This window comes from uncultured Umboniibacter sp., from assembly GCF_947497555.1.
Classification (GTDB): domain Bacteria; phylum Pseudomonadota; class Gammaproteobacteria; order Pseudomonadales; family DSM-25080; genus Umboniibacter.
The window spans coordinates 57672-115342 of sequence record NZ_CANMGY010000004.1 but is presented as its reverse complement, the minus strand read 5'-3'; the positions used below and the strand labels follow the sequence as shown (position 1 = coordinate 115342).

Below are 57671 nucleotides of genomic sequence, written 5' to 3'. Positions count from 1 at the left end.
GGCTTTGATGACCAAAGCCACAGCGTACTGCTTCAGCGTAATGCCTCACTGGAATGATAAAGAGCGATGCCTTCGTCACGAGTGACCGCAATCCAAAGTTGATCATTAATGATCGCCATTCTAGGGACGCCTGAGGAGCGCTGTGCTGACGAAGCAGTAATACGGAATGTGTTAGCGGTAGCGGAAAGATCAGTCGAGTCGAGGCGAATAATTTTCACGGTCGACCCAGAATCGGTTGTACTGCTCAGGTGGCTGATAAAACTGTAGCGACCATACTGCAGTGCATCAATTCTTCCCAACGTAGTGTTGGATAGCGTTATCGGCGCAGAGCCAGCCACTTTAAACTTCAACTCAGCGTTGCCTTTAGCTTGGGTATACCAGGCTAAGGCCGCTTTACCCTGGCGGTCTATGACACTGGGGCCATTAACTGGGCAGCCGCTAATCTGCCAGTTATCTTCATGCCACGGTGCGGACTCAGTAAATTTCGCTCCATTCCAGCGAGAAATAGCAATGTCGCGAACTTCCTCTTCTGAACGATCACGATAGGCTAGCATTGGCGCTCCACCCACCGATGCTAAAGCCGTATGACAACAGTCGCAACTTCGGCTGTCGAGCGTTTCATTTGAGTGCACGCTACCATCTGCATTGATAATTGCCCAGTTGACCATCATGGCTCCGCCATGAGCACCGTGGTGTCCAATGGTGTTACGTCCATCCAGCCAGCTAATCAGAAATGAATCACCCAGCGGAATAATGTCAGCAAAGCCGTGCTCGCCGCCGGAATTATCATTGTTGAGTTGAGTGGGGGGCTGCCACGTAGCACCATTGTCGAACGATTGAACCAGCCAAATATTATAACTGTAGGTACCTTCATCATGTTTTTTTAGGTACCAGGTGACAATATGGTTGCCGTTACGGGATATGGCGGGGAAATCAGCCCAGTTGACGAACCAGTCATTGCCTTGGGCGACTACTTGCTCAGTCAAAGCGCCTCGGTGGTCGATATGGGCGACGACGAGTTCGGTCTCAGCTTGGGAAGTGCGTTGGTAACTTAATAAGCCACCTTGCTCATCACTGAATAAATTGGGGGTACTGGCGTTGTTAACTTGGATCACGGAGAAATTTGGCTCGATACTCGTCTTGATCGATGACGAGTCACAGGCCGAAAACATGCTGATAAGGCTTACAACTAAAATTCGAATCATACTACTACCATGAAGTTCTCAAGAGCCAACAACCCTAGCAGTCTAGGTATTGTGGAGTAATATTTAAGCACAGAGAAAACAAAAAAGCCGAGACAAATGTCTCGGCTTTAGAGTATGCAAAACAGAAATTAGAAGTTCTTCTGAATACTCACACCGTAAGTAGCCGGCTCGCCTGGGTAGGCTTTGAGCGTGCCATCTTGCAGTGGAACATCGAAGACTGTTGCGTGGTATTCTTCATCCGTAATGTTACGGCCCCAGAAAATCACATCAACATCAGCTTCGATGAAGCTAATTCCTGCGCGAGCATTGATGCTGCTATAAGCATCCTGTGCCTTAAGCGGATCGTTGTTTTGGTCAGTCATTGTTTCAGAGCGATAAACATACTCAGCTTGTACGAAGCCTTCAATACCTGAACTTAGATTGAAGCCTTGATTTAAACCGAATACTGCGTCGTGCTCAGGTACGTTAGACAGTCTGTCACCGGTACGATCACAGAAACCTTGACCTGAATTACCTGGATCGGCCATTCCAGTCTGCCATGGCGTTGCAACCCAGCAGTTACCCTGCTTAAAGTCTTTGAAGCTAGCATCGGTGTAGGCATAACCAAGGTTCGCCGTGAGCATATCAGTCACCGCCCAAAGTACTTCAATTTCACCACCAGATGTTTCTAGCTGTCCGGCGTTCTGAAGGTTGAAGCCAGTACCCGTAAATGCGTTGGCCTGGAAGTCATCAACGGTGCTCGCGAATAGCGCGGCGTTCACACGCATGCCGATACTATCAAAGTCACGTTTAAGACCTAACTCGTAGGTGATGGAAGTTTCTGCATCAAATACTGGATCGAACGCTGCATCGATACGATCAGTGTTGGTACCGCCTGATTTATAGCCCGTTCCCGCCGACGCATAGATCAGCGTGTTATCATCCGGTAGGAATGATAATTTGACACTACCAGTGACCTGCTCATCGGAGAGGCTAGCAGTGACGTCGGGGCGCGGAGCAAGTACTGCTAAGGCATAGTGAGCCCAGCCCTCAGAGAAGTATGGCTGGTACTGAGGCATCAACTGAAGTGCAGTAGCGGTATCGCCAGTGGCGAGTGCGTAGCCAAGTGCCGGTAAATCGGCACCTGCAGAGCCTATTTGCGCTAAGCTAGTTGCTGGGCCCCACATAACTTCTTCACCACCATCAAGTTCGTAATACGTGGTGTTGAGGTCCTTGTCTTCCTTAGTGAAACGAACACCAGCGGTCAAAATCAATGAGTCAGTGAAGGAATAATCCATCTGACCAAATACCGCATAGGAGCTCTGCTCCTGCAACGCATCGTGCTGGGCGCTAAATTCATCAAAGAATGGTGAAGCTGCACCTGGGAATAACGGCGCAAAAGGAGTACCAGCTAGCTGCGCTGCAATGGCATCAATACCACCGATAAATGCATCTAAACCTAACGCTGTAACCGCATAGGGCTCGAGTTGGTCATAGCCGTTAAGTTCATAGTGAAGATCGGCTTCTTGCTCGTAGTAATATAAACCACCTACTGCTGTCAGATTGTCACTTTGGTATGTTAGGCGGAATTCTTGCGAGAAGGATTCGCTCTCTGCGTCATTGATAGTGGTAATGATACGAACATCAGAAAAGTCTGAGTCAATTTCATCGCCCGAGTCGAAACTGCGCAGGGCAGTAACCGATGTCAGTGATAGACTCTCACTAAGATCGTAATTCACTTCTAGCGAGTAGCCGGAATCGATCACGGTAGAGGTTGGTACAATATTCGATGACATTTCACGATTATAGAAATCGTCGTCATTTAGAACGGTACCGCCAAGTGATTGAAATAGCGCATCAGGGCCGAACTCTGGAGTGCCGCTGGCCGTCGTGTAAAAGCTATTTAAGATTGTTGGTGCCACGCAGCATATTTCATCAAGTTCTGCATGATCGCCAATGAAACGAACACTTAGATCATCCGAAGGCTCCCAAAGTGCCTGAAAACGAAGACCCCAGCGGTTTCGATTGTTAATGTCTTGATCAAGATTAACGAGGTTACCAAACCCATCGCGTTCTGAGCTGAAGCCCGTTATACGAAAAGCAAGTTCATCGTCGATCGCGGAGATAGACTTCGCTAACTGGACATTAGTTAGGCCGTAGTTGCCAACGTTCACGTTCACATAACCATCACCATCATGGGTTGGCTTGGCTGAACGGAATAGGATTGCACCCGAAGGGGTGTTCTTGCCGAAGAGGGTACCCTGAGGCCCCTTAAGAACTTCAACCGCTTCTAAATCAACCATCTCGTTGATCATCGAACTTTGACGCGCACGATAGACACCGTCGATGTAAAGGCCGACAGACGACTCAAGCGCGTAGTTCTGACTTGAGGTGCCCACGCCGCGAATAGAGAAGTTTGCAGTGTTGGCCGTTTGGTTCATACCCGCGATTAAGCCCGGTACGTTAGTTTGTAAATCGAAAACGTCTTTGATAACACTCTCTTGGAGCGCTTCACCCGAGATTACGGTCACAGCTACAGGAACTTCCTGCAAGCTCTGTTCACGTTTCTGGGCGGTAACAAGTACTTCTTCAAGGACAGCTGAGTGAGCAACATTCGCTAAGCAGATGGCAGCAGCCAGAACTGAAAGACGAGTAGTCGGCTTCGAGGACTTTATCATTTTTATTTCCCTAACAAGCGATTCATTATAATTATTAGTTAGTCTGTATAGACTTAACTGATACGTTGCCACATTTGTATCGGCTTGTCATGAGAAATTGAGGTTTTAAGTGATGTAAAAGTGACTATTCGGTCACTATTTTATTCTGCGGTGAATAGAGAGGGCGATGACCAGTATTAGAAAACAAAGGGTGATTAGCGGGGTGTTTAGCCAATATTGAAACGGGGTTGTACCTTTACGTGGTTGAAGGGTTCCGTCGAAGCGTGTTGCAACAAAACGTTCAGCACTCACTTCCACGACACCGTAGCGGTTAATCAGTGCAGAGATGCCATTGTTAGTAACCCTTACCATGGGGCGATTGGTCTCAATGGTTCGCCAGCGTGCGATTTCAAAGTGTTGAATTGGACCAAGTGTGTCACCGAACCAAGTATCGTTACTGTGGTTGCTTAAAAACTGACTAGTGCGGCTTGAGGCTGCCATCAAACTGCCATAGGCCACTTCGTAGCAAACCGCAGGCGTTACCTTTCGACCGTTAATGGTAATCGGTTGTTGCAGAGCGCTACCCGCGGCCTGTGAACCTACCGGTAAGTCGAACAGGTGGAAGATGGGCCCAAGAAAATCGATGAGTGGAATGTATTCACCGAAGGGAACGAGCTGCTGTTTGTCATAGACGCCGCTAGAGTCACCAATCGCAACGATTGAGTTGCGGATCGCAAAGTGGCCGTCGACCGAGCGACGGGTAGGCACGCCGCCTAAAATATGTAGATTTTGGGTGGCTGCTAAATCATTTAACTGAGCGAGTAGCGGTGAGTTCTCGCCGGCGATAATAGGTAGGGCTGCCTCGGGCCAAAAAACCACGCCGTTAGGAGGGTCTCGACGAGTCAGTTGCCAGAGTTGGTTGACAATTTGCTCACGATATTGCGGTAGCCATTTTATATCTTGGTCAATATTGGGTTGTATCACGGTGAATGGCATTGGCTCACCGTCCGGCTGCGTCCAGGGGACTTGCTTCAATTGCCAACCTAGCGAAGCAAAAATTAGCAGCGCGCCAAAAAAACCAATCGCGCCGGTTTGCTTGGGATAACGTAGCCAATGACTTAGCAACGTGGCCAGAAAGATAATCACCCAGGAAACAAGAAGCGTGCCGCCAATGGTTGCAAATCCGGCAAACGGCGAATCGATAAATCCATGTCCAGTTTGTAACCATGGGAAGCCGGTGAGAACCCATTCTCGGCTCCATTCGCCCAGAACCCAAATGCTGGGAAAACTTAGCAACTGAATACTCAGTTTACGCGAGCGTATTCGCAACCAAGCGAGAAAGGGGAGCCACCATAACAAAGCCATAAAGGCGCAAAAAGCCAGTGTTGCGAGGGCACTAAGCGCCCAGGGTAGGTTGCCAAAATTATAAATACTATGATGGATCCAACCCACCCCGAATAGCCAATAGCCCAGCGCGAAGCCATAGAGACGTCTGGCTTGTTTTGCCTTGGGGCTGTATTCGATGACGGTGAGAAGTGCCGGAATGATGGCAAACCAGAGCGGCCATAAGTTGAAGGGTGCGAAGCTTAATATCGCCAGCGCACCCAAACAAAATAAAATGATACCGCCCCATTGATTCACCTGTTCACGCATAGGCTCAGGCTATTCCTTTGGTGGAGTGACGCGCAATAGATGAATTTGTCGGCTATCGGCGTTTAAAATTTCAAAGGAATAGCCTTCAATAAGTGTGGTTTCGCCGCGGTTTGGCAGGTGGCCAAACGCTTGCATTGCTAAACCGCCAATCGTATCGAATTCCTCATCAGAGAATTCGCTCTGAGCGACTTCATTGAATTCATCAATAGGTGTGAGGGCTTGCGCGACATAGCTGCCATTAGGCATCTTGCGAATAAAAGTGTCATCATCGTGATCGTCATCAGTTTCATCCTCGATTTCACCAACGATCTCTTCGAGTACGTCCTCAATGGTAACGAGTCCAGCAACACCGCCGTATTCGTCAACGACCACCGCCATATGCTGACGGTCCTCGCGGAACTCGCTTAGCAGGATGTTCAGGCGCTTTGATTCGGGAACTAGGTTAACCTTGCGGAGAATATCGGCGACAGAGAAATTACTATGATCTTCCAGCGCGACGGGGAGCAAGTCCTTGGCAAGTAGTAGGCCTTTGATATCGTCGTTACTATCGCCGACGACAGGGAAGCGGGAGTGGGCCGATTCCATTACGATATTACAGATGTCCTTGAACGAATCACTGTAGTGTATGACGACCATCTGTGAGCGAGGGATCATGATATCTCGCACCTGTTCGTCGGATACGCCAAGCGCACCTTCCATGATGTCGAGAGCTTCGCGGTTGAGAAGTTTGTTTTCGTGTGCGTTTTGCAGCACATCTACCAGCTCCTCACGTGATCGTGGTTCATTCGAAAATAAACCAGCGACCTTCTCAACCCAAGATTTCTCCTGTGAGGAACTGCTCGATCGGTCTTCGCTCATAGCGAGTCTTCATCTCCATTTGCTGTTTCGTAAGGGGGAGGATACCCCATTGTGGTTAAAATTTTGGTTTCCATGGCTTCCATAAGATTGGCTTCTGCGTCTTCTAAATGATCATAGCCCAGTAAATGCAAGGTACCATGTATTGTGAGATGTGCCCAGTGCGCACTGAGCAATTTGTGCTGCTCAGCGGCTTCTTCAGCTACTACCGGCTGGCAAATAACGAGATCGCCCAGTAGTGGTAGCTCCACTCCCGCTGGAAAGTCAGTGGGAAAAGACAACACATTAGTAGGCTTGTTCTTACCACGATACTGACAGTTGAGAGTCTGACTTTCGACGCGGTCAACAATACGAATGCTGACCTCCGAATCGCTTCGGTGTTCTTGCAGCGCTGCGGCTACCCATCGATGAAAATCCTTCGAACAAGGTGCTGGAAGGCCATCTACGTTGTCGATGTCAACGGTGATTTCAGCGCTCATTGAGTTTCGACTGCTCGCTTGGGTCATTCGCCTCAAACTCATCGTACGCATCGACGATACGTTGCACCAATGGGTGTCGAACCACGTCCGCGGAGGCAAAATAGGTAAAACTAATACCGTCAATATCGCGAAGAACGCGGCTTACATGAACTAGGCCCGATTGAGTACCACGCGGTAAGTCAATCTGAGACATATCACCCGTGATAACGGCGGTTGAGCCAAAACCAATACGAGTTAAGAACATTTTCATCTGGGCGCGTGTCGTGTTCTGTGACTCATCCAGAATAATATAAGAACTGTTTAGCGTTCGGCCGCGCATGTAGGCGAGTGGCGCAATTTCAATGACTTGGCGTTCGATGAGTTTATTAACGGTTTCGACACCGAGCATCTCATAGAGCGCGTCATAGAGCGGACGAAGATATGGATCAATCTTCTGTGCTAAATCACCAGGAAGGAAGCCGAGCTTTTCACCGGCCTCAACGGCTGGTCTAACTAAGAGGATTCGTTCTACTTCGTTGTTGAGCAGAGCCTCTACCGCCAACGCCACAGCAAGATAAGTTTTGCCGGTTCCCGCAGGCCCTAAGCCAAAATTAATATCATAGCGGCGGACCGACTGAACGTACTTCTGCTGGTTGAGGCCGCGTGGCTTGATCATTTCCTTTTTGGTGCGAATAACCGGAATGTCGTTCACGCTATCCGTTGACTTGTCTGGTGCATGTTCGTGACCGGCGTGGCGAAGCTGGACGTGAATCATTTCAGCGGTAATGGTGTCGTTTTCTGTCTGCTTGAAGACATCCTGCAAAAACGCCTGAGCCACTTCAGCTGCATCTGACTTTCCGTAGATAGAAAACTGGTTGCCGCGATTGTGGATCGCAACATTTAGTCGCTTTTCAATCAGACGTAAATGCTGATCGAAGGGTCCGCAAAGGTTTGCTAGACGTTGAACATCGTTAGGTTCCAGCGACAAGACGCTGGGCTTTTGTTCGGACTTCGTTACATCGGTAGTCAACAACTTCGTTTCCCTTGGTTTTTAATTGCGATGGTCATTTCAATCATTCACCCATCGAGTTCAGAATGCAATAGCTGTCCACGGAGTGAATTAGGTAAGGCTTCTTCAATGATCACGGTTGCGAACTTTCCGATCAACGCAGGCTGGTCACAGCGGAAGTTAACAACGCGGTTATTCTCTGTACGACCTTGCAGCTGGCCTGGATCCTTTTTAGAGAAACCGGTGACGAGAATTTTTTCTTCGTTACCCACCATCTTGCGGGAAATCTCTTGGGCGTGTTGGTTAATTCGCGCCTGCAGAATATGTAGGCGCTCTTTTTTAACCTTCTCGTCGGTTTCGTCTTTTAGGTCTGCGGCTGGCGTACCTGGGCGTGCGCTGTAGATAAAGCTGAATGAGGTATCAAAGCCAATGTCATTGATAAGCTTCATGGTTTGCTCGAAATCAGCTTCGGTTTCACCCGGGAAACCAATAATGAAGTCAGAACTCATTGAAAGGTTAGGACGAATAGCGCGTAGTTTGCGAATTTTGCTCTTGTACTCGAGTGCAGTATGGCCACGCTTCATCGCTGCGAGAATTCGATCAGACCCACTTTGAACGGGCAGGTGAAGATGCGAAACCAACTCCGGAATATCGGCGTAGGCTTGGATAAGGCTTGGGCTAAATTCAACCGGGTGTGACGTCGTGAAGCGAATGCGATCAATACCTTCAATTTGAGCTACGTAGGAAATCAGCTCGGCGAGATCAACGGTGTGACCTTCATCATTAGCATCACGGTAGGCATTCACGTTTTGCCCCAGTAAGTTAATTTCACGAACACCTTGCTCTGCCAGTGACATACATTCGGCTAGCACATCCGCTACCGGACGACTAACTTCTTCTCCTCGAGTGTAGGGCACTACGCAGAAAGTACAGTACTTAGAACAGCCTTCCATGATAGAAACAAACGCCGAGGCGCCATCAGCTTCTGGGGTAGGGAGGTGATCAAACTTTTCAATTTCCGGGAAGGTAATATCAACGACTACGGCACCATTGCCCTGGCGCTTCTCGTCAATCATTTCTGGGAGGCGGTGCAAGGTCTGTGGACCAAAGACAACGTCGACAAAGGGGGCGCGCTTGGCGATGTTTTCGCCCTCTTGCGAGGCCACACAGCCACCGACACCAATAATAAGATCGGGATTATTTGCTTTGAGGTTTTTCCAACGCCCTAGCTGGTGGAAAACCTTTTCTTGCGCTTTCTCACGAATCGAGCAGGTGTTGAGTAGAATGACATCAGCTTCTTCGGGGTTATCGGTGGCAATCATGTCATGCTCTTCGCCAAGAAGGTCACGCATACGTGAACTGTCATACTCATTCATCTGACAGCCGTGTGTCTGAATAAATAGCTTCTTTTCGGTTGAGGTGCTCATGTTGACTCCGTGAATGCAAATTGGCCGAAAAATCGGCAAAAAAAGTGCTGCTATATTAACCGTAAACGTAGCTCGTTGCCACGATACACCGTTTCATTTTATGCGTTGTTGTGCGTATTCGCAGCAATATTGCTTTGCCGGGAAGAAAATATCGATAATGACTCGCCAATTTAGTGTCGTTTAGGATCTCTATGGAAAGCAATCAAAGCGTGCTAAGCGAGGTGCTTAGATTGGGGGGTTGAGGAGATAAAGTGGTCTCACCGAGGTCGCTGAGGACCTGCGGTGAGGCTGAAGCCGACGACTATTTTGCGGTGGCGATTGCCACACAGAGGCAGAAGGCATCCATTGCTTCGTCAAGTTCGGCGATGGTTGGGAAGCTTGGTGCTAGTCGAATGACCGAATCGCTTTCATCGTTGCCGTAGGGATGGGTCGCACCGGCAGGAGTAAGCTTTACGCCCAGTTCCGCGGCCAAGGCGACAATCTTTGTTGCGGTACCCTCGGGAGCATAAAAGGTAACGAAATACCCACCATTCGGCCGTGTCCATTCACCCTGTTCGCCTGAGTTCAGGTGTTGATCAAGCTTGTTCACCACCATTTCCATACGGGGTTTAATGAGTTCGGCATGAAGTGCCATGTGATTGGCCAGCGCAGATTTCGTAGGAAATAGCGCAACATGGCGTAGCTGGCCGACTTTATCGGGGCCAATGGCGCTCATACCCAAGTGCTTTAAGAAGAAGGCTCGCTGACTCTCACTACAGGCCATAAAGGCAACGCCCGACCCCGCGTGACTAATCTTAGAGGTTGAGGCAAATAAGAAGGCGGAGTCTAGGGTTCCAGCGGCTTCGCTGAGTGCCCAGAAATCTGCTAAGACATCGGGTCTGTTGTTATCCAAGTGGTGCACCGCGTAGGCGTTGTCCCAAAGAACAATAAAACCGTCGCCCGCTAGATTACCAAGATTCGCGATTCGTTTTACCGTAGCGTCGTCGAAGGTGACGCCCGTTGGATTTTGATACTTAGGTACACACCAAATTCCCTTGATGCTTGTGTCGTTGGCAACTAACGCTTCCACAGCGTCCATATCTGGACCGCCAGCGCGGAATGGGACTGGGACCATGTTGATACCCAGTTCTTCACAGATACTAAAGTGACGGTCGTAACCGGGGGTTGGGCAAAGGAAACTGATATCGCCCTGCCAAGCAGGGTTGAACAACTTTTGGAAGAGTACCGTTTGATACATCATCGTCAGTGATGAGTTACCACCGGCAATCACCGCCGACTCCGGTGTGTCTAACAACCAAGATCCCAATGGTTTAATCTCTGCAATACCCTCTAAACCGCCGTAGTTGCGCGTATCAGTTCCGCTGGTCAAATAATTGCCATCAAGAATGCCATCAATTCTATCGGCCAGACTAAGTTGTTTGGCACTGGGCTTGCCGCGGGTTAAATCAAGCGCTAATTGCTTGCTTTGATACTGGGTATAGAGAGTCGTTAGATCTTCGGCACTTAAGGTTCCAAGAGGTTGTTCGCTCACGGTAAGGCTCCTGCGGCGGATAGTAAGGTTCAGTATACAATCAGGGCGCTATTTTGGCTGAGATTTTTAGGCTGGGTCAAATGAAATTAGCGCATTGAAGCTATTCTTATCTAGCTTGTCAGTTTTGATCAGATTTCACCCGTTAATGCTAATAGTGTATCCCCACTCGTGTCAGATTTGAGTGTTGTAATGAAGTCATCAACAACACACAACTACTCAATCAAGAGGGAATCATCATGACATTATCTATTATTAAAACTACCGCACTAACAACCGTTTTTAGTATTGCAGCGGTCACTTCACCAGCGACCTTAGCAGAAACCAATCATGCCCTCGACGCGAAGCAGGGTGCTACCTTCCTTGGTGGCGCAGTGGTCGGCGCGGCGGCGGGTGGTCCGGTTGGCTTCGTTATTGGAGGCATCCTAGGAGCCTACTATGCAGAAGAGCTTGGAGAGGCCGATCAAGTAGAGCACATTGCACTGGAAATGCAGGATTTAAATCAGGCTTTGACTCTGAAAACGGCCGAAGTCAGGGCCATTGAAGATCAGTTAGCAGAGCAACAGCAGCTTCAGCAGCAATCACTCGTTGCGCTAGAGCGGGCTTTAAACGTAGAAACACTCTTCGGCACCGATCAATACGAGCTGTTTGAAGGCGATAAACGTCGACTGCAGCAGGTTGCCCAAGCTTTGAATGAATTCCCTGAAGTGCTGATAGAAATTCACGGCTTCGCGGATCACCGCGGCGATGCCACCTATAACGCGGAGTTGTCACAAAAACGCGCGGACGCCGTAGCGAGTGCCCTGGTTGAAGCCGGCATTGAGGCGGAACGTTTGATGATCGTTGCGGGCGGCGAAGTGGTAACCGCCGAGCTGGATAGCGATCTAAGTCGTCATCGCCGTGCAACGATCAATATTGAGTTGCAAGCGACAGCGATTGCGCAGAACTGAGCGCTTACTAACAGCTCGAGAGAGGCTATTCAACACTAACCTCGAACGTCAGCGTTAAACCAGCAAAAAAAGAAGCCCTGGGGAGGTTCCTCAGGGCTTCATGTTGATTTTGAGCGTCCACGTTACACTACAGTGGTTAGTGAAGTAGGTTGAATCAGTAATACTTAGAACCGACGGGATTTGTAGAACCTACCCTTGATCTTACCATTTTGCAGGAATGAAATTGCCTTGGCCGCAGCCGGGCGGGCAATGGCAATGTAAGATTGGAAGTTGAGGATCTGGATGGCACCAATTTGATCGCCGCGAAGCCCGCCGTCTCCCGTAAGGGCGCCAAGAATATCGCCCTTGCGCACTTTGTTCTTCTTACCCCCCGCGATGGCCACGGTAACATACTCAGGCTCCTTCGGTTTAGCGGCTTGAATGAAGTCATTCGGGAAGGGGATAATTCGTGCACTGTCATCTTTTGCCAGCACCTTATCGACTAAATAACTGGCGCCAAGTAAGGTTACTGCTACCCCTTTCTTTCCCGCGCGACCGGTCCGGCCGATTCGATGGGTATGGGTTGCGCTATCACGCGCGAGCTCATAGTTGAGTACTAAATCGACATCGTCAATATCTAAGCCCCGTGCTGCAACATCCGTAGCGACCAAGATCTGGGTGCTGAGATTGCTGAAGCGGACGATGTTTTCGTCACGCTGCTTCTGCTCTAAATCACCATGGAGTGCTAGGCAGATGAAACCGGATTCATAGAGCTCGCGGCTAAATTGCTTCACGTTGGCAATGGTGTTGCAGAACACAATAGCCGTGGTAGGCTCAAGCTCACTCAAAATTGAAATAGCGGCCTGATTAGGATCTAATTTACTGCAATCATAGTAGGTATGTTCAATCGTATTTTTTGTGACGACGGGCTCAGAGCTGACGCGCTCAGCATTGCGCTGAAAGCGACTGCTGATGGACTCAATTCCCTTCGGAAAGGTCGCAGAGAATAACCAGGTGTGTTCGCGCTGAGCGCATTCGTCCAGGAGTTCGCTGATAACATCGATAAACCCCATATCCAGCATTCTATCTGCTTCGTCTAGCACTACGGTATGCACCCGGTGCAGCGGCAGGCTCTCCTTGCCAACCAGATCAGAAATTCGTCCCGGAGTACCCACCACAATGTCACAGCCGTGTTCGAGTGAGCGTAATTGAGGGCCAATTGGCTGGCCACCGCAGAGGGTTAAAATCTTTAGATTCTCAATGAGCACCGCAGCCTTGCGTAAACTTTCCGCTACCTGCTGAGCCAGTTCTCGGGTAGGGCACAACACCAAGGCTTGCGGAACGCGTTGTGCTGGCTTGATGTATTGCAGCAGGGCGGCGCCAAAGGCCAGAGTCTTACCACTACCAGTTTGCGCTTGCGCAATGATATCTCGGCCTTCGAGTAACAGTGGCAGACTATCACGCTGAATGGGGGTAAGTTGGCGGATATTTTGGCTGTCGAGTGCTTTGACAATGCGCTTATCCAGTGGCAGGTCGCTAAATTGAGAAATTGGCACAAGGTGCTCCTCTAAAGTTGATAGTGGCAGTATACCAGTCAATCTTCGTGGGCGCGGATAAATTGCCCAATAAATGCGGTTGTGTTACTGCCATAGCGTAAATTGTTTCGGCAGTGTGCTAACATCGATGCAGTGGAATAAAAAGGAATTACTTAATGCGCTTTATCATGACCTTAGTTGCCGTAGCGTTAGTCGGCCTTCTTGGCTGTACTGACCCAAATGTTGATTTCGAAAACCAGCTGCAGCAGGAGTACGACCGGAGGGTAGCGTCCTCGCCCTTGGCGATGTCGATGCGTGGGGATCGGTCTCGCAATGGCGAGTGGGGTGATTTCTCCCCGGCGGCAGCAACCGCCGAGTACGAAGCCGATTTGGCTTACCAAACGCAGTTACTTGCGGTTGACGAAGAGTCACTGTCGGCCGCTAACAGGCTGAATTTGCAAATGGCGCTATTTGAGGTTAATGACCGAATCGAGGCCTATGAATATGGCTCGCACCTATTGCCGCTAACGATGCGCGAAGGTCCTCAGACGTCCTATGATATTGCCTCCTACCTGCGCTTCGAGACTGAACAGGACTTTATAGATTGGCTTGAACGTCTCGAGACCATTGAGCAAATGCTGAATGGCTATGAGGCACTGATGCGGGAGGGTATGGCTCGTGGATTGGTTCAACCACGCGTCGTCATGGAGCGAGTAGTGCATCAACTGGACCTACTGGTCACCGGCGAAGCACAGAACAATGCGTTCTATCGTCCCTTTGAAAGCGAAGTGCTAGATCAATTTGCGTCAGCGGAGGATCTTCGCAACCGAGCGGAGGCTGCTATCACTCACCAGGTGATACCTGCGTTTGCGGACTTTAAAGCATTCTTTGTGAATGAGTATCTGCCAGCCTGTCGCGAGCAACCGGGCGTAGGCGTTAGCACCGAGGGGCTTGCTTTCTACGAGTATCTTGCGAAGCATTTTACGACGACTTCTTTAACGCCTGCTGAGATTCATCAGATTGGGCTAGATGAAGTCGCCCGTTTACGTGCAGAGATGCACGAAGTGATGGACGAAGTAGGCTTTGAGGGCGAGCTGTTGGAATTCTTTGATTTCCTTCGTAATGACCCGCAGTTCTATTACTCGAATTCAGAGGAGCTTCTGCAAGCATATTTAGCTACCTCCAAGCGCCTAGACCCTGAGTTGGTTTCGCTGTTTGGTCGACTACCTCGGACTCCCTATGGGGTTAAAGCCATTCCCGACGAAATTGCTCCGGACACGACTACCGCTTACTACATGCAACCAGCTGTAGATGGTTCGCGCGCGGGTTATTACTACGTGAATCTCTATGCGCCAGAGAGTCGGCCTATTTGGGAAATTGAAGTGCTATCCGTGCACGAGGCGGTGCCAGGGCATCATTTGCAGATTGCTCTAGCGCAGGAGCAGGAATCCTTGCCGCCGTTTCGTCGTGAAATGGGTATCGGCGCATTTGTTGAAGGCTGGGGGCTTTATTCAGAGCGCCTAGGCTATGAAATGGGTCTCTATCAAGATCCCTATTCCAAGTTCGGCCAGTTAACCTATGATATGTGGCGTTCGATTCGCTTAGTGGTGGATACCGGCATTCATGCTATGGGCTGGAGCCGCGAAGAAGCGATTGAGTACTTCAAGCAAAATGCCCCGAAATCAGAGTTAGATATTGTCAATGAAATTGACCGCTACATCGGTTGGCCCGGACAGGCGTTAGGTTACAAAATTGGTCAGTTGAAAATCCTTGAGTTGCGGGCCTATGCCGAAGCAAGCTTAGGAGAAGAATTCGATATTCGTCGTTTCCATGATGCGTTACTCGAAAATGGTTCGGTACCACTAGATGTGCTGGAAACTCGGATGCGAGAGTGGGTGAGTGAAGAAAAGTTGCGTTAGGGGTTTTATTTTTAAAAAACGCCCCTATATAAGAAGTTCGACAACGAATTTATTCACTTAAGAGAGATATTATGACTGATTTCAACACGACTGAGGAACGCGTAAGCTACGGTATTGGCCGTCAAATGGGCGACCAACTAGCTCAAGGTGCATTCAAAGAAGTTTCCTTAGCGTCTGTTATCGCCGGTATTACCGATGCGATGGAAGGCAACCCAAGCGCCGTTCCTGAAGCAGAGCTTAGCGCTGCATTCCAGGAAATCATGGCACGTATGGAAGAAGAGCAGAAAGCAGCTTCGGCTGACGTGATTGCAGCGGGCGAGAACTTCCTCAAGGAAAACGGTCAGCGTCTTGAAGTAACCGTCACTGAGTCAGGTCTTCAGTACGAAGTGCTTACTCAGGGAATTGGCGAGAAGCCAACCGCTGAGAGCACGGTTTCCTGTCACTACCACGGTACGTTGATTGATGGTTCGGTATTCGATAGTTCAGTAGAACGTGGTCAGCCTGCAGAATTCCCAGTATCTGGCGTTATCGCGGGTTGGACTGAAGCACTTCAGTTGATGAATGTTGGTTCCAAGTACCGCTTGTACGTACCTTCAGAGCTTGCCTACGGCGAGAGTGGTGCTGGTGGCGCAATTGGTCCATACCAAACCCTAGTATTTGACGTAGAATTGCTTGCAGTCGTTAGCTAATAACTGCATTCAACACTTTCACTTAACAATAGGTTGAGTGAGCAAAAAGGGCCCTACCAATTTTTTGGTGGGGCTTTTTTGTGGGCGCTAGCTAACCTCGGTGTGGTACGCAAGGTCGGCCGACCCGAAGACTGTAGTGCCTAACGAGAATGATTGTGATAGAGGTTTTAAATACAACGATTGTCCGAGCTATACGATTATTTTTCCTTTCCCCTTATTTGCTAGCAGGATACACTCAAATACTTATAATTATTCGAGCTAGATGAATGCAAAGTTTAATGAATTGGTCTCGCAACCTACCGTTGATCCTCGCCACCGCGTTGACCGCTTCTAGCTTATTACCCTTGATTGCTGAAATCGTTCCCGCGTTAGAAGTTTATGGTCTACTAACGCTTTTGGTTGCAACATTACTTGCGTTGACGCTTCGCCAAACTAGAGTGCTGTTTCTATCTTTACTTGTCCTTTGGACAGCGTTATTCGCACCCAAACTAATCGCATTAAGCACGCATCCTATTATTACCGAAAATGCTTACAAGATTCTGGTAACGCTAGCTATTTCGGGGGTTATGTTATTTACCGATGGTCCATTCCGCCGAAAGCAATCATTATTTTTTGCGCTGCTGATTGGCGTGATCTCACTCCTGGGATTCGGCGCGTTTGTATTAAACGAAGAGCAATTAATGGCGTGGGGTGCAACAACGCCATTGGCAGTAAATTTTAATTCATTTGTTGAGCTTGATGCACTAATTCTATGCCTCCCAGTGGTCTGTACCTTGATAAATTTTCTGATTACTCGGAGATTGGATATTCATTACATAGCCGTAAGCGTTTTCGCCTTGGCGTTGCTGAATAGTCCGGATATACCTCAGCTTTGGATGCTATTGATTACGGTGCAGAGTGCTTTCATCTTGGTCTTACTGTTAACCATGAGTCAGCGAGTTTGGCGTGACAGCCTAACCGGCTTACCGGGGCGTCAACGGCTAGATTCCGACCTCAAACGAATGCCGGTAGGTTCGTTAGCGGCCTTCGTTGATATTGATCATTTCAAAAAGTTTAATGATAAGTACGGCCATGCTAATGGTGACTTAGTGCTCCAGGCGGTCGCGAAGGAATTGGCTCGCTGCCGTTTCGCTCAGGCCTATCGCTATGGTGGTGAAGAGTTTGTAATGCTTGCTAAGCCAACGGAAGTTAAGCGCTTTACTGAGCAGTTGAATAGCTTGAGAGAGCGAATTGCGGCGAAGAAATTCCAGTTGTCGGTATCAGTTGCTGCCAAACCCGCCGCTAAGAAAACCGGCTCGAAGAATAGCTCCTCGTCAACGGCCTCTAAGAAGGCGAATAAAGCGAAAGGTGTCTCGGTGCGTATCAGTGCCGGGATAGGCAAGCTATTGCTATCAATGAGCCATCAGGATTGGCTCAAACAGGCGGACGATGCGCTCTATCAAGCCAAAGCCGCGGGTAGAAACTGCGTAGTCGTGACTAAGACCTTAACTGAGCGCCGTGTTAAGCGGCGCTAAGTGAGTTCGTTAGTTAGCTTGAAACACCAAGAATTCGTCATCAATGCGACCTTCACGGAAAAACTTCACGTCCGGACCATAATTCATAGACATATCCCAGGGTGCTGATTCACCCTTTTTGGGCATTAAATGCAGTGAGCGTTGCACGTAGCCGGCACTAAAATCGAGTAACGGTGAAGTGGGGAAGTTATGAGTGGGTACTTCCGCAACACACTTGCTGAAGTTTTGCGCTTCCATATGGTTAAACACGCGACAAAAGTACTCGCAGAGTAGACCAATCTTTAGTGTCCATGAGGCATTAGTGTAACCAACTGCGAAACAGAAATTAGGCACACCAGAGAGCATCGCGCCTTTGTAGGTAACGGTATTGGGAAAATCAATGGGCTTACCGTCAATGATGATGTCTACACCGCCCATTAATTGGATGTTTAGGCCCGTCGCGGTGACTACTGTGTCGGCGTTAATTTCCTCCCCGGATTTCAGCTTAAGCCCAGAGCTGGTGAAACACTCAATGTGATCCGTCTGGATATCTACATCACCACGGTGAATGGCTTTAAACAAATCGCCATCGGTCACCGCACACAAACGTTGATCCCAGGGGTTGTAGGGTGGGGTGAAATGTTTAGCCACATCGTAACCCTCGGGAAGATTGCGACCGACATGGCGAATAAGAAAACGCTTGGCGGCATTCGGGAAGCGTTGACTAAAGCGCCAGAATAGTCGATGTAGAAAGACATTCTTCCTGCGAATTAAACGGTGAGCCGTCTGTTCTGAAAAAATAGCTTTGATGGTATTCGCAATCGGGTCGCCAGTTGGTAAGTTCATCATATAAGTTGGCGTTCGTTGAACCAGAGTGACGTGATCGGCATCCTTTGCTAGCTCCGGGACAATGGTCACGGCGGTCGCGCCACTGCCAATCACCACGATCTTCTTGCCGCTCGCGCTAAAGTTTTCGGGCCAATGTTGGGGGTGGATTAGTTCACCGTCAAAGCTCTCTAGACCATTGAATTTGGGAAGAAAACCCTCATTGTAATCGTAGTAGCCTGTCGCTGAGAAAATCCAGCGCGCCTTCAGGACCGTTGTTTCACCGGACTTGGTGTTTCGTGTTGTTATAGTCCAAAGTGATTCTGTAGAACACCACTCAGCGCGCTTTACCTGAGTGCTAAATTGAATATGGTCGCGGATCTGATATTCATCAGCGGTTTCATTCAGGTATTCCAAAATAAGTTGCGCCGAGGCTATCGATTTTCGTGATCGCCAGGGTTTGAATTCATAGGCAAAGGTATAGAGGTCTGAATCTGAGCGAATGCCCGGGTATTTAAATAAATCCCAGGTCCCACCTAGCTGCGCTCTACTCTCTAAAATGGCATAGCTTTTATTTGGGCAGTCACGCTGAAAATAATAGGCAGCGCCAATACCTGAGATCCCGGCACCTACAATAATGGTGTCGAAAATGGGGGGATTACTGTCTTGGTTTGGATTTATCATGAGTAACTATTCATATTATGGTTATTTACTGAACATTGTTAACAATATTGATGTGAATGTCTGCATTAACTCACCATTAGTTCAATCACTCTCTCATTGCTCGATGTGTTTTGCTCGCTCGGTTAGCAGTCATAAAACCGCGCGAAGTTCTTTATTTACGCAAAACGCTAAAAAAAGTTCACTGTAGTAAAACTACAGAATGGAAAATTAGCGTGAAAAATTCTTTGTATGAAAAACTCCCTACCTACTACATGTCAATTAAATCAATACCTGTGAAGATGTAGCGGCCATTCTAAATATGTTGCAAAACTCACGTGAATGTAAATTCGCAATTGATAATTTTGGTGAATGATTGCTAGAGATTGAGCTTATTTCACAAACTAAAGGGGTCCGAGTACCTTGAAGTCAAGCAACGAATTTAACCCATAGGAGGGTCGTCACCATGGCTTACAAAAATGAAATTGAATTGATCAACGCGCTCAAAGCATCACGTGGCGAAGCATGGCGTAACATTAACCCTGAATACGCAGCTCGTATGCGTGCTCAGAACCGCTTTCAAACAGGTCTAGATGTCGCTAAATACACCGCTGGCATCATGCGCAAAGATATGGCGGAATTTGACGCTGACAAAACTAAGTACACGCAGTCTCTTGGTTGCTGGCACGGCTTCATTGGCCAGCAAAAGATGATTTCTATTAAGAAGCACCATGGAACTACTGACAAGCGCTACCTCTACCTTTCTGGTTGGATGATTGCAGCGCTGCGCTCTGAATTCGGTCCGCTTCCTGATCAATCTATGCACGAGAAGACATCGGTACCAAGCCTTATTGAGGAGCTTTACACTTTCCTTCGTCAAGCTGATGCACGTGAATTAGGTCATCTGTTCGGTGATTTGGACAAGGCTCGTGCAGCGGGTGATGAGGTTGCCGAAGCAGCGGCCATCAACGCTATCGAGAACTACGAGACACACGTCGTACCCATTATTGCTGATATCGATGCTGGTTTCGGTAACGAAGAAGCTACGTACCTATTAGCGAAGCGGATGATTGAAGCGGGTGCAGCATGTATCCAGATTGAGAACCAGGTTTCTGACGCGAAGCAGTGTGGTCACCAGGACGGTAAAGTTACTGTTCCTCATGAAGACTTCCTCTCTAAGATCAACGCTGTGCGTTACGCGTTCTTAGAGCTAGGTGTTGATGACGGTGTTATCGTTGCTCGTACCGACTCATTGGGTGCAGGCCTTACTCAGAAGATCCCGGTATCTCAAGAGCCAGGTGACTTAGCTTCTCAGTACAACGCGTTCCTAGAGACTACGCCAGTGAATGGTCCAGAAGACATTAATGACGGCGACATGATCATCAAGCAGGACGGTGAGCTTCGCAAGCCAGTTCGTTTGCCAAATGGGTTGTACCGTTTCAAAGAAAATACCGGTTTCGACCGTGTTGTTTTGGATTGTGTTACTAGCCTTCAGTACGGTGCAGATCTACTTTGGATTGAAACTGAAAAGCCACACGTTCAGCAGATTGCCGAGATGGTCAACGCTATTCGTGCCATCGTTCCAGACGCTAAGCTGGTTTACAACAACTCGCCAAGCTTCAACTGGACGTTGAACTTCCGTCAGCAGGTATTCGATGCTTGGGCTGAAGAAGGCCGTGACATGTCAGAGTACGATCGCGAGAAGCTCATGTCAGTTGACTACGATACCTCTGAGCTAGCCATTGAAGCAGACGTTCGTATCCGCGACTTCCAGTCTACTGCGGCGCGTGAAGCGAACATCTTCCACCACTTGATCACGCTGCCGACTTACCACACCGCAGCATTGTCAACGGACACCTTGGCTCAAGGTTACTTCGGTGGCGAAGGCATGTTGGCATACGTTCGCGGTGTTCAGCGTCGTGAGATTCGTCGCGGTATTGCCTGTGTTAAGCACCAGGACATGGCGGGTTCAAACCTGGGTGATGACCACAAAGAGTACTTCTCTGGTGATCAGGCACTAAAGGCTTCAGGTGAAGACAACACCATGAACCAGTTCGAAGTAGCGTAACTATCACGTTAAGTTCGAAGTACGAATATTTCAGTTAGTTTTACCACATTGGGCGAGTCGTATGACTCGCCCTTTTTTTGTTTGCGCCATGGGTAATTTAGTCTCAGCCAACATGAAATTATTTATAAAAGCCGTTAGTCTTAGTGAAAACCAAGGAAGTTTTCATGAATCGGCTGATCAGTACCTTAGAATCCTCATTGGGCTCGCAGCGCGTCTGCGCCACCGAACCGCGCTTAAGCGCTTGGTCAACCGACGCTAGTTACTTCGCGATCACGCCAAAAGCCGTCGTCACGGTAGATTCAGTTGAACAGCTTCAGAGTGTTCTCCACATTGCCGAACAGTTTAAGCTCGGCGTAACATTTCGTGCTGCCGGGACTTCATTGTCTGGACAGGCGGTGGGCGAAGGCATATTAGTCCGTCTGGGCTTTACAGGTTTTCGGAGCTTAATAGTTAGCCAAGCGGGACACGTCATTAGGCTGGGCTCAGCGGTTCGCGGTGTCGAGGCAAATGCGGCATTGGCTAAATTCAATCGTAAAATTGGCCCGGATCCAGCTACCTTAAAAGTCGCTATGATGGGCGGGATTGTTGCCAATAACTCCTCGGGAATGTGTTGCGGCGTGAAGCGTAATAGCTATCACACCTTGCGTTCTCTGAGGATGGTATTGGCAGATGGAACCTTACTGGATACCGGTTCAGCGAAGTCAGTGGCTGATTTCAAACGCACGCACCGCGTGTTATTGGCAGAGCTTCAGGACTTAGCGGCGCGGACGCAGCAAAATGCTGCGCTATGTCAGTTGATACGACGCAAATACGAAATTAAAAATACCACCGGATTTAGTATCAATAGCCTGGTTGATTTCACTGACGGCGTTGATATTCTCTCGCATTTGGTGGTGGGCTCGGAGGGTGCCTTAGCGTTCATCGATCAGGTAGAGCTCGATACCGTAAGCGCTCCGCCATGCCGAGCTACGGCACTTTTAGCCTTCCGTGATATTCATAAAGCCTGTGAAGCCATTCCGATGATTGGGGCGATGAATGTGGCGGCGGCTGAGCTGCTCGATTACAGCTCAATCGCGACGATGCGCAATAAGCCGGGCGTCCCGCCTTGGCTGAATACTTTGGAAGATGGCGCTGCGGTCCTTCTGGTTGAAGTCTCTGCGGATAGTGAAGTACCAACTAGACGACTGGCAGAAACGGTGGTCGCCGCGGAGTTTTCTGGTTTGAGTCGAGCTGTGGAGTTTGAGTACGATGAAGCGGCTTGCCAAGCACTTTGGAATGTTCGCACGGGAATATTCCCTGTGGTGGGAGCCCAACGTCCCGCTGGCACGACGGTGATTATTGAAGATATAGCCGTGACGCCCAAGCACTTAGCGGAAATGGTCTTGGCGTTGAGAGTTCAGTTGCAGAAGCACAACTTTTATGAAAATGCGGTGATTTTTGGTCACGCACTGGACGGTAACCTGCATTTCATCGTAACTCCCAATTTGAATGATGACCATGACTTAGCGTGTTTCGAATCCTTTATGGCAGAGCTGAGCGAGGTCATAGTGGGTCGTTTCCAAGGTTCTCTTAAGGCTGAACATGGCACGGGACGCGCAATGGCTCCCTTCGTCGAAAAGGAATGGGGTCATGAAGCCTATCGTCTAATGACCCGCATTAAAGCACTTATAGATCCTGAAAATCGCCTGAACCCCGGGGTAATTATCAACGCCGATGCGACGGCTCACATGAAGCATACAAAACGGATGCCGCTGGTAGATTCGGTGATCGACCAGTGTATTGAATGCGGCTTTTGTGAGCCCGTGTGTCCAAGCTCTGACTTAACCCTCTCGCCGCGGCAACGGATCGCGACGCTGCGACGCCAACAGACTATTCCGATAGCACAGCTAAAGTATGATATTGACCAAAGCTGTGCGCAATGCAGTGTTTGCGCTTCGGTTTGTCCTGTCGGGATTGATACCGGTGTAGCAGTCGGAAATTTCGCGGCGGGGAAGCCGCGTAAAGTCAGAAAATTGAATAGCGAAGAGGGTTCGTCTTCTGCTCAAGCTGGAGGTTTTGTCCGCTGGCAGCGAGCTTGGAAAGTCCGTCATTGGGGCCAACTGTTGTCGGTCTATCGGCTAGGCTTCCAGCTGTTTCACCTAATGGTTGGGCGATGGCCCAAGGCTTGGCAACGCGGCTATGGCCAACTGGTTCGTCAGTTCACTTTGCCGCTTCCTCGCTACCTACCGCCGCCCGCAGCTTCACCTAAAAGAAAAGCGCTGGCTCAGCAACAATGCGCTGATCGTCTGCTGACTTCAGAGACTGAACCGAAGACCGTCTTTTTACTCGTCTCCTGTGGCGCACGTTTATTTGGTGGTCCGCAAGGGAGCACCGATGAACAGTTCATTGAGCTACTTGCGCACGCAGGCTATCAGGTGGAGACGATTGCTAGGGATAATGGCCTGTGCTGTGGCCAGCAGTGGTCCAATCGCGGTGAAGGCCAATTAGCAGACGAGAAACAACAGGAGTTAGCAGGGGTGCTGAGCGAGTTGCCAGAGGATGCCATTGTTTTGGTGGATGCGCAGAGTTGTTTCAATACGGTTAATCAGGCGGTAAGGCCGTTCACCAACCTGATGGACTTTCTATTGAGCTCAGTGTTGCCAAAACTCAGCTTCGCTCAGACCGACGAACCGATTGCTGTTCATTTCGGTTGTGAGCTCACCGAAGAGGACTATCAGAAGTTAGTGTCTCTGGCCGGTTACTGTAGCGCCATAGTGCACACGTTCCCGCAATCATGCTGCGGTGGCGGTGGTGTGAAACAATTCTTAAATGACGACCTGGCCGCCCATGCGGGGGGAAAGATTGCGAAGCAATGGGACAGTTGTCAGCGGGGCGTCTATATCAACGGAGCCTGTGAGGTGGCGCTCAGTCAACACACTCAGCGCCCAGTGCATCATATTGTTGAGCTACTCGTTAACCAACTTCAGGAAACGACTCGCTAATTGAGTAAGCGCGTCAGTTTCAGTCACTTCTACGTTGTCGGTTGATACCGGCTCGCCATTGAGGATGAGCACAGTCCGTGGGAATCCGTGACCGCCAAAACCTAGGGTTAAGGCTTGGTGAAGTGGGGAGAGGTATTCATTCTTTTGCTCTTGAACCAGTAGGTTGGCAAACATCACGCCATCCTCAATCAGCGGGCCTCTCAGAGATTCTAAGTTTGCCGCCTGAGCTTCGTAACAATCGGGGCACCAAGCGGCCACGAGATTAATGACGGCAGTGCCGTGGTTGGCTAGGAGGTCTTGTACGCTATTGGCGTCTATCAAATAAGGAAATTCAGTCATGGTGTTGGCTCTCTCATAGCGACTAGTCAAAAGGGTACCGCTGACTGCAGCTGGTGGCGTACCCCAGTTATCGGGTCATCAAAATCAAGTTCAGTGGCGTGTAATAGCAACCGGCTCGAGGCATCTTTGGCAGCGCCCTCGGCATAGAATTCGTCACCCAAAATGGGATGGCCCAGCCACTGCAAGTGCACTCGTAACTGATGTGAGCGGCCGGTGATGGGTATTAGCGAGACGCGGCTTCTATCCGAACGCTGTTCTGTGACTTCCCATTGTGTCTGCGAGGGCTTGCCATGTTCGTAGCAGACAATCTGCCGCGGTCGATTTTCCCAGTCGCAAATTAACGGTTGGTCAATCACTCCCGATGGCTGAGCAGGCGCGCCCCAAATCATGGCTTCGTAGCGTTTACGTGTAGTTCGTTCACTGAATTGGCGTTTTAGGGCTCTATCAGCTTCTTTACTCAGCGCAACCAACATGATGCCGGAGGTTGGCATATCAAGCCGGTGTACCGCCTCAGCAAAGCCAAATTGACTACGTGCCCGATGTATCACTGAATCAAGCTTCTCAATACCCCGTCCAGGCACGCTAAGGAGATTGGCGGGCTTATTGACGACAATGAAGTGTTCGGTTTGCAGGAGAATATCAAGCGGAGGAGGTCCAAAAGCGATCATTAGCGCCACTCGTAGCGAACTATTTCCCCGAAGTCATCGTAGACGGGTACTTGTTTGGGTGGTGGTGTACGAGACGGGGTTGGCTTTTCAGCGGATGGTTTCCTACGTGATTCCATATTCTTGATCACATCGGTTAGGTATTCACGCTTTGGCGACTTAGGGCCCGTAAATAAGTCAGCGACCGCGGCTGGGACACCATTTTTCACAACGCGCCCAGTTTCCCCACGGGGAATAACATCCACGGCCCCTCCTGCTTTGAGGAAGCGATTCATGTCATTTTGCATCTGCTGACGAACTTCTTTTTTGCTGGGGCCTTTAGCTTTCACGTGATCTTCTGGAAAAAAATTAGTGTTTATTAACTATAACAGAATTAGCCGTCAAACGACGGCTAATTATTTGTCTAATCCAAGGCTGGATATCGAGTTTAGCTAGCTAAAGCTACATCGTGAGCAGCCCTACCAGCGTTTGCTAGCAGAACCGCTTTGTTTCGCCTAATTAGGCGTTGCAGCCGGCAGCGCATTTAGCAGGAAGCGATAGGATAGGGCCAGGCGGTGTGCTAGTTGTTCATTGGTCACACTGCCACCATGACCACCTTCCAGATTCTCGTAATAGTAGACCTCATGTCCCTGTTCGATCATTCTGGCAGCCATTTTCCGTGCATGTGCAGGGTGAACGCGATCATCGCGGGTTGAGGTGTAGAAGAATACCGGAGGGTAGGCGACATCGGCACGCACGTTTTGGTAGGGCGAGTAGGCACCAATAAAATTCCAGTCCTCGGAGTCAGGGTCTCCATATTCGCCCATCCAGCTGGCACCCGCGAGAAGTAGATGATAGCGCTGCATGTCTAACAGTGGGACGCCGCTAATGACAGCACTATAGAGCTCGGGATGGCGAACCAGAGCAGCGCCCGTTAGAAGACCACCATTACTACGACCTTCAATGCTGGTGTATTCGGCGGAGCTAATCTGACGGCTCGCAAGATCACGCGCTACGGCTTCTAGGTCAGAAAAAGCACGTGGGCGATTCTCTCGCAGTGCTGCGGAATGCCATTCAGGGCCATACTCACCGCCACCACGGATATTGGCAATCACGTAAACACCGCCGCGTTCTAGCCATAGCTTGCCATAGGAGCCATTGGTTGCTTCATAGCTTCCCGAGTAACTGGGCGTTAGCGAAGAGCGGAAACCGCCGTAGGCAAAGATATGAGCGGGATTAGCGCCATTCAGGTTGATATCCTGCCGGTGCACGACGAAATAGGGCACTTTAGTCTCATCTGCTGAGGTCGCGAAGAACTGGCTGACCGTGTAGGGGCTTGCGTCAAAGGTCGCTGATTGTTGCTCTACCTGAGTCACAGAGCTATCAGTTGGGTCGAAGGCATAGAGGGTAGGTGGTACCAGAAAGCTTTCGAATCGAAGCAGACTTTTACCTGAATTCTCATCAATAGACTGAAGTGAGACCGTACCGTGGTCTGGGAGCAGTATTTGCTCTTTAGTCCAAACACCATCTTCTTGGGGTGCATACCAGTGGGCTTCTGCAACCACGTCCCGAAGGCTCACAATCAGAATACCTTGATCCGTGACGGTGGTGTCCTCAATAATTTGCTCGCGGCTTGATTCTGCTAAGATAAAGAGCTCGCCGTTCAGCCTAAGCTGCTCATTGGAAGCCAGCACAATGGCACCCGCCGGATAGCTATATTCACCCAACTGCCATTCTTTTTTTAGCGAAATAACCCACTGACCCGCTAGCCGTCCCAAGAGAATGGCACTGTTCGGGATCTTGAGCTGTGTGATGAGGTTGGTATCTGGATCACTAAGATAGTAGTTGCGAGTCCAAAAACTCGTGCTTTCAAAAATCACTAAATGACTATCTTCGGCCGGTCCTAAGGTATAAGCACCAGAACTCACTGAGGATCTGTTACCTACATAGATGAGCTTGGCCTCTGCCAAATCGTCGCCGCGGTTATGAATTTTTAGTTTTCGCGGGTAACCCGAATCGGTGAGTGAGTCGTCACCAAAATCAGTGGCGATGATCCAGGTGTTAGCGTCAACCCAACTGACCGAGGATTTGGCCAGAGGTAGATAGAAGCCATCGTTGATAAATTCTCCGGTGAGTGCGTTAAATTCTCTTACCTCGTCGGCATCAGTACCGCCGGGTGAAAGTGACACTAGGCATTGCGCCGGATCATTTTGATAACAGTTGAGGCCGTGATAGACCCAGGGCTTGCCTTCACTTTCGGCTAGCGCGTCAACATCTAGGACGGTTTCCCACTGAGCTTCGCCCGCAAGAAATGCCTCGTTGGGCGAACGTATTAGCACGCCGCGTGGATTATCCTCAGTCTTCTTAAGTTCGAAGTAGTAATCACCAATAGCATAGGCACCACTCAACTGCCCCTCTTGATTGAGAACCTCTAGAGCTGTGCTGTAGAGTGTGTTGTAGAGAGGGTCCTCTAACTGTTCGGCGGTAGCTTGATTATGCTTCTCCACCCAGCTGAGTGATGCTTCGCTCTCAACGGCTTCCAACCATTCCCATTTATCAATATCAGCATTGACGCTCAGCGAAGCGGTTAATGCGAGTAGTGCTGTGAGTTTTAGAGCATGACGCGATTGCATGTTATAGAACCTCAAAATTTGATCAGTATTCGTTAGTGTAGAATAAACCCACGTGACGGCAATGAATTAGCATCCATTGCTAATCGTCACGTTCAAAAGCCAACCCTAATTGCCAATTTTGAAGCGCAACATTTAACACTTTACTCGGCGTTGTTTAGGGTTGGATGTTACATGAGGATTAGGCGCTCAGTACCATTGCCGCTAACCAGCCAAATACCAGTAACGGTATGTTGTAGTGCAAAAAGGTTGGGATGACGGTGTCTCGGATATGATCATGTTGGCCGTCTACGTTAAGACCGGCGGTTGGCCCAAGCGTTGTATCGGAGGCCGGTGAACCGGCATCACCAAGCGCACCCGCAGTCCCTACGAGGGCGACGATGGCCAGTGGCGATAAACCCAACTCTAATGATAGGGGAACAAATAGGGTAGCAATAATGGGTACCGTAGAAAACGAGCTACCAATTCCCATCGTGACAAATAAGCCAACCACCAACATTAGCAAAGCACCTAGCGCTGCACTACCGCCAACAAAATTCGCGGTAGCATCGACTAAGGTGGTGACTTCACCAGTATCTTGAATAACGTTCGCAAACCCTGCCGCCGCAATCATGATAAAGCCGATATTGGCCATTAAGCGCATACCTTGAATGAAGGTGTCGTCCACCGCCCGCCAATTAAGAACGCCACTAAGCGAAAAGATTGCAAACCCTGACAGCGCTCCGATGATCATAGAACTTGTATAGAGCTGAACTGTGAACGCTAAGATCACCGCCAGTGCGCCAACAAGCAGCGGTTTTAGACTAATGGTGTCAGCGGCTTGGGTGGTGTGGTGTTCGTTACTGAATTGGTAGCTGCGCGGGTCGCGATAGCTTACCAGTAACGCGAATAGTAGCCCCAGACACATCCCGAGTGCTGGCAACCACATTGCTTCAAAGATATTCACGCCGTCTACCATTAAGCCGGCTAATTCAATATTGGCGAGCAATATTTCATTAATATAAATACCACCGAAACCCACCGGCAGAATCATGTAGGTAGTCACTAAACCAAAACTCATGACACAGGCAACCGCCCGTCGATCGATATGGAGTTTCGTCATCATGCCAAGCAGAGCAGGAACCACAAGAGGAATAAAGGCAATGTGGATCGGGATAACGTTTTGTGACATGACTGCGGCGATCCCGAGGGCAAAGAAAAGCATCCATTTGCCAGCACCTGCAGAGGCCCCGAGAAATTTAGTAGCTAAAAATTGGGGAATACCAGATTGCGCCATGGCTGCCGCGAAAGCACCCAGCATCGCATAACTCAATGCTGTGCTGGCGCCGGAGCCAATACCCGCTTCAAAGGAGTTGATAGTGGCTTGGAGGTCCATGCCAGAGGAAAGACCTGCAGCGATGGCCGAAACCACAATGGCGGCAACGACAGGAACTCGGCTAATGCTTAAACCGAGCATAAGAAGAACAGCAAGGATGACGGCGTTCATGTGAGGTCTCTTTGTAGTTTTAGACCTAGTTTGCCTCCTCCGAGCGGACGAGGCAATTACTTACGCTTGGATTTCGTCTTCTTGTTCTTTTTTCCTGCTGTTTTTGCGCTCGATTTCTTCTTTTTGCTTCCGGCAGCTTTTCCAGAAGCTTTGAGTTTCTTCGGGCCGCGATAAAGCCCCGCTAATTCCTGTGGCAGCCATGATTGTATGGGGAGCTCTAGGCGGCGGGCAAACCCCACTACACGATTCCATTCGGCAGCGATAACAAAGTTCACTACGGTATTAGCGCCACCACCGCGACCTCCGCGACCAATGCGATGACAGAAAATATCGAATTGTTTTGGGCTGTCAACGTTGACGACCGCGTTCACCTTCTCAATATCAAGGCCTCGGGCTGATAGATCTGTGGTGACTAATACGGCGCTATCACTGTTTCGGAAATTCTCGATCACCACCCGACGCCCCTTTGGTGTGAGAGCCCCGTGAAGTGCTGCAGCATTAATACCATGATACTTAAGCTTGCCTTCAAGTGTTTGTGCCTGCTCTTGACGGCTACAGAAAACAACTTGCTTGCCCTCTTTATTGCGCTCTAGCCACGCTACTAACAGTCTTAATTTGTGGGCGCGGTCATCGGCTGGGGTGATCAGCAGTTGAAGCGAGGCCCTATCAACATGAGCGCTTTTAATCACGTCAGGTCGAAAGCCGAGATGCTGTTCGCATAATCTAAGTGTGTTGCGATGCATGGTTGCCGACAGCAGGCTGACGTAGGTTGGAATAGCCGGCAGCTTTTGGTAAAGCCCTACCATTTCCTGAATCTTATCTGGGCCTAGCTGCTGATCCGCCTCATCGATGATCAGAAAATCAACTTCCTCTAGCAGCGTACGTTGACTTTCAAGATGGGTTTCTAGTCGGCCAACGGTGGCAACTAAGATATCGGCGCCGCGCTCTAGCGCGCTGGCCTGAGCTTTGTAGTCTTCGCCACCGATGAGTGCATAGGCGGAGAGAGGGGTGTCCTCAATTACGCCTTGAATTACGTCATACCACTGTTGTGCCAATTCACGGGTGGGAAGTAACACGAGGCATTGAAATCGTCGTCCAGCCTCTAATTGATCAAGGTAGCGAATGATGGCAGCTAAGGTTTTGCCCTCGCCGGTTGGCGCAAGGAGAAAGACCTTGTCACCATCGTTGGCGAACGCACGGGTTTGGATGCTGGTTGCTTCATCGTGACCCTGCAGCTTCAAGTGTGCGTGGCAGAGATCTGAAAAGCTGAGTTCGCGATTACCGTCGTTCATTGGTCTTCCCTTGGTTGCGTCTAATGTGCCCTAAAGTAGGTGATTTTCGATGGGCTAAATTTCTGCCGCACTTTAATCTACTGGGCGCGGTAACGCTAATGATTTATGTGTTGGTGAGCTAGATGTGTAGCGAAGCATAGACCAGAGTCGTCTAATGCGCTGGGGTTGTAATCATCAACTATGCTTTACCATCGGTTCGCTACGAACCGCTTAGGATTCTTTTTGGAAAGGTTTGACAGCGCTGTCATTTACTGTCAGAGTAACTCCTGACAGCGCTGTCTTTTAGGTGGATGTGATGTGTGGAGCACCACCGCCTAAAGGATGGCGCTGCGTATTTAAAGAAGCCCTAACGTATTACAAGAGGCCGGTATATCATGCTTAACGCTATCCCCCTTCATCCTGTAGTCACTGAAGTGACGCAGAAAATCACTGAACGTTCAAAAGCTAGCCGAGCGCGCTATCTGGCTGACATGACGGCCGCCCGTTCAGCGGAACCACCACGTAAACATCTAAGCTGCGGAAATTTAGCGCATGCGATGGCAGCCTGTGATCAAACCGATAAAGATCTTTTGGCCGTCGGTCGAGCTAAAAACGTTGGTATCGTGACGGCTTTTAATGACATGTTGTCAGCGCACCAGCCGTACCAGCATTATCCCGATCAGTTAAAGGCTCAAGCTCGCGAATTAGGCGGTAGCGCTCAGGTAGCGGGTGGTGTTCCTGCAATGTGCGACGGGGTTACTCAGGGTCGCGGTGGCATGGAGCTGTCGCTGTTTTCTAGAGATCTCATTGCGATGTCGGCCGCCGTGGCGATGTCACACGACGTGTTTGACGCCGGGCTCTATTTGGGCGTGTGTGACAAAATTGTCCCTGGGCTAGTCATTGGCGCACTTCGCTTTGGCCATTTACCTGCGGTGTTTGTTCCGGCCGGACCTATGTCGACGGGTTTAAGTAACAGCGAGAAGGTGCGTGTTCGCCAATTGTTTGCCGAAGGAAAAGCTGATCGCGACGCATTACTTGCCGCGGAGTCCGCTTCCTACCACAGCGCTGGTACCTGTACGTTCTACGGTACGGCAAATTCGAACCAGATGGTGCTTGAGGTCATGGGTCTTCAGTTGCCGGGCAGCTCATTCGTTCCGCCAAGTGGTGGCCTCCGTGACGCGCTATCTCGTGCAGCCGTTACCGCGGCATTTGAAACGGCCCCAGCTATGGGAGAATTAGCGGATGAGAAGGCCTTTGTAAATGCCATTGTGGCGCTATTAGCGAGTGGTGGTTCCACGAATCACACCTTGCACCTTATGGCGATGGCCGCTGCGGCGGGCGTCAAACTACTTTGGGATGACTTTGCTAAGCTATCTGCGGTAGTACCGCTACTGTGTCGTATTTATCCAAACGGAACCGCTGACGTGAACCATTTCCATGCGGCGGGCGGTACGGCAGTGTTAATTGGCAATCTACTTGATGCTGGATTACTTCATGAAGAGGTGAATACCGTTGCCGGCTTCGGTTTAAATCACTATCGTGCCACGCCGAAGCTTGAAGGTGATAAGGTAGTTTGGGATACATCACTTACCGCTTCACTGGATGAAGACATTATTCGCACGGCAGCCGAGCCTTTCAGCGCCAACGGTGGACTGCAGTTACTTACGGGTAATGTCGGCCGAAGTGTGATTAAAGTGAGTGCGGTAGCACCTGAACGCCAAAAGATTTCAGCGCCAGCTAAGGTGTTTCATAGCCAGCAAGCGCTTAAGGATGCCTTCGCCGCAGGTGAACTTGAGCAAGACTTCATTGCGGTACTGAGTTTTCAAGGGCCAAAGGCGAAGGGAATGCCAGAGTTACATGAATTGACGCCAGTACTCGGGGTTCTTCAGGATCGCGGCTTCAAAGTAGCGTTGGTTACCGATGGTCGAATGTCCGGTGCGTCAGGTAAAGTGCCAGCGGCAATCCATATGTCACCGGAAGCACTCGACGGCGGAAATATCGCAAAGATTCGCGATGGTGATATGATTCATCTAGATTGTATAGCAGGAAGCTTGCTGGTGGACGGCGAAGAATGGCTTGAACGCGAAGTACAAATGCCAGAGATTGCGCAGCAGGGTTACGGTAGAGAATTATTCAGCGGTTTTAGATCGCTCGTCTCTGAAGCAGAGAAGGGCGGATCATTTTTTAACTTGGGAGAATAATCATGTCGGCGCAAGCCTTTGATTTGGTGATTTTTGGCGGCGGTGGCGACCTTAGTAGTCGCAAGCTAATTCCCGCAATGTATCGGGCGTTTAAAGAGGGCATGTTTAGCCCTGAGTCGCAATTAATTATTACTTTGCGTACTCAGGAAGAAGTTAGCACCATTAAGGACCATATCCTTAATAAGCTTATCGAGTTTCTGAAGTCCGATGAATATGATGTGACCTCGGCACAGCAATTCATGACTCTGGTAAAGCCAGTAGTAGTAGATATTGCTGAAGCGAATGACAGCTGGTTGGATCTAGAGGCTTTGTTAGACAGCAACGTTGAGCGTGCTCGGGTGTTCTACCTTGCTATCCCGCCAACGATTTTTGGCCTCTGCTGCGAGCAACTTGACCACTTCAAGCTTAACCACGAGAATTCGCGTGTTGTGGTTGAGAAGCCGCTTGGTTATGACGCCGCTTCTGCCAATGAACTTCACTCCAAAATGGCACTCTATTTTGATGAGCGTCAAACCTTCCGTATTGACCATTACCTTGGTAAAGAGCCGGTTCAAAATTTGATGGCTCTGCGCTTTGGTAACACCATGTTTGAGCATCTCTGGGATGCCAAAACCATCGATCATGTGCAAATTTCTATCTCAGAGGAAGTTGGCGTAGAAGGGCGGGCTAATTTCTACGATGCGGCGGGTGCTGCACGGGATATGTTACAAAACCATTTATTGCAGCTACTTTGCTTAGTGGCAATGGAATCACCTAATACTTTGAATGCGGATGATATTCGTTCGGAGAAGGTTAAGGTGCTCAAGGCGCTTCGTCCTATTGTGGACGGCGATGTAGACCTTCATACCGTGCGTGGACAGTATGTGGCTGGGCAAGTTAATGGCAGCATGGTTCGCGGTTACCTTGAGGAGTTAGATGATAACTCTACAACGGAAACCTTTGTTGCGGTGCGATCATTTATTGATAACTGGCGCTGGTCGAAGGTTCCGTTTTATCTCCGGACAGGTAAGCGTTTGGCAAGGCGCTGTGCAGAAATTGTTATCCAATACAAAGACGTTTCGCACAATGTGTTTCCCAACTCGTCGGAGAAGCCACGAGCTAACCGTCTAGTGATTCGCCTTCAGCCGGAGGAGAAAATCCAATTGCACGTGATGACCAAGCAATTGGACTGTCAGGATATGACGCTTAAGCCAGTCACCCTAGATTTGAACTTAGCTGACACCTACGACGCCGTTTACAGTGATTCCTACAAGCGCCTGATTCTAGATGCTGCCAACAACAATGCGAGCTTGTTCGTGCACCGTGAGGAAGCAACCGCTGCGTGGACTTGGGTTGATCCCATTATCGAGCACTGGCGCAAGGCGGGTACACCATCACTGTATCGTTCCGGAAGTTGGGGGCCTGATGCCTCTGACCGCTTACTTACCGCCGATGGCCGTCGTTGGTTCAACGTCGGCACCAACGAGGAAGCTTAGTCTCATGGCGATTATTGAATTTTCATCGGTTGACGAGCAGTTAGCTGCCCTGATTGAAGTCATTGGTGAGTCGTTAATCGATGCTATTCAGGAACGTGGCCGCGGCTGCTTTGCGGTGTCGGGTGGCAACTCACCTAAGGCGCTTTATCAGGCGTTGAGTCAACTCGACTTACCGTGGGATAAAGTGGATATCGTCATGGTCGATGACCGTTTTGTACCGCTTGATCATCCGGCCAGTAATGAGGCAATGATTCGTGCCACGCTGCTGGTTAACAAAGCGAGTACGGCTACTTTTTGGCCTCTATTTCAAGCGGGTGAGCTCGAAGCTGTTGCCGCGGATCGCGCTCTAGCCTGGCGAGATCTGAACACGCCCGACTGCGCCATTATTGGCATGGGCAGTGATGGCCATACCGCGAGTTGGTTTCCCGATGCTCAGGGCTTAGACGAAGCATTATCACCAACTGCTGCACCAGTGTGTGCGGTGACGGCAAAACAATCTGAAGTCACGGGTGCAAACCTTCAGCGCCTAACCGTTAGCTACGCCTACTTGAGTAACTGCCCAGTGCGTATGTTACTGATGGCAGGGGATGAGAAGCGAAAAGTATTCGAGCAAGCGTGTGGGGTCGGTGCGGTGAATGAAATGCCAATCCGAGCTTTAATTCGCGACGCTCACTCCGTTACCGCCTATTGGACAAAATAAGAGAGTATTCATGGATAGTAAGTCATTGTTGCTGGCCGCCAAAGTGCTGCCGGTATTAGTTATTGAGCGTGTAGAAGACGCTGTACCCCTTGCCAACGCCCTGGTTGAGGGTGGAATTAAGGTATTGGAAGTTACGTTGAGATCCGATGCAGCATTGGGTGCCATCGAGGCAATTCGCGCTAACGTCCCTGATGCCGTGGTTGGCGTGGGTAGCGTTCGCACTGAAGCTGAATGGCATGCCGCGGTTGCCGCCGGCGCACAATTTGGTGTTAGCCCAGGCTGTACTTCGGCGCTAGCCGATGTGGTGAGCAAGGGGCCAGTGCCGTTTGTGCCGGGCGTCGCTACGCCTTCAGAAGCAATGAAGATGGCCGAATATGGTTTTGAGGTCGTCAAGCTTTTCCCCGCTACTGTGGTAGGCGGCGTCAGTCTTCTTAAGGCCATGAGTGGACCTTTAGCTGATATTAAGTTCTGCCCAACGGGAGGGGTTGGACCGGCTAATGCCAAGGACTTCCTGGCACTACCAAATGTGGTTTGTGTAGGTGGTAGCTGGATGGTTGATAACGCGAATATTACAGCGGGTAACTGGTCAGCCATCACCGAAGCGGCTAAGCAAGCCGTAGCGGCGTGCACGCTCTAAACTTCAACACGTGTCCATCTAGCAAAAGAAAATTTGCTAGATAATGGCATATCGCTACAGATAACGGCTGATCCGATAGAGTAATCGGGCAGCCGTTTTTGCGCCTAAACCGTCAATATCATAGACGGGGTTCAACTCAGCTAAGTCTGCTAACCTCACTTTGCCACTGGTCATCACCTGTGCGATGAGCCGTTCGACAATCGCCAAACTTAAGCCGCCAGCAGCAGGTGCGCTGACAGCGGGCATAAACGCGGCCTGAAGTACGTCTAGATCAATGGTGAGGTAGATATCGTCTACCGTCTTGCAGAACTCAAGAATATCCGCCTCAAGATGGTCTAGGCTGCTCAAATTCAACTCACTGTCATAGTTTACCCTCACGCCTAAGTCTGCTGCGCGGTTGAAGAGCGCAGTGGTATTCGCGACTTCGCTGGCGCCCAGCACCCAGTATTTAAACGGTTGATTATCGCGTTCCATCGACTGGGCTATTTGGTAAAAGGGCGTACCGGAAGAACCCTGTGGATTGGGCTTGCGGAGGTCCAAATGGGCGTCAAGGTTGATAATTCCCAAAGTACGAGCTCCCGCCGCCCAATTTCGCCAACCCAGGTAACTCGCATAGGCAATTTCATGACCACCGCCAATGACCAGCGGGAATTCATTGCAGCGAAGCTTGTTGGCGACCCAGTTGCCTACATCAGCTTGAGCGCTCTCTAGGTCACTTCCTTGAACCGCTATGTCGCCATCATCTCGGAGGTTAATGGGATGACTAACAGGCAGATTAGCGGCCGCAGCACGGAGCGCATTAGGACCGTCTTTGGCGCCAATTCTGCCTTTATTCCTCGCCACGCCTTCGTCCGTTTTAAAACCAAGTAAGGCGAGTGTTTTGGCATTAGGTTCGCGAATCGTATTCATACGCTGATGCCATCGCTCTGCTAGGGGACCATCCTCAGTATCTATTCGTCCTTGCCAGTCGAAGTTCATAGCTTAATCTCCTGACCCGCACTCCACATTTTCGTTGGGCGGTGTAAGCCAATTTCAACAATTAGCTGCTCTGGGGTATCAATGGGCCAAAGGCAGAGATCAGCGCGTTTACCCACGGCGATGCTGCCTCGGCTATCCTGCAACCCAAGCGCTTTAGCTGCGCGCAGCGTGATCCCCCAAAGCGCCTCCTCAATGCTTAGATCAAACTGATTCACCGCCATATTGGCGACTAATAGTAGCGAGCCAATGGGCGAACTGCCCGGGTTTAAATCCGTCGCAACCGCGAGGACCACGCCCTCTTGACGCAAACTCTTTATAGGTGGTTTTTGCGTGTCTTTGAGCGTATAGAAAGCCCCTGGAAGGAGTACGCCAACGACGTCGTTCTTAGCCATGGCTTGAACGTCGGTGACGCTCAAATATTCAATATGATCGGCCGACAACCCCTGGTGCTTAGCTATTAACGCAGCACCGCCCGAATGGCTGAGCTGCTCAGCGTGCGCTTTAACCTTCAGGCCCAATGACTTAGCAACTTTTATGATGCGCTCGCATTCAGCCTCGCTAAAACCAATTCCCTCACAGAACATATCAACAGTCTCAGCGAGCTTGAGCTGAGCTATTTTGGGGATATGCTCAGTGCAAATTGCATCGACGTAGCCAGTACGATTGGAACGATATTCAGGGGGCAGGGCATGAGCACCTAAGTAGGTACTGCTAATTTCAATGTTGAGTTCGCTCGATATTCGCTTTGCGACCCGGAGCATTTTGGCCTCGTTCTCCCAATCGAGTCCGTAGCCCGATTTAATTTCGAGATGGGTAACTCCCTGACTGACGAGTGCTTTAGCGCGAATTACACTCGCTTCGAAGAGCTCGTCTTCACTGGCTTTACGAGTGGCGTTTACGGTGGATAGAATGCCGCCCCCGGCTGCCGCAATTTGCTCATAACTCTCGCCTCTCGCGCGACGCGCGAATTCATCGGCACGATTACCGGCGAATACTAAATGGGTATGACAGTCCACCAATCCGGGAAGCAACCACTGCCCGGTAGCGTCGATAACTTCGGTTGCGCTGCCGTCAATATCCTCTTCGGCTGGCCAGATTACGATAATGATTCCGTCTTTTACGCCTATTGATGCACCGTAATGGCAATTCAATTCGGTGGCGCTAAGCGCATTGCCCGTCAGCGCAAGATTGGCATTTTTTATAATTAGATCAAACAACATAACTTGACAGCACTCACTAAAATTGTGTTGTATATACAACCATAGTCGACAATACGATATCAAGCTCTAATATGAATGCACCGCATTATCAACGAATTAAAGAACACATTCTGACACAAATCGAGCAGGGTTTGCTGGTCAGTCATGATCGAGTGCCATCGGAGAATGAGCTGGCGATCCAGTTCGATGTGAGCAGAATGACTGCTCGCAAGGCACTTGAGGCACTCTTGGCAACCAATGTCGTCACCCGTATTCGAGGCAAGGGAACCTTCGTTCGAGACCTTGCAGCGTCGGGTTCTACCATGTCAGTGCGAAATATCGCTGAGGAAATCACAGCGCTAGGGCATCGCTATCAAGCACGATTGCTGGTTTTAGAGGAGCGCGATCCGAGCGCTCACATCGCCAATTTATTTGAGTTGGCACCAGGCGAACAGGTGTTCTATTCCAGCATCGTACACTGTCAAAATGATCGTCCGCTGCAGTGGGAGCAACGTTATGTTAAGCGCTCAGCGATTCCCGAGTATTTGCAGCAGGACTTCGTGCTAATGACTCCCAATGCCTACCTGAGTGAGGTTTCACCATTGCAGTCAGCATCCTCAACCATTAGTGCAGTAAGCGCGAGCGAGATTGCGGCCGAAAATCTAGAAATTTCAGCGGGTACAGCCTGCCTTCAAATAGAACGAATTACTGCGAGTCGCAGTGGCATTGTGTCACTTGCTGAACTCATCTACCCCGGAGAGCGCTACAAGCTTAGCGCCGACTTAGACTATAGCTAGGACATATCATGAATACGCGAATTGATAATAATCGAATAATAAAATCTCCAACTGGTAGCGTTCGTACTTGCCAATCTTGGCAAACGGAGGCGGCGATGCGGATGTTAATGAATAACCTCCACCCTGACGTTGCCGAGAAACCACAGGAATTGGTAGTTTACGGCGGAATTGGTCGAGCTGCCCGCGATTGGGAGAGTTATGATCGAATTATTGATGTGCTGCAGCGTTTGACTGACGAGCAAACACTGCTGGTTCAATCGGGTAAGCCAGTAGGGGTGTTTACCACGCATGCGAATGCGCCGCGGGTACTCATCGCCAACTCAAATCTTGTGCCAGCTTGGGCCAATTGGGAACATTTCAATGAGCTCGATAAGAGGGGACTGGCCATGTATGGGCAGATGACAGCGGGGTCATGGATTTATATTGGCTCACAGGGCATCGTTCAAGGAACCTACGAGACCTTTGTTGCGATGGCAAAGCAGCACTTCAATGGTAGTGCTGCTGGACGATGGATCCTTACCGGCGGCTTAGGCGGTATGGGTGGTGCACAGCCACTTGCTGCAACCATGGCTGGATTCTCGATGCTTGCGGTAGAAGTGGATCAGGAACGTATCGATTTTCGTCTTCGAACCGGTTATTTGGACGAGCAGGCTGATAACCTAAGCGATGCCTTACAGCGTCTTGAACAGGCTAAGTTAGCGGGCAGAGCAATCAGCATTGGGCTGTGTGCCAACGCAGCGGATGTCTACCCTGATCTGCTCGAACAAGGCGTTATTCCGGACGTAGTGACCGATCAAACCTCGGCACATGACCCGCTGAATGGCTATTTGCCTCAAGGCTGGAGTTTGGCAGAGGCGGTGGCGAAACGTCTTGAGAACGAAGCGGCTGTGATGCTGGCGGCCAAACAGTCGATGGCGCTGCAGGTTGAGGCAATGCTGGGATTCCAGAGCGCTGGCTCAGCAGTCGTTGACTACGGAAATAATATCCGTCAGATGGCCAAGGACATGGGAGTGACTGCGGCCTTTGATTTTCCAGGGTTCGTACCGGCTTATATTCGACCATTATTTTGTGAAGGGATTGGCCCGTTTCGTTGGGTTGCGCTGTCAGGTAACCCAGAGGATATTTACCGGACGGATGCGAAAGTTAAAGAGCTGATTCCCGATGATCCGCACCTTCACAATTGGTTAGATATGGCGCGTGAGCGAATTAATTTCCAAGGGCTTCCGGCCAGAATCTGTTGGGTGGGTTTGAAGGATCGTGCGCGCTTAGCTGCCGCATTCAATCAAATGGTTGCCGACGGCGAGCTTGAAGCCCCGATTGTTATTGGTAGGGATCACTTAGATTCGGGTTCGGTAGCGAGTCCCAATCGAGAAACTGAAGCCATGATGGATGGCAGCGACGCGGTCTCAGATTGGCCGCTTCTTAATGCGCTGTTGAACACCGCATCCGGTGCAACGTGGGTTTCCTTGCATCACGGCGGAGGGGTAGGTATGGGTTACTCCCAGCACTCCGGTGTAGTGATTGTTTGTGACGGTAGCGATGAAGCCGCCGAACGAGTAAAACGCGTACTGTGGAATGATCCCGCCACCGGGGTCATGCGCCATGCGGATGCAGGATACGATATCGCCAAGCAATGTGCCCGCGAGCAAGGCCTCGATTTACCCATGTTAGGGGGGCTATAAGATGCAGGAATTTCTAATCACTCCCGGAGAATTGACGTTATCCGATTTACGCTTTATAGCTCGCAATCGTGTGCAGATTAAATTAGCCGAAAGCTGTTTTGCCGCTGTCAATGCGTCGGCTGACGCTGTGCAGCGTGTCATCACCGAGGGACGAACCGTGTATGGTGTGAATACCGGTTTCGGGTTGCTCGCGAACACTACGATAGCAGAGGAAGATCTTGAACTGCTCCAGCGCTCCATCGTGCTGTCGCATGCCGCAGGCGTTGGCAATCTAATGGCCCCGGAAATGGTTCGTCTCTTGATGGTGCTTAAGATCAACTCGCTAGCACGCGGTTTCTCAGGTATTCGCCTACAAGTAATCGAAGCGCTAACGCAATTGGTGAATCACGAGGTCTATCCAGCCATTCCAGAGAAGGGGTCAGTTGGCGCCTCAGGTGATCTGGCGCCACTGGCTCATATGAGTATTGTTCTATTGGGCGAAGGTGAGGTTATTGTTGATGGCGAACGTCTACCAGCGAAGGACGGGCTGGTATTGGCAGGCCTCAAACCAATTAGCCTAGCGCCTAAAGAGGGGCTGGCATTGCTCAACGGTACCCAAGCATCAACCGCGTTTGCATTAATGGGGTTATTTGGGGCCGAAGATAACTTTGCGGCAGCGATGGTTACCGGCGCGATGTGCGTAGACGCCGCTATGGGCTCCCGTAGGCCCTTTGATGAGCGCATACATCTGGCACGTGGCCATGAGGCACAAATCGCTACCGCGGCAATATATCGCCGTCTTCTGGGTTCCAGTGAGCTGGGCGAGGCACATATCGACTGTCAAAAGGTTCAGGATCCATACTCGCTTCGCTGTCAACCACAGGTGATGGGGGCGTGTCTTCAACAGCTAGAAAATGCGGCTAAGATCTTGCATGTCGAGGCGAATGGAGTCTCCGATAATCCGCTAGTATTTGCCGAGGATGATGAATTTATTTCTGGCGGTAATTTCCACGCCGAACCGGTAGCCATGGCTGCCGATAATATCGCGCTCGCGATTGCAGAAATCGGTGCGCTGTCCGAGCGTCGAATGGCGTTATTGATCGATTCGAATTTATCGGGCTTGCCACCGTTCTTGGTAGACAATGGCGGTGTTAATTCTGGGTTCATGATAGCGCAAGTCACCGCAGCGGCATTAGCCAGTGAAAATAAGAGCTTAGCGCACCCCTCGTCAGTGGATTCGCTGCCAACCTCGGCTAACCAGGAAGATCACGTTTCGATGGCTACTTACGCAGGGCGAAGACTGAGGGATATGAATACGAACACGGCAGGTATCTTGGCGGTAGAGCTACTTTCCGTTGCTCAGGGCTTAGACTTTAGAGCGCCGCTCAAAAGTAGTGAGCAGATTGAAGCGGGAAAGGCGTTACTGCGTAATGTGGTTCCCTTCTACGATAAGGATCGCTACTTTGCACCCGATATTGCTGACGCTCAGACCTTGATTGAAGCGGGGGCGTATCTGCCATTTTTGGAAAAACAGCTTTTTAGCTCGCTGACATAAGCTGTAATATGACCGCAGAGTTAGTGAGGCTGTGCGCCAAACCCTCTGGATTTGGTTTATAATCTGGTTAATTGTTGGCGCAGGGTGATCTTTGCGTCAGCGTAATCATTTGACACTAGAAATCTCCAGAAATAAGGAAGAACCATGCAGATCCCTGTAGTTGACTATCGGTCAGCAGACGCTGCTCAACGTTTTGTAGAATCACTGAGAGAAACCGGCTTCGGTGTGTTAGTAAACCACCCGATTAGTAAACAGCTTGTTCAATCCATCTATGATCGTTGGTACGAATTCTTCTTGAGTGATGATAAGTTCAATTATGAATTTGATCCTGAGAAACAGGATGGCTATTTCTCTAAGGTAATTTCTGAAACGGCAAAGGGCGCTCGCAAGAAGGATCTAAAGGAATATTATCACGTGTATCCATGGGGCAGAATTCCGGTACATTTGAGCGATGAAATCTTATCCTACTATGAGCAGGCTTCAGAGCTGGCTGCGGAGCTTCTAAACTGGGTAGAGGACAATTCTCCCGTTGAGGTAGCCGATAAGTATTTAGAGCCGCTGGCGACCATGATTAAAGATACTCCAAATACGTTGTTACGCGTGTTGCATTACCCGCCGCTGTCTGGCGATGAAGAGCCTGACGCTATTCGGGCGGCGGCACATGAAGATATCAACCTCTTAACCATCCTTCCAGCAGCCAATGAGCCCGGTCTTCAAGTGTTAACGAAGGAAAATGAATGGCTGGACGTTCCCTGCGAGTTTGGCTATCTGGTTATTAATATTGGCGATATGCTGCAGGAAGCGTCTGGGGGGTACTTCCCATCAACCACTCATCGAGTGGTTAACCCCGTTGGTGAGGCGGCTACTCAATCGCGTATATCTCTTCCACTGTTCTTACACCCTAGGGCGGAAGTACAGTTATCAGAGCGCTACACCCAGGCTAGCTATTTGCTTGAGCGGTTAAGAGAGTTAGGGGTTAAGTCTTAGGGCTAAATTGGGCGCTATAGGGTTGATACGGATGCGTTTAATCGTTGATTTGTGTCACTAGAGACGAGGTCGTGTCTCCAGTGACAAACAAAAGTATCGAGCTAAGACAGTGTCATGAAGAAACCAGCAAGTGTTGCACTCATCAAGTTCGCCAAAGTTGCTGCCGTCACCGCAAGTAGACCAAGCTTGGCAATCTCATGACGACGAGAGGGTGCCATACCGCCAATACCGCCAACGAGAATTGCAATACTTGAAAAATTCGCAAAACCACATAGTGCGAACGTAACAATTACCTGAGTATTTAGGCTTAGCGTTTCTTTCACTTGAGCGAATTCGAGGTAGGCGACAAACTCGTTAATGACAATTTTCTGGCCAATAAAACTTCCAGCAATTGCCGCTTCGTCCCACGGTACACCCAGTAGCCAGGTCACAGGCTGAAATAACTTACCTAAGAGATAATCCATACTCAGCGCATCGATAGCTAGGAAGTTCGCAACGCCAGTCACATCGCCAAACCATCCTAAAAAACCGTTTAGCAGCGCAATGAGTGAGACGAAGGCGAGTACCATCGCGCCAACATTCGCCGCTAGATGAAGACCACTCGCAGCACCTGAAGCTGCGGCATCGATAACGTTAACCGGTCCATCCTCTGGTTGCTCTAGTTCAGCTAAGCTCTCCTTTGGCGTCTCCGTTTCAGGAAGAATAAGTTTTGCCATCAATAGGCTGCCTGGAGCCGCCATGAAGCTTGCTGCGATTAAAAACTTAAGTTCAATACCCACAGCTAGTAAGCCAGCAATAATGGATCCTGCTACCGTAGAAAGACCGCCGACCATCACCGCAAAGAGCTCGGAACGAGTCATAGTGGGTAGGAACGGTTTCACTACGAGCGGTGCTTCGGTCTGACCGACGAATATATTCGCGGCTGCAGACAGGGATTCAGGTCGACTCGTCTTGATGATCCGTTGAAGTGCGCCCCCAAGGAGGCGAATCACCCATTCCATCAGGCCAATATAATAGAGTACAGCAATAAGTGATGAGATAAAGATGATCATCGGAAGCACCATGAAGGCAAATACGAAGCCGATGCTGCCGTCGCCGCCCGCAGCTATTTCTGGTCCAAAGATAAAACTGATGCCTTCGGTACCGTAGGCAATGACGTTACTTACTCCATTGGAGAGCGCGAACAGTAGATCTTTACCGGGTTCCCACCACAAAACCATAGCGCCAATGGAGAATTGCAGGACGAACGCGCAGATCACTGTCCGGTAGTTGATGCTTTTCTTGTGTCTAGACAGACAGTAAGCCACTACTAACAGGAAAATAATACCTACGATTGAGCGTAAAAAGGTCAAATCCATTAAGGGTTATCTCTGAGAAAGTTTCCGATAGTTTAAACCACCTACGGAGAGTGGCAATACAACAGTGAAATAAAATTACTTGCTTTGAGGTTATTCTTCGTTAATATGTAATGAAATTACACGAGGTGTTATTACTGTGTCTGAATTACAAGTTCGAATGGAAGCATCGCTCGCGAGTCTATCAGCTGCTGAACGGGCGGTGGCGGAAGTGATCTTGGCGGATGTGATCTCGGCAACACGGATTAGTACGGCTGAGTTAGCGGCTAAAGCTCAGGTAAGCCCACCAACGGTTGGCAGGTTGGCAAAGCGTTTAGGTTGTGATGGATTTCCTGATTTAAAGCTCAAGTTAGCGTCATCAGTGGCAGTTGATGCTCAATTTAGTGGCGGAGCAGTGGATGACAGCTCGGATAACGATATTGTCCACGGACTGATTCGTCAGGCTAAGGCAGATTTGGATGCGCTTCCCGCAGCCGTTAACTCGGTGGACATGAACGCGGTTGAGGACGCCCTGAATCAGGCTAATCGATTGGAGTTTTACGGAATCGGGGCGTCTGCTGCTGTGGCGGCTGATGCTCAGCATCGCTTTTTCCGCATGGGAGTGTCGGCTGTTTATTACGAAGACATCTTAAAGCAACGTATGGCAGCGGTCGCGGCAAACGAATCAGTTTGTATCGTCTTATTCTCATTTACCGGCCGGACTTCGCTAACCATTGAGGTCGCTGAATTAGCAAAGGAGTCTAATGCCACGGTGATCGCGATTACTCGCGCGGGGAGCTCCTTAGCAAAGGTGGCCGATTTCGTTCTGCCTATTCGCTCAACCGAGAATACTGAACTTGTGACTCCTATGAGTTCGAGGCTACTCATGATGATGTGGGTGGATCTGCTCTCTACGGCAATCTATAGGCTGCGTGGAGAGAGCGCTAAATCAACGTACCAGCGAGTTAAAAAGAGTCTCGCCGATACACGCAGATAACTGTCATTAGATAATTAATTAAGGTAGTAAAATGATTAAAGTTGCAATTAACGGTTTTGGACGTATTGGTCGTATGGTTACCCGAGCGCTCTATGAGTCAGGGGCTAACGAGAAGATTCAATTAGTCGCTATCAACGATTTAATGTCCAATGAACATCGCGCGCATTTATTAAATTTCGATACCGTTCACGGTATCTTTCCTGAAACTGTCACGCTTGATAGTAACCAGCTAACCATCGGCAGTGATGCAATTACCTTATTATCTCAAGCAGACCCAAGTAAGTTACCGTGGGCTGAACTTGACGTTGATATTGTATTGGAGTGTACCGGTAGGTTTAATTCGAAGGACGCTTCGTCAGTGCATTTAGCGGCCGGCGCTAAGAAAGTACTTTGTAGTGCCCCGGTGGCAGATGCGGATAAGACCATTGTGTTCGGTGTCAACGACGATACCTTAGCAGCTACTGATACCGTCGTATCGAATGCTTCCTGCACGACCAACTGTCTAGCGCCGGTGGCACAGGCTCTTCATAAGGCTCTGAATATTGTACAGGGTAATATGACGACGGTTCACGCCTATACCGCTGATCAAATGTTGATGGATGGCCCTCACTCAGATATGTATCGAGCTCGCGCAGCGGCGCATAATATGGTGCCGACGAAAACGGGCGCAGCAGCGGCAGTGGGACTTGTCCTGCCTGAGCTTCAGGGCAAATTGGACGGTATGGCAGTTCGTGTGCCAACTGCGAACGTCTCCCTGGTTGATCTGACTGTTTTAGTAGAAAAAGACACCACGGTCGAAGTCGTTAATGAGATTCTTCGCCTACGAGCGGAGCAGTCACCGGGTGTTGTTGGTTTTAACCAATTACCGTTGGTTTCAAGCGATTTCAATCATAATCCAGCTAGTTCAACGATTGACGCTACTCAGACACGCGTAAATGGCAAGCTCGTTAAAGTAATGGCTTGGTATGACAACGAGTGGGGCTTTTCTAACCGAATGCTCGATACCGCTCAAGCCATGTTCAACGCTCAGTAACTCATCCCGTACAAGGTGTGGCATGACTACATCTGTCCTCTTCGCCGGCTTATGCCGGCTTTTTTTCGCTGCTAATAATGACGCGCCAAGGTGAACAGCGCTAGAATGGAGATATGAGTAAATACCTCCCTATATTGCCACCTGCGTGGGCTCCTTTTTTGGGTGACGTCTGGTCACAATTAAAGCTTGACCACACTGGCGAGTTGATGAGAACGGATCTAGCTCCGCCAACAGAGCAGTGGTTTAGAATACTTAAGCTCCTTACTCCAGCAGAGATTAAGGTGGTGATTCTGGGGCAGGACCCTTATCACGGTGAAGGTCAGGCGGAAGGGTTGAGCTTTTCGGTCCCGTTTGATCAAAAGATTCCACCATCATTGAAGAATATACAGAAAGAACTTACAACCGATGAACAGGTGGCGCCTGTGGATCATGGGCATTTGATTGAATGGGTAGACCAAGGCGTTATGCTGCTCAACGCTTCGTTGACGGTGCCGCTTGGAGAACCTGGCGCACAGCTAACTGTATGGGAAGGCTTTACTGATGAAATTCTTCGAGTGCTTGATAAACAAGATCAGGGCATTGTGTTTATGCTTTGGGGGGCATTCGCGCAATCGAAAGCCCCCTTGCTAGATAGAGAGAAACATCTGGTCCTAACCGCCGCGCATCCCTCACCACTTTCGGCGTATCGAGGTTTCTTTGGCTGCCGTCACTTTAGTCAAGCCAATGATTGGTTGAAGTCTAAAGGGCGAACAGCCATTAACTGGCAGTTGTCACCGATCAATCGCTCGTTGTTTTAGTTAACGCTTGCTCAGTAAACACTGCGACACGCTCACGTAAATTTTTGTCGTCAATGGTTTCAAGTTGCTTAGCGCGGACTAAGCGCTTTCCGGCGACCCAAACATCTGTGACACGATGGCCAACTTGTGAATAAACAAGCTCGGCAATCAAGTTAAAGCAGGGTTGTAAATCAATCCCACTCATATCAATGGCAATGATGTCAGCGGATTTACCTTTCTCTAGACTACCGCAGACCTCATCAATTCCGAGCGCTTTGGCGCCGTTGATTGTCGCCATCTGAAGTGCGCTTTGAGCGGAGATCGCTTCGGGGTTCTGGTGTTTGATTTTCGCCGTCAGCGCGACGTATTGGAGTTCGCTAAACATATCAAGGGCATTGTTGCTTGCCGCTCCATCGGTGCCAATAGCGACGTTGATATCGGCATTTAAAAGCGTTTGTGTTGGGCACATACCTGAAGCAAGCTTGAGGTTCGAGCGAGGGCACGTGAGAACGGATGCGCCCAGCTCAGCAACCGCTTCGATGTCGCCATCGTTGAGGGCCGTCATATGAACAAGCTGTGAGCTCGCATCGATGAAATGATTGTCGATAAGGCGATTAAGCGGGCGAACCCCGCTGTCATTAACCGCGTCATCAACCTCCTGTTGAGTCTCATGCAAATGAACCTGCAGCGGGATCTTGAATTCGTCAGCAAAAGACTTGGCTTTAGCGAAGTTCTCGTCGTTCACCGTGTACGGCGCATGCGGAGCGATCGCAAAGCTGATTAGCTCATGATCTTTAAGGTCTTCCGCCATATTGCGTGCTTTACTCAAGTAGTCATCAGGGCCAGAGCCCCAGTTACAGGGAAAGTCGAAGATTGTCGCGGCGATTTGTGCGCGCATACCCACTCTATCAACTGCCTCGGCGGCCGCATCGGGAAAGAAATACATATCTGAGAAGCAAGTTGTTCCCGTCATCAACATTTCGGCCATGGCTAACTCGGTGCCGAGTTCCACAAACGCTGCACTGACGAACTGTGATTCAGCGGGCCAGATATGATCATTTAGCCATGTTTGCAGCGCTAAATCGTCTGCATAGCCCCGGAGAAGACTCATCGCAGCGTGACCATGAGTATTAATTAGCCCGGGCATGACGAGATGATTGTCGAAGAACTGCTCGTCCGCGGCGCGATAGGTGAAGGGGATTTCGTGCGACGCAACCAAATCTATTATTTTTCCCTCATCAACCACAAGCGCCATATTGTGTTGGATGGTCATGGGCTTAATAGCAAGGAGGTGCTTAAAGTGGAGTATCGTGTCAACGAATTGTACGCTCATGTTGAATTCCTTATTTTGATATGGGTATTCTATCCAGACATTGAGTTAAGGGACACTGTGATAAACACTTGATTGCTTTAGGGGCCTAATATTTGCCTATACAATAGCCAACACCTAGCAGATAATAAATCTGTACATTGGTCGTTCACGCTTTTTAACCCAGAAGCTGAGATAGATATGTTTGAATTTCGTACCGAATGGCTTGATTTGGTAACAACCAGTGCTTTTCCTAGACTCATACTCAATGAGTTGAGGAAAAGGGGCGTTGATGAAGCCAAGTTAATGGCGGAGCTTTCCATGTCGTCAGCTGAACTTTATGACCTAGATCGTCCTTGGTGTTTTAAAGAATTTAGCTCTTTAATCGCTGTCGCTCAACGCTCCACTGGCTTTTATCTTATTTTTGATGATCCGGTTCTTATCGCCAACCACCTAGCGGTTGGAAAAGTCTGTCTTGGCGCGCACTTAGCGCAAGATTTCGAAGGTGCTGTGAGATTTCTCGCAGCTAGTACCGCTACGGTTCAACGTTACTTAAGTCTTTCGCTGACCGAGTCCAACGAAGATGTTGAGCTCGTGTTAACCCCTAACTTGGAACTTGGCCCGGTTGACGGTTTCATCCAGTTCTTTATGCTAGTGACCACCGCTCGGATGTTACGCTTTCTGAGCATTGGCTCCCAGGATTCGTTTTCACTTCACTTAGCCAGTACCGTTAACGGTGATGTGGGTGAGTTAAGGACTCAGTGTCAGCAGGCTGCTATCCATTTTAGTGGGGACAAAACTTTTATTCGTTTTCCTAAGAGTCTAAACACGCTTAGGATGGCAAATTACAGTGAGAGAAAATTAGTCCTCGCCAAGAGAGAGTATGAAGTTGCTGTCCAATTGCCATACTGTCAGATTACTTGGGGGGAGAGAGTTCGGGTTGTACTATTGGCAGCGGATCTTAATTGTTCCGCGGAGAACGCTGCCTTGTCGCTTGGCGTGTCCGTTAAAACCCTGTCTAACTATCTAGCAAAAGAAGGTTTAAGTTTTAGCGAACTTCGAACCATGATGAAAGCTGAACGTCGAATCCTTGAACACCATCAGGCTGCGAAAACCTAACAAATTCTTTCTATACGTTGTGGCGAAGTGACGCTAGCAAAACGCCCTAATCAAGATTAGCGGTTAACCGGCGATGAAGAGCCATGGCCAGAAGAATAATCCCTCCACCAACTACAAGCTTTATATAGTCTACGTCTTGGCCCCAGAATATAAGATTAACTACGAGCCCAAGCGGAATCACCGCATTATTCATAATCGCTAGGGTTCCCGTGTCGGTGGTTGCAGCCCCTCGATTCCACCAAAAATAGCCAAGTCCAGAAGCTACCACCCCTAGCCAAATTAAGATCCCAATTTGGCTGATCGTAATCCCGCTTGGCCACTCACCATATAGCAACATGGCGATGAGGGTAACGATACTTGCGCCAAAGAAGAAGTAGCGCTGTTGCTCGGGTAGTAAACAACTTGGTTCCTTCCTGGCGAGCCGCTTGAAAGCGACCTGACCAAACGCAAAGCATAGGTTAGCGCCCTGGAGTACCAGAAATCCTAACCAATAGTTGTCGCCGAGTGATTGTTGGCGAATGACTAATGCTCCTAGCACCGCTATAACGGCGACGAGTAATACGCTAGGGCGAAATCTCTTGGTAAGCGCATCATCGAGTAGAGTGATGTAAATAGGCGTAAGGATGGTAAATAACAGTACTAGCGGAACGGTGAGTAAGGTAAAGGCATGGAAATAGCAGATATACATCAAACCTAACTGTATTGCGCCTATCGCCGTGAGCTTTAAGCTTAATAGATTTGCTGCAATGGGTTTGCGTAAGAGCAGAGTAAACGTTAACAGCGCAAGGAGTGAGCGAATGAATGCTGCGGTATAACTATTTATCGAACCGGCGAGGAATTCGCCGATTAAGCTAAAAGAAAAGGCCCACAGAATAGTGGTTACAAACAAATACTTCATGGGCCCAGCTCTTTAGTAAAACGGTTATTGCTCAGCGATATTTTTATACAGTGAAGGATCGTCCATGATACAGGCAGTGGTAGTATAAACAACATCCGTCGAGCTGTTCAGGGCTGTTTCGAGTGAATCCTGAAGTACCGAAATAACAAAGCCAATAGCCACTATCTGCATCGAAATTTCGTTGTCGATACCAAATAAGGAACAGGCGAGTGGAATAAGCAGTAACGACCCGCCCGCGACGCCCGACGCTCCACACGCACTTACCGCGGCTACGATACAGAGTAGTAAGGCAGAGGCGAAGTCCACCTGGATCCCTAAGGTTGCTGTAGCGGCCAGTGTAAGCGTAGTAATGGTAATTGCTGCACCGGCCATATTTACCGTAGCACCAAGCGGGATAGAAACAGCGTAGGTGTCCTCTGGTAAGCCGTAGCGCTTACAAACGTTCATATTCACTGGGATGTTAGCGGCCGAAGAGCGGGTGAAAAATGCAGGTAAGCCACTCGCGAGTAGAGTGGGGAAGATGATTGGGTACGGGTTGCGGCCAATCACCAAGAAGACGATTAACGGGTTAACCAATAGCGCCATAACCAACATACAGCCAACGAGCACTGCGAGCAGATGTCCGTAGTTAATCATCGCCTCAAAACCGGTGGTAGCAATGGAATACGCGACCAAACCGAGAATACCAATAGGCGCAAATGCGATGACAATGCGAACTACGCGAGTGATCGCGTCGGCGAGATCAGACAAAGATTGCTTAGTGGTATCACTCGACTTCTGCAACCCTAGACCAAGTAGGACTGCCCACGTAAGAATACCGATATAGTTAGCCGATAAGAGCGCGTCAATTGGATTCGCAACGATGTTAAAAATCAAGGTATTCAAAACACCGCCGATCCCCGAAGGAGGGGTGATACTGGTATCGCCTACAAAAAGCAAAAGTTCAGACGGGAATAACGTGCTTGCGGTCAACGCTATAATCGCAGCGGTTACCGTACCGACCCCATATAGCACTAATAGTGCACGGATACTGGTTTTTTTCCCAGGTTGATGGTTAGCAATTGCTGAGCAAACCAGTATGAACACTAAGATAGGGGCAACAGCCTTTAAAGCACCAACGAATAAATCGCCGAACAGGCCTAGAGACATTGCGCTGGTTGGGGCCAGCAATCCAATAGCGGCACCGATAACCAGACCGATAAAAATTTGTAGGATGAGGCTACTAGTCTGCCAGAGGCGAACAAGAGGTTGGAATACGGCTAGCATCGGTTGTCACTACCTTAAAATTAGCTATTTAGTTGGTTCCAAGAGTAACGGTTCACCAAGCAGATAACAATACGACGGACAGCTAATATTACATGAAAGGGATGCTCATAATAGTTGTTTTGATATTAAATGTTATATATATTAGACAAATATTATTTTTAAGGGGTGATTGTTATGGCTGGTCAAGGTTCGGCAGGAAACGTACTTGCGGCAATTTGTAGTGTGATAATTCCCGGTTTGGGGCAGCTTGTTCAAGGGCGCTTATTCGCCGCCATAATCCAATTTGGTTTAGCAGCATTGCTGTGGCTAGTGCTGCTTGGCTGGATTGTGCATATCTTCAGCATTATTGACGCGGCAAAATTTACTCCTCAATAACTGTCGAATTTTTAAGTTATTAAAAAGTATTATAAAAATACGTTAGGCTATAGTGAAATGAGAGAGGATTTCTTATGACATTAATGCAGCGAGTTCTATTATTTGTTTCCACGGTTGGGAATCTTGCAGCAGCTACTATTGCCGTTGTATTCGATATTTATTTCCTGCTGATAATCACCTTAGCCTATTCGGCTATAGGCCTTTATGATGTGCTGTTGAATCGCCATACCATCACGACCCTTTATCCTGTAGTGGCGCATATCCGCTTCATCCTTGAGTCCTTCCATGATGAAATCCATCAGTACTTCATTGCCTCGAATACAGAAGAAAGGCCTTTCAGCAGAGAGCAGCGGAATACCGTGTATCGCCGTGCAAAGCGCCTCAACGATGCCAAGGCATTTGGGACAGAGCGAGATCTCTATGAAGAAAACTACCTATCTATCGAACACTCTATCTACCCAACCGAAGTTACCGAGCGCGCCAAGCGTCATCTCATCGGTTCGTCACAGTGCACTAAACCTTATTCGGCATCGAGGCTAAATACTTCGGCAATGAGTTTTGGCTCGCTGAGCGCGAATGCAATTAGCGCGCTTAACCAAGCTGCCAAATTAGGCGGCTATTACCACAATACGGGAGAGGGCGGCATTAGCCCCTACCATCAACACGGTGGTGATCTAGTTTGGCAAATTGGCTCGGGACTTTTTGGTTGTCGGACGCAGGACGGGGAATTTGATGCCGAAATGTTTCAAGCTTCAGCATCCCAAGATGCCGTGAAGATGGTTGAAATTAAGCTTTCCCAGGGCGCCAAACCCGGCCATGGAGGCGTGCTCCCTAAGGAAAAGATTACCGAGGAAATTGCTGCCGTAAGACTGATCGCGACAGATCAAGACTGTGTTTCACCGGCAAGACACCCGCTCGCGTCGTCCCCTGAGGCATTAATGAAGTATATCGCTCATCTGCGCGAGCTATCCGGTGGCAAGCCCGTTGGTTTTAAACTGTGCCTCGGAAAGCGAAGTGAATTTATCCAATTGGTTAAGGCAATGCTGAGTACGGGAGTCCTACCCGACTTCATCACAGTTGACGGTGCGGAAGGTGGAACCGGCGCGGCACCCGTGGAGTTCTCGAACCGTTTAGGCTACCCAATCGCTGAGGGTATTGCTTTCGTTAATCAAGTACTAATGGGAGCGGGATTACGCTCAGAAATATCAGTTATTGCGTCTGGAAAAACAGCAACGGGCTTCGATATCCTATCCAAGCTGGCATTGGGGGCAGATGTTGTTAATGCGGCTCGAACTATGATGTTAGCAATGGGGTGTATTCAATCGCAAAGCTGTCACACCAATCTGTGTCCAACGGGTATAGCAACGCAAGATCCAGTGAGATCAAGAGCTTTGAACCCCGCAAGTAAAGCCGTGAGAATTGCAAATTTTCAAGCGGCGAGCTGTGAGAACTTCTTCCACCTAATTGGTGCCATGGGAATAAATGACCCAGCGAAGCTGAAGCCCTGGATGGTCAAACGCCGTAATGGTGATGGCATTATCAGTGATTGTATTGAGGCGGATGAGTTACTCTCAGAAGGGCAGCTACTCAGTGATGATATGCCCGAGCGCTGGCGAAAGCTCTGGATTGATGAAGTTGCGTAGCTTTAACGAAAATCCGAAGCTATTCGCTTCGGATTTTTGTTGAGGTGGCAGCGCTGAAATCATTTAGCTAAGACGTTTACTCAGCGTTGTGGTAAACCCGCTGGACATCATCTAAGTCATCTAGCATCGCTAAGAATTTGTCGAACATCGGCTTATCGTCTTCATTAATCTCGGTCGTTGTCTGTGGAATAAACTGAATCTCAGCCATTTCGAAGTCAATTTCTCCGAAGGCATCCTGGAGCGCTTGCTTCGCTTTGAAAAACTCGGTCTGTGGTGCAAAAACGTTGATAATTTCAGCGTCCTGCTCAATGTCCGTGACATCCACGTCAGCCATCATTAGCGCTTCGAGTACGGCATCCTCATCATCGTGTTGGAACGAGAAGATGGCACTATGATCAAACATATGGCTGACACTACCCTGGGTGCCAATCTTGGTCTTAGTCTTGGTGAAGCACTGACGAACGTCCCCGAAGGTCCGATTTGGGTTATCCGTTAGGCAATCTACGATTACCATACAGTTGCCTGGGCCAAAGCCTTCATAGCGAGCGCGATCGAAGTTTTCGCCACCGCCGCCTTCAGCTTTTTTCAGCGCTTTATCGATAACATGTGAAGGGACCTGATCTTTTTTAGCGCGATCAATTAATCCGCGAAGGCTTAAGTTGCCGTCGGGATCGCTACCGCCTTGTTTGGCAACAACGTAAATTTCACGTCCGTACTTACTATAAACCTTTGATTTAGCATCAGATGTCTTTGCAATCGACTCTTTACGGTTTTGGAATGCTCTGCCCATGATCAACTCTCGATTTTTTTAGTTAGGTTGATTTTAAAGAATGTCGGCGCGAATGCCAAACTATCTTATGAAGCAAAAAAAAGGCCGTCGAAAAACGACGGCCTTTTTAGATATGGTAGCAAGAGGCGGACTTGAACCGCCGACCCCAGCATTATGAGTGCTGTGCTCTAACCAGCTGAGCTACCTTGCCTTAACGAAGCGGAATTATAAGGATGGGCTGCTGAGTGTCAACCATTTTTTGGAGGAAATCTAAACAAAATCAATCCCTTATGTAATTGCTGCGGTTTACCCCTGTTTAGAGTGCGAGATTCTCTAGCCTGAATGAGACGTCTGATAACTAAAGTTCAAATCTTAGTATGGGCAAATGTCGAAGCGCAGCAGACTACGTTTTCGAATCTACTTCGAAGTTAGATATGATTAGATTTTTTTTCGGAAAAGTGGCTGGGGTGGTAGGGCTCGAACCTACGCATGACGGGATCAAAACCCGTTGCCTTACCACTTGGCTACACCCCAAGGAAGAACGAGAAAATGGCTGGGGTGGTAGGGCTCGAACCTACGCATGACGGGATCAAAACCCGTTGCCTTACCACTTGGCTACACCCCAATTTCTCATCGCTTAAGGTCATTGCCCTAAGTCGATGCGAATTATAAACATGCTGTTTAAATTGTAAAGCGAAAAAGGTGAAAAAATTAGTTAATTCAGTAGCTTAGCGAGAAAGGCTATGACTAAGCTACCAGTCAACTAAAGATCAGTAGCACTTAGACGTTAAAACGGAAATGAATAACGTCGCCATCGGCAACGATGTATTCCTTACCCTCCAGGCGCCACTTACCAGCCTCTTTAGATCCGGCCTCACCGTTGTATTCTATGTAGTTGTCATAACCAATGACTTCAGCGCGAATAAAGCCCTTTTCGAAGTCAGTGTGGATCTTTCCTGCAGCCTGAGGTGCGGTTGCGCCAATTGGGATGGTCCAGGCGCGAACTTCCTTGACGCCAGCGGTGAAGTAGGTGTGGAGACCTAGCAGGTCGTATCCTGCGCGAATGACGCGGTCCAAACCAGCTTCATCCCAACCAAGCTCCGATAGGAACTCAGCCTTCTCATCGTCCTCAAGTTCGGCGATCTCAGCTTCCATCTTATTACAAATAACCACTAACTCTGCGCGCTCTTCGGTCGCAATAGCGCGAACCACTTCAAGATGAGGGTTATTCTCGAAGCCTTCTTCATCCACATTAGCGATGTACATGGTAGGCTTTAAGGTCAGAAAGTTAAAATGCTTTACGGCCTTTAAGTCATCTTCGCTTAGGTCTAAGCTGCGAAGAGGTTTAGCTTCGTTAAGATGGGGGATAAGCTGCTCAAGTATTGAGACCAGTTTAATGGCATCGGCGTCGCGGCCCTTTGCAAGCTTCTGATTGCGCTGTATTGCTTTCTCACAACTTTCCAAGTCCGCAAGTGCCAGCTCGGTATTGATTACCTCGATATCCGCAGCGGGATTAATCGCGTTGGCAACGTGAATGACGTTGTCGTCATCGAAGCAGCGAACAACATGAGCAATGGCATCGGTATCACGAATGTTACCGAGGAATTTGTTGCCAAGGCCTTCGCCCTTTGATGCGCCGGCCACAAGGCCTGCAATATCAACGAACTCCATAGTGGTTGGTACGATGCGCTCGGGGCCAACGATTGCTGAAATTGCGTCGACACGTGGATCGGGTACAGGGACTACGCCAGCGTTCGGCTCAATGGTACAAAAAGGGAAGTTTTCGGCGTCGATCCCTGCTTTGGTTAATGCATTAAAGAGCGTTGATTTACCCACGTTCGGTAGGCCTACAATTCCGCAATTAAAACCCATGGTTATGCTTCCGTATCAATTCTGTGTGTGAAGTTTGAGCATTGCTTGGTCAAGATCACCCGAGGCAATTGGCTCAATACATTGTAGTGTACGATCTATAGCGTGATCGATACCAATCCGGTCGTCCGCGCTCGGGCGAGTTAACACATAGTTAGCGACTTGTTTCGCAGAGCCCGGATGGCCGATGCCAATGCGCAGACGGATAAAGTTTTTGTTATTAGCGAGGGAGGAAATAATGTCGCGAAGCCCATTATGTCCACCATGGCCGCCACCTTTCTTTAGTTTTGCGATACCCGGCCCAAGGTCAAGCTCATCATGAGCGACTAGGATTTGCTCAGGTTCGATTTTAAAGAAGTTTGCGATCGCCGCGACCGATTGGCCGGAACGATTCATAAAGGTGGTTGGAATTAGGAGGCGAACGTCTTTGCCTGCGATCGTAATTCTTGCCGCAAGGCCATGAAAACGTGATTCAGAAACAAGTGACGCGCCGTGGAGGCGCGCCAACTCGTTGACGAAGTCGGCGCCAGCATTGTGTCGAGTTCCCTCATATTGGCTGCCTGGGTTGGCAAGACCTACGATGAGTTTAATGTTCGACAAAACTAGCGCTCCCTTCAGCGGAGAAGTTACTCAGCTGAATCTTCTTCGTCAGCAGCCTCGGCAGCGTCAGCAGAATCGTCTGCAACAACACCCTTAGGCTTCTTAATAGTAAGAATTGCTAAGTCGTGATCTGCGCCGTGGTTAAGAGCTACACTTTCAACGCCTTTTGGAAGAACAACGTCAGAAATGTGTAGTGTATCACCAGCGCCAACTTCAAGAAGGTCAACTTCGATGAACTCAGGGAGATCCTTCGGAAGTGTGCTGACTTCTAGTTCGTTTAGCTGAGTGATAACAGAACCACCTTCTAACTTAACGCCTTTTGAAGACTCAGCGTTTAGGAAGTGAAGTGGAACTTTCACATTGATCTTTTCTTTCGCGGAAACGCGCAAGAAATCGGCGTGAACGATGATTGGCTTAGCCGGGTGGCGTTGTAGGTCTTTCAGGATAACCTTTTCAGACTTACGACCAATCTTAATCGTGATGATGTGGCTGTAGAAAGCTTCATCGTCAAGTGCACGAGATAGATCTTTGTGAGGTAGTGAGATAGTTAAAGGCTCTTTATCGCCACCGTAAACGATAGCTGGAACTTGGCCTTCCAAGCGACGCAGGCGGCGGCTCGCACCTTTCCCCATGTTGTCACGGACTTCAGCCTTCAATGTGTAATCAGTCATTTATAACTCCTTAAAAATACAAAACCATCGCACACCCGCGACCAGGCTTCTTGCGATGGCGTAAACCAATTCGACTGGTGTCGAATTAGTATTCGAGCGGTAATGAACCGCTCAAATTTGGGTCAATCAGTCGAACAATGCGCTGATTGATTCCTCGTTGCTGATGCGACGAACGGATTCGGCTAACATCGGCGCGAGGGATAATACACGAATCTTTTTACAATTGCGCGCATCTTCTGAGAGCGGGATTGTATCGTTAACAATCAATTCGTCAAGCTCAGAATTATTTAGATTGTCAATTGCAGGACCAGATAGTACTGGGTGTGTGCAATAGGCGACAACTTTTGCCGCGCCGCGCTTCTTAAGTGCGGAGGCTGCACTACAAAGCGTGCCAGCGGTATCAACAATATCATCAACCATGATACAGGTACGGCCATCGACTTCGCCGATAATATTCATAACTTCAGCAACGTTGGCTCGCGGACGGCGTTTGTCAATAATTGCTAGATCGGTATCTAGCTTCTTGGCGACGGCCCGTGCACGAACCACACCGCCGATATCAGGAGAAACTGCGATAGGATT

Annotated in this window: 47 protein-coding genes and 3 tRNA genes (1 of these 50 only partly in view); 20 read left to right on the top strand and 30 right to left on the bottom strand. The window is 49.4% G+C overall.

Annotated elements, in window-relative coordinates:
- Positions 1-32: 32 nt before the first annotated feature.
- From Q0698_RS06650 to Q0698_RS06615, 8 genes are all read right to left on the bottom strand, one after another.
- A complete protein-coding gene (locus tag Q0698_RS06650; protein WP_298634983.1) occupies positions 33-1205 on the bottom strand; it encodes a hypothetical protein in 1173 nt (390 codons plus the stop codon).
- A gap of 128 nt (positions 1206-1333) precedes the next feature.
- A complete protein-coding gene (locus tag Q0698_RS06645; protein WP_298634982.1) occupies positions 1334-3862 on the bottom strand; it encodes a TonB-dependent receptor in 2529 nt (842 codons plus the stop codon).
- 135 nt (positions 3863-3997) lie between these two features.
- Positions 3998-5494, bottom strand: coding sequence for an apolipoprotein N-acyltransferase (lnt, locus tag Q0698_RS06640; protein WP_298634980.1), 1497 nt, complete (start codon positions 5492-5494; stop codon positions 3998-4000).
- 9 nt (positions 5495-5503) lie between these two features.
- Positions 5504-6352: a transporter associated domain-containing protein gene (locus tag Q0698_RS06635; RefSeq protein ID WP_298634978.1), complete on the bottom strand. Its 849-nt coding sequence runs from the start codon at positions 6350-6352 to the stop codon at positions 5504-5506.
- Positions 6349-6828: an rRNA maturation RNase YbeY gene (gene ybeY, locus Q0698_RS06630; RefSeq protein ID WP_298634976.1), complete on the bottom strand. Its 480-nt coding sequence runs from the start codon at positions 6826-6828 to the stop codon at positions 6349-6351. The genes Q0698_RS06635 and ybeY overlap by 4 nt, the downstream gene beginning before the upstream one ends.
- Positions 6818-7840, bottom strand: coding sequence for a PhoH family protein (locus tag Q0698_RS06625; protein ID WP_298634974.1), 1023 nt, complete (start codon positions 7838-7840; stop codon positions 6818-6820). Before Q0698_RS06625 ends, ybeY begins: the two co-directional genes overlap by 11 nt.
- Before the next feature lie 44 nt (positions 7841-7884).
- A complete protein-coding gene (miaB, locus tag Q0698_RS06620; protein ID WP_298634972.1) occupies positions 7885-9243 on the bottom strand; it encodes a tRNA (N6-isopentenyl adenosine(37)-C2)-methylthiotransferase MiaB in 1359 nt (452 codons plus the stop codon).
- A 301-nt stretch (positions 9244-9544) separates the two neighbouring features.
- Complete coding sequence (locus tag Q0698_RS06615) at positions 9545-10774, bottom strand: aminotransferase class I/II-fold pyridoxal phosphate-dependent enzyme (protein WP_298634971.1); 1230 nt, start codon at positions 10772-10774, stop codon at positions 9545-9547.
- A gap of 236 nt (positions 10775-11010) precedes the next feature.
- Between Q0698_RS06615 and Q0698_RS06610 the strand changes: the two genes are divergently transcribed.
- The gene (locus tag Q0698_RS06610) at positions 11011-11721 is read left to right on the top strand and encodes an OmpA family protein (protein WP_298634969.1); all 711 of its coding nucleotides are present in this window, start codon (positions 11011-11013) and stop codon (positions 11719-11721) included.
- A 164-nt stretch (positions 11722-11885) separates the two neighbouring features.
- Here the strand turns inward: Q0698_RS06610 and dbpA are convergent, their stop codons facing one another.
- The gene (gene dbpA, locus Q0698_RS06605) at positions 11886-13256 is read right to left on the bottom strand and encodes an ATP-dependent RNA helicase DbpA (RefSeq protein ID WP_298634967.1); all 1371 of its coding nucleotides are present in this window, start codon (positions 13254-13256) and stop codon (positions 11886-11888) included.
- 155 nt (positions 13257-13411) lie between these two features.
- On the opposite strand from dbpA, the gene Q0698_RS06600 reads away from it, so the two are divergent.
- The 3 genes from Q0698_RS06600 to Q0698_RS06590 all read left to right on the top strand — a co-directional run bounded on the left by Q0698_RS06600 (position 13412) and on the right by Q0698_RS06590 (position 17357).
- Positions 13412-15154: a DUF885 domain-containing protein gene (locus tag Q0698_RS06600; protein WP_298634965.1), complete on the top strand. Its 1743-nt coding sequence runs from the start codon at positions 13412-13414 to the stop codon at positions 15152-15154.
- A 71-nt stretch (positions 15155-15225) separates the two neighbouring features.
- On the top strand, positions 15226-15843 hold the full coding sequence (locus tag Q0698_RS06595) for an FKBP-type peptidyl-prolyl cis-trans isomerase (protein ID WP_298634963.1): 618 nt from the start codon (positions 15226-15228) through the stop codon (positions 15841-15843).
- Between the two features lie 278 nt (positions 15844-16121).
- A complete protein-coding gene (locus Q0698_RS06590; RefSeq protein WP_298634961.1) occupies positions 16122-17357 on the top strand; it encodes a GGDEF domain-containing protein in 1236 nt (411 codons plus the stop codon).
- A 9-nt stretch (positions 17358-17366) separates the two neighbouring features.
- Here the strand turns inward: Q0698_RS06590 and Q0698_RS06585 are convergent, their stop codons facing one another.
- Complete coding sequence (locus tag Q0698_RS06585) at positions 17367-18845, bottom strand: NAD(P)/FAD-dependent oxidoreductase (protein WP_298634959.1); 1479 nt, start codon at positions 18843-18845, stop codon at positions 17367-17369.
- A gap of 442 nt (positions 18846-19287) precedes the next feature.
- Here Q0698_RS06585 and Q0698_RS06580 point away from each other — a divergent pair, with 442 nt between their 5' ends.
- Positions 19288-20889 (top strand): isocitrate lyase, encoded by a 1602-nt coding sequence (locus Q0698_RS06580; RefSeq protein ID WP_298634957.1) that lies wholly within the window; start codon positions 19288-19290, stop codon positions 20887-20889.
- A 164-nt stretch (positions 20890-21053) separates the two neighbouring features.
- A complete protein-coding gene (locus tag Q0698_RS06575; protein ID WP_298634955.1) occupies positions 21054-23870 on the top strand; it encodes an FAD-binding and (Fe-S)-binding domain-containing protein in 2817 nt (938 codons plus the stop codon).
- On the opposite strand, the gene Q0698_RS06570 is transcribed toward Q0698_RS06575, so the two are convergent.
- The 6 genes from Q0698_RS06570 to Q0698_RS06545 all read right to left on the bottom strand — a co-directional run bounded on the left by Q0698_RS06570 (position 23835) and on the right by Q0698_RS06545 (position 30261).
- Positions 23835-24209, bottom strand: coding sequence for a hypothetical protein (locus Q0698_RS06570; RefSeq protein ID WP_298634953.1), 375 nt, complete (start codon positions 24207-24209; stop codon positions 23835-23837). The two genes, Q0698_RS06575 and Q0698_RS06570, sit on opposite strands and share 36 nt — an antisense overlap.
- 26 nt (positions 24210-24235) lie before the next feature.
- Positions 24236-24877, bottom strand: a complete 642-nt coding sequence (locus Q0698_RS06565) for a pseudouridine synthase (protein ID WP_298634951.1) — start codon at positions 24875-24877, stop codon at positions 24236-24238.
- Positions 24877-25203, bottom strand: a complete 327-nt coding sequence (locus Q0698_RS06560; protein WP_298634949.1) for a hypothetical protein — start codon at positions 25201-25203, stop codon at positions 24877-24879. Before Q0698_RS06560 ends, Q0698_RS06565 begins: the two co-directional genes overlap by 1 nt.
- A gap of 165 nt (positions 25204-25368) precedes the next feature.
- A complete protein-coding gene (locus Q0698_RS06555; protein WP_298634947.1) occupies positions 25369-27486 on the bottom strand; it encodes a prolyl oligopeptidase family serine peptidase in 2118 nt (705 codons plus the stop codon).
- A gap of 178 nt (positions 27487-27664) precedes the next feature.
- A complete protein-coding gene (locus Q0698_RS06550) occupies positions 27665-28969 on the bottom strand; it encodes a Na+/H+ antiporter NhaC family protein (protein WP_298634946.1) in 1305 nt (434 codons plus the stop codon).
- 56 nt (positions 28970-29025) lie between these two features.
- On the bottom strand, positions 29026-30261 hold the full coding sequence (locus tag Q0698_RS06545) for a DEAD/DEAH box helicase (protein ID WP_298634944.1): 1236 nt from the start codon (positions 30259-30261) through the stop codon (positions 29026-29028).
- 374 nt (positions 30262-30635) lie between these two features.
- On the opposite strand from Q0698_RS06545, the gene edd reads away from it, so the two are divergent.
- The 4 genes from edd to eda are packed head-to-tail and all read left to right on the top strand — an operon-like array spanning position 30636 to position 35253.
- Positions 30636-32441 (top strand): phosphogluconate dehydratase, encoded by a 1806-nt coding sequence (gene edd / locus Q0698_RS06540; RefSeq protein ID WP_298634942.1) that lies wholly within the window; start codon positions 30636-30638, stop codon positions 32439-32441.
- A gap of 2 nt (positions 32442-32443) precedes the next feature.
- Entirely contained in the window at positions 32444-33916 is a 1473-nt protein-coding gene (gene zwf / locus Q0698_RS06535) for a glucose-6-phosphate dehydrogenase (RefSeq protein ID WP_298634940.1), read from the top strand.
- Positions 33846-34616, top strand: a complete 771-nt coding sequence (gene pgl, locus Q0698_RS06530; RefSeq protein ID WP_298634938.1) for a 6-phosphogluconolactonase — start codon at positions 33846-33848, stop codon at positions 34614-34616. Before zwf ends, pgl begins: the two co-directional genes overlap by 71 nt.
- Before the next feature lie 10 nt (positions 34617-34626).
- The gene (gene eda / locus Q0698_RS06525) at positions 34627-35253 is read left to right on the top strand and encodes a bifunctional 4-hydroxy-2-oxoglutarate aldolase/2-dehydro-3-deoxy-phosphogluconate aldolase (RefSeq protein ID WP_298634936.1); all 627 of its coding nucleotides are present in this window, start codon (positions 34627-34629) and stop codon (positions 35251-35253) included.
- Positions 35254-35307: 54 nt separating this feature from the next.
- Here the strand turns inward: eda and hutG are convergent, their stop codons facing one another.
- Both hutG and hutI read right to left on the bottom strand, forming a co-directional pair.
- Complete coding sequence (gene hutG, locus Q0698_RS06520) at positions 35308-36231, bottom strand: formimidoylglutamase (protein ID WP_298634934.1); 924 nt, start codon at positions 36229-36231, stop codon at positions 35308-35310.
- Complete coding sequence (hutI, locus tag Q0698_RS06515) at positions 36228-37451, bottom strand: imidazolonepropionase (protein ID WP_298634932.1); 1224 nt, start codon at positions 37449-37451, stop codon at positions 36228-36230. Before hutI ends, hutG begins: the two co-directional genes overlap by 4 nt.
- A 71-nt stretch (positions 37452-37522) precedes the next feature.
- Between hutI and hutC the strand changes: the two genes are divergently transcribed.
- From hutC to Q0698_RS06495, 4 genes are all read left to right on the top strand, one after another.
- Positions 37523-38227 carry a histidine utilization repressor gene (hutC, locus tag Q0698_RS06510; protein WP_298634930.1) on the top strand — a complete coding sequence of 235 codons (705 nt, stop codon included), beginning with the start codon at positions 37523-37525 and terminating at the stop codon, positions 38225-38227.
- A gap of 8 nt (positions 38228-38235) precedes the next feature.
- A complete protein-coding gene (hutU, locus tag Q0698_RS06505) occupies positions 38236-39909 on the top strand; it encodes a urocanate hydratase (RefSeq protein WP_298634928.1) in 1674 nt (557 codons plus the stop codon).
- Between the two features lies 1 nt (position 39910).
- The gene (gene hutH, locus Q0698_RS06500) at positions 39911-41443 is read left to right on the top strand and encodes a histidine ammonia-lyase (protein WP_298634926.1); all 1533 of its coding nucleotides are present in this window, start codon (positions 39911-39913) and stop codon (positions 41441-41443) included.
- 144 nt (positions 41444-41587) lie between these two features.
- Positions 41588-42430: a 2OG-Fe(II) oxygenase family protein gene (locus tag Q0698_RS06495; RefSeq protein ID WP_298634924.1), complete on the top strand. Its 843-nt coding sequence runs from the start codon at positions 41588-41590 to the stop codon at positions 42428-42430.
- 101 nt (positions 42431-42531) lie between these two features.
- Here the strand turns inward: Q0698_RS06495 and Q0698_RS06490 are convergent, their stop codons facing one another.
- Positions 42532-43788 carry a NupC/NupG family nucleoside CNT transporter gene (locus Q0698_RS06490; RefSeq protein ID WP_298634922.1) on the bottom strand — a complete coding sequence of 419 codons (1257 nt, stop codon included), beginning with the start codon at positions 43786-43788 and terminating at the stop codon, positions 42532-42534.
- A gap of 136 nt (positions 43789-43924) precedes the next feature.
- Between Q0698_RS06490 and Q0698_RS06485 the strand changes: the two genes are divergently transcribed.
- The 3 genes from Q0698_RS06485 (at position 43925) to ung (ending at position 46591) form a co-directional block, all read left to right on the top strand.
- Complete coding sequence (locus Q0698_RS06485) at positions 43925-44761, top strand: SIS domain-containing protein (RefSeq protein ID WP_298634920.1); 837 nt, start codon at positions 43925-43927, stop codon at positions 44759-44761.
- 31 nt (positions 44762-44792) lie between these two features.
- Positions 44793-45794, top strand: coding sequence for a type I glyceraldehyde-3-phosphate dehydrogenase (gap, locus tag Q0698_RS06480; protein WP_298634918.1), 1002 nt, complete (start codon positions 44793-44795; stop codon positions 45792-45794).
- Between the two features lie 113 nt (positions 45795-45907).
- Positions 45908-46591 (top strand): uracil-DNA glycosylase, encoded by a 684-nt coding sequence (ung, locus tag Q0698_RS06475; protein WP_298634916.1) that lies wholly within the window; start codon positions 45908-45910, stop codon positions 46589-46591.
- Here ung and Q0698_RS06470 read toward each other — a convergent pair.
- Positions 46572-47903, bottom strand: coding sequence for a TRZ/ATZ family hydrolase (locus Q0698_RS06470; RefSeq protein WP_298634914.1), 1332 nt, complete (start codon positions 47901-47903; stop codon positions 46572-46574). The two genes, ung and Q0698_RS06470, sit on opposite strands and share 20 nt — an antisense overlap.
- 297 nt (positions 47904-48200) lie before the next feature.
- Between Q0698_RS06470 and Q0698_RS06465 the strand changes: the two genes are divergently transcribed.
- The gene (locus tag Q0698_RS06465; RefSeq protein WP_298634912.1) at positions 48201-48998 is read left to right on the top strand and encodes a hypothetical protein; all 798 of its coding nucleotides are present in this window, start codon (positions 48201-48203) and stop codon (positions 48996-48998) included.
- A 46-nt stretch (positions 48999-49044) separates the two neighbouring features.
- Here Q0698_RS06465 and Q0698_RS06460 read toward each other — a convergent pair whose 3' ends face one another.
- Together Q0698_RS06460 and sstT are read right to left on the bottom strand one after the other, a co-directional pair.
- Entirely contained in the window at positions 49045-49896 is an 852-nt protein-coding gene (locus Q0698_RS06460; protein ID WP_298634910.1) for an EamA family transporter, read from the bottom strand.
- A gap of 24 nt (positions 49897-49920) precedes the next feature.
- Positions 49921-51162, bottom strand: a complete 1242-nt coding sequence (gene sstT / locus Q0698_RS06455) for a serine/threonine transporter SstT (protein WP_298634908.1) — start codon at positions 51160-51162, stop codon at positions 49921-49923.
- A 174-nt stretch (positions 51163-51336) separates the two neighbouring features.
- On the opposite strand from sstT, the gene Q0698_RS06450 reads away from it, so the two are divergent.
- Positions 51337-51537: a hypothetical protein gene (locus Q0698_RS06450; RefSeq protein WP_298634906.1), complete on the top strand. Its 201-nt coding sequence runs from the start codon at positions 51337-51339 to the stop codon at positions 51535-51537.
- Positions 51538-51611: 74 nt separating this feature from the next.
- Positions 51612-53180 carry an FMN-binding glutamate synthase family protein gene (locus Q0698_RS06445; protein ID WP_298634905.1) on the top strand — a complete coding sequence of 523 codons (1569 nt, stop codon included), beginning with the start codon at positions 51612-51614 and terminating at the stop codon, positions 53178-53180.
- A gap of 76 nt (positions 53181-53256) precedes the next feature.
- On the opposite strand, the gene Q0698_RS06440 is transcribed toward Q0698_RS06445, so the two are convergent.
- The 8 genes from Q0698_RS06440 to Q0698_RS06405 all read right to left on the bottom strand — a co-directional run.
- Positions 53257-53970: a YebC/PmpR family DNA-binding transcriptional regulator gene (locus Q0698_RS06440; RefSeq protein ID WP_298634901.1), complete on the bottom strand. Its 714-nt coding sequence runs from the start codon at positions 53968-53970 to the stop codon at positions 53257-53259.
- 113 nt (positions 53971-54083) lie between these two features.
- Positions 54084-54160 (bottom strand) — tRNA-Met (locus tag Q0698_RS06435).
- Between the two features lie 248 nt (positions 54161-54408).
- A tRNA-Gln gene (locus Q0698_RS06430) sits at positions 54409-54483 on the bottom strand.
- Between the two features lie 16 nt (positions 54484-54499).
- Positions 54500-54574: transfer RNA gene (locus tag Q0698_RS06425), tRNA-Gln, on the bottom strand.
- Between the two features lie 155 nt (positions 54575-54729).
- Positions 54730-55821, bottom strand: a complete 1092-nt coding sequence (gene ychF / locus Q0698_RS06420) for a redox-regulated ATPase YchF (RefSeq protein ID WP_298634899.1) — start codon at positions 55819-55821, stop codon at positions 54730-54732.
- Between the two features lie 15 nt (positions 55822-55836).
- Positions 55837-56418, bottom strand: a complete 582-nt coding sequence (gene pth, locus Q0698_RS06415) for an aminoacyl-tRNA hydrolase (RefSeq protein WP_298634896.1) — start codon at positions 56416-56418, stop codon at positions 55837-55839.
- A gap of 26 nt (positions 56419-56444) precedes the next feature.
- The gene (locus Q0698_RS06410) at positions 56445-57089 is read right to left on the bottom strand and encodes a 50S ribosomal protein L25/general stress protein Ctc (protein WP_298634893.1); all 645 of its coding nucleotides are present in this window, start codon (positions 57087-57089) and stop codon (positions 56445-56447) included.
- A gap of 126 nt (positions 57090-57215) precedes the next feature.
- Positions 57216-57671: the 3' portion of a ribose-phosphate pyrophosphokinase gene (locus Q0698_RS06405; protein ID WP_366140292.1), read on the bottom strand. 486 nt of this gene lie beyond the right edge of the window; 456 of the gene's 942 nt are visible here — the last part of the coding sequence; the start codon falls outside the window, past its right edge; it ends in the stop codon at positions 57216-57218.

Coding starts and splice junctions, on each gene's coding strand:
- Q0698_RS06650 (WP_298634983.1), bottom strand. CDS start 1,205: ATGATTCGAATTTTAGTTGTAAGCCTTATCAGCATGTTTTCGGCCTGT.
- Q0698_RS06645 (WP_298634982.1), bottom strand. CDS start 3,862: ATGATAAAGTCCTCGAAGCCGACTACTCGTCTTTCAGTTCTGGCTGCT.
- lnt (WP_298634980.1), bottom strand. CDS start 5,494: ATGCGTGAACAGGTGAATCAATGGGGCGGTATCATTTTATTTTGTTTG.
- Q0698_RS06635 (WP_298634978.1), bottom strand. CDS start 6,352: ATGAGCGAAGACCGATCGAGCAGTTCCTCACAGGAGAAATCTTGGGTT.
- ybeY (WP_298634976.1), bottom strand. CDS start 6,828: ATGAGCGCTGAAATCACCGTTGACATCGACAACGTAGATGGCCTTCCA.
- miaB (WP_298634972.1), bottom strand. CDS start 9,243: ATGAGCACCTCAACCGAAAAGAAGCTATTTATTCAGACACACGGCTGT.
- Q0698_RS06610 (WP_298634969.1), top strand. CDS start 11,011: ATGACATTATCTATTATTAAAACTACCGCACTAACAACCGTTTTTAGT.
- Q0698_RS06600 (WP_298634965.1), top strand. CDS start 13,412: ATGCGCTTTATCATGACCTTAGTTGCCGTAGCGTTAGTCGGCCTTCTT.
- Q0698_RS06595 (WP_298634963.1), top strand. CDS start 15,226: ATGACTGATTTCAACACGACTGAGGAACGCGTAAGCTACGGTATTGGC.
- Q0698_RS06590 (WP_298634961.1), top strand. CDS start 16,122: ATGAATTGGTCTCGCAACCTACCGTTGATCCTCGCCACCGCGTTGACC.
- Q0698_RS06585 (WP_298634959.1), bottom strand. CDS start 18,845: ATGATAAATCCAAACCAAGACAGTAATCCCCCCATTTTCGACACCATT.
- Q0698_RS06580 (WP_298634957.1), top strand. CDS start 19,288: ATGGCTTACAAAAATGAAATTGAATTGATCAACGCGCTCAAAGCATCA.
- Q0698_RS06575 (WP_298634955.1), top strand. CDS start 21,054: ATGAATCGGCTGATCAGTACCTTAGAATCCTCATTGGGCTCGCAGCGC.
- Q0698_RS06570 (WP_298634953.1), bottom strand. CDS start 24,209: ATGACTGAATTTCCTTATTTGATAGACGCCAATAGCGTACAAGACCTC.
- Q0698_RS06565 (WP_298634951.1), bottom strand. CDS start 24,877: ATGATCGCTTTTGGACCTCCTCCGCTTGATATTCTCCTGCAAACCGAA.
- Q0698_RS06555 (WP_298634947.1), bottom strand. CDS start 27,486: ATGCAATCGCGTCATGCTCTAAAACTCACAGCACTACTCGCATTAACC.
- Q0698_RS06550 (WP_298634946.1), bottom strand. CDS start 28,969: ATGAACGCCGTCATCCTTGCTGTTCTTCTTATGCTCGGTTTAAGCATT.
- Q0698_RS06545 (WP_298634944.1), bottom strand. CDS start 30,261: ATGAACGACGGTAATCGCGAACTCAGCTTTTCAGATCTCTGCCACGCA.
- edd (WP_298634942.1), top strand. CDS start 30,636: ATGCTTAACGCTATCCCCCTTCATCCTGTAGTCACTGAAGTGACGCAG.
- zwf (WP_298634940.1), top strand. CDS start 32,444: ATGTCGGCGCAAGCCTTTGATTTGGTGATTTTTGGCGGCGGTGGCGAC.
- pgl (WP_298634938.1), top strand. CDS start 33,846: ATGCCTCTGACCGCTTACTTACCGCCGATGGCCGTCGTTGGTTCAACG.
- eda (WP_298634936.1), top strand. CDS start 34,627: ATGGATAGTAAGTCATTGTTGCTGGCCGCCAAAGTGCTGCCGGTATTA.
- hutG (WP_298634934.1), bottom strand. CDS start 36,231: ATGAACTTCGACTGGCAAGGACGAATAGATACTGAGGATGGTCCCCTA.
- hutI (WP_298634932.1), bottom strand. CDS start 37,451: ATGTTGTTTGATCTAATTATAAAAAATGCCAATCTTGCGCTGACGGGC.
- hutC (WP_298634930.1), top strand. CDS start 37,523: ATGAATGCACCGCATTATCAACGAATTAAAGAACACATTCTGACACAA.
- hutU (WP_298634928.1), top strand. CDS start 38,236: ATGAATACGCGAATTGATAATAATCGAATAATAAAATCTCCAACTGGT.
- hutH (WP_298634926.1), top strand. CDS start 39,911: ATGCAGGAATTTCTAATCACTCCCGGAGAATTGACGTTATCCGATTTA.
- Q0698_RS06495 (WP_298634924.1), top strand. CDS start 41,588: ATGCAGATCCCTGTAGTTGACTATCGGTCAGCAGACGCTGCTCAACGT.
- Q0698_RS06490 (WP_298634922.1), bottom strand. CDS start 43,788: ATGGATTTGACCTTTTTACGCTCAATCGTAGGTATTATTTTCCTGTTA.
- gap (WP_298634918.1), top strand. CDS start 44,793: ATGATTAAAGTTGCAATTAACGGTTTTGGACGTATTGGTCGTATGGTT.
- ung (WP_298634916.1), top strand. CDS start 45,908: ATGAGTAAATACCTCCCTATATTGCCACCTGCGTGGGCTCCTTTTTTG.
- Q0698_RS06470 (WP_298634914.1), bottom strand. CDS start 47,903: ATGAGCGTACAATTCGTTGACACGATACTCCACTTTAAGCACCTCCTT.
- Q0698_RS06465 (WP_298634912.1), top strand. CDS start 48,201: ATGTCGTCAGCTGAACTTTATGACCTAGATCGTCCTTGGTGTTTTAAA.
- Q0698_RS06460 (WP_298634910.1), bottom strand. CDS start 49,896: ATGAAGTATTTGTTTGTAACCACTATTCTGTGGGCCTTTTCTTTTAGC.
- sstT (WP_298634908.1), bottom strand. CDS start 51,162: ATGCTAGCCGTATTCCAACCTCTTGTTCGCCTCTGGCAGACTAGTAGC.
- Q0698_RS06450 (WP_298634906.1), top strand. CDS start 51,337: ATGGCTGGTCAAGGTTCGGCAGGAAACGTACTTGCGGCAATTTGTAGT.
- Q0698_RS06445 (WP_298634905.1), top strand. CDS start 51,612: ATGACATTAATGCAGCGAGTTCTATTATTTGTTTCCACGGTTGGGAAT.
- Q0698_RS06440 (WP_298634901.1), bottom strand. CDS start 53,970: ATGGGCAGAGCATTCCAAAACCGTAAAGAGTCGATTGCAAAGACATCT.
- ychF (WP_298634899.1), bottom strand. CDS start 55,821: ATGGGTTTTAATTGCGGAATTGTAGGCCTACCGAACGTGGGTAAATCA.
- Q0698_RS06410 (WP_298634893.1), bottom strand. CDS start 57,089: ATGACTGATTACACATTGAAGGCTGAAGTCCGTGACAACATGGGGAAA.